This is a genomic window from Pseudopedobacter beijingensis, assembly GCF_042678145.1.
In the GTDB taxonomy this organism is placed as follows: Bacteria; Bacteroidota; Bacteroidia; order Sphingobacteriales; family Sphingobacteriaceae; genus Pseudopedobacter; species Pseudopedobacter beijingensis.
In genome coordinates, this window is the sequence record NZ_JBHUDG010000018.1 from 115344 (window position 1) to 169563 (window position 54220).

Below are 54220 nucleotides of genomic sequence, written 5' to 3' on the forward strand. Positions count from 1 at the left end.
CTGAATTTAAGTTGTAATGTACCGGTAATTCGTAATAAGGTGCTTTTGATCTGAATAAAGTGTCCGTAATTTTAGTTTTTACGTTAAATTTTAAAAGAAAAGGTTTTTCGCCTTTGTCAGAAGCTCCTTTAGAAATTGAATATACATTAACATTGCTTGGGTCTGCTATTCTCCGAAACCTGTTACCATCCAAAAGAAGAATATCTTTGTTATACTCATTTTTAATTTTGATAAATTCTCCCGGGTCGTTATAGGTGTTTTCGTAATACCTGTCCCATAAATTAACTCTGTATGTTGAATTTCCTGGTTTTATAAATACACGCCTTTCTGTTCTTGTACGCCACCATTTTTCTGTAACGATGGCTATTTGGTCGTCTCCCCATACAATAGAATGAAATCTGAGATAGCAATCTGCCAGTTTAGAAGTTTTTTTGCCATTTGCTTCTTTCATATAAATTACATCTCTTACCGGAATTAATTTTGATGGATTTCCTCCATCTTTTGCTTCCACCCAAATATAGGTTTGCGGTTTATCATGTCGCCATTGAAAAGCCCTCTTAGATGTTGTTACGGCATCAAAACCATTTGGCAAATTATCCTGTAGAGGTGTTTTATTAAGATTAGCCACAAAAGCTCCGTATTTATCATACAAATCTACTGAAGATGGGAATCTGGAATAAGGTAACTGATAAGAATATGGCTTTTCAATAGTTTTGGTCATGACCAATTTTCCGTCTGGAGAGATGTCAAAATCAGAATATATAGCAGGAAGAGCAAAATTAACAGCTTCGCCATTATGTACATAAACCATTTTTAATTGCGAAGTAAGGTAATAATCGAATAAGCTTTCGTCCTGTTTATTTTTCAGAAGATCCTGATAGGTTTTGCTAGCAGAGGATGCCATAGCGGTTTCAGAAATAATAGGAGCAATGTTTGATTGAGCTTGAGATATTATTGCTCTTTTATCATTTACAAATTGCGCCAGAATAGATTTACTGTCTGGAGACCATTGATATACTTTACCTAATGTTTTTATTAAGGATAAGTCTGTTAACTTATTTGTTTTATAATTGTTTAAAGAAAGAACCCAAAGCTCTAGTTTGTGATTGTTTTCAAGGCAGAATGCTAAAGAATTCTGATCCGGTGAAAAGGAAACCTCCGATATTTTATAGTTTTTAGGTAAACCATTTATTTGTATTTCGTGATTGTAATCTAGGTTTTTAATAGAAATTGACGTATAAAAAGTATAATCGGTAATCGTATTGTTTTGTGGATTAAAACGTGTTCCTGCTAATTTTAAAATAGGTTGGCTCAGCTCTTCTAAAGATATCAATGGATTTCTTTCTAGTATAACCATACAGCTTCCAGAATTATTAAAAAGAACCTGTCTATCAACAGATTTATTGAGAATATCCTGAAATACTTGTGGTGGTTTTTGGTAGGTGTTTGTTTCCTGAGCTTGTGTAAAGTTCAGCATGAAAACAAAAAATGCCGGAACTAGAGATAATCCGGCATTTCTGAAATATTGATATCTTGTCAACTTTATTCCTGAATTTATTTGATATATCTGAAATCCTGGCCGTCCTGGATATTTAAGAGCGATTCGTAAATCAATCTGATTACGTTATCTACGTCATCTTTATGAATCATCTCAACTGTTGTATGCATATATCTTAAAGGTAAAGATATTAAAGCAGAAACAACGCCATCATTAGAATAGGCAAAAGCATCCGTATCTGTGCCTGTGGAGCGGGAAGAGGCTTGTCTTTGGAAAGGAATTCCGTTTCTTTCTGCAGCTTCAACCAATAGTTTATTCAGGTTGTTATGTACAGCAGGTGCGTAGGAAATTACCGGACCTTTACCACAAGCCAAATCACCCTGAGTAATTTTATTAATCATAGGTGTGGTTGTATCATGCGTTACGTCCGTTACAATGGCAACATTAGGCTTGATACGATGGGCAATCATTTCTGCACCACGAAGTCCAATTTCTTCTTGTACTGCATTTACGATATACAAACCAAAAGGTAATTTAATTTTGTTTTCTTTTAATAGTCTGGCAACTTCGGCAATCATAAAACCACCAGCTCTGTTATCTAAAGCTCTTCCAAGATAGTAACGGTCATTTAACACCATAAATTCATCTTCATAGGTAATAACACATCCTACATGTATACCCAAAGCTTCAACTTCTTCTTTACTGGTACAACCACAATCCAGAAAAATATTTTTCAATTGTGGAGTTTCTTCTTTTTCACCTCCATGTCTGGTATGGATGGCAGGCCAACCAAATACTGCTTTTACTATTCCTTTATCTGTATGGATATTTACACGTTTAGAAGGTGCAATCTGATGATCTGAACCACCATTTCTGATTACGTAAATCAATCCATCATTGGTTATATAATTGACAAACCACGATATTTCATCAGCATGAGCTTCAATAACTACCTTATATTCTGCTTTTGGATTAATAACGCCTACGGCAGTACCGTAATTATCTACATAATATTCATCAACATAAGGTTTTATATAATCTAACCAAAGTTTTTGTCCTTTATATTCAAATCCTGTAGGGGAAGGATTATTGATGTATGCTTCTAAAAACTGAAGTGATTTTTTGGTCACTATTTCTTGCTTTTCCTGTGCTTTCTTCTTCGCCATATCTATATATAAAACTTGAGATAAAAGTTAATTTACCTGTAAATCTATCAAATTTCTTTTTCTATTGTCATGAAATCTATCCCATTTTTAGAGAAAGTATTTCCATTAGTAGCAAAACCAAATTTTTTATAAAAGTTTATGGCAGATACGCGGGCATTACATCTAAGCTGCTTTTTATGGTTTTCTGTAGCGTAGTCTATTACATACTGCAAAAGCTTTGTACCAATTTTTTGATTCTGAAAATCGGGACGAACCGCTAACTTTCTAAAAACCATTGTATCTCCATCTTCAAAAACAGATACAACGCCAGCAAGCGAATTATCGGTAAAAATACCGAAATGGACACCATTAAAGTCATCTTCCAACTTTACGGCTTCAATAGGATGATTAGGGTACATAGCTTCATTTCTAATGTTCCATGTCAGTTCCGGTGTAATCTGTTCTATTTTCAAATCTGATTTCATAGAGGTCTTATAATTTGATTTCACAAATATGGGGTTTGTTCTCTGCTTTTTATAGTACTCAAAATCTATTTTACTTAAAGATGAATAACATATTTCTGTTTAACGATTAATTATCAGATATAGTTACGGGCAATAAATCTACTATAAGTCGTGTTTTATGGATTTTATTTAATTAAAAAATAAGAATTAATAGATATTCACTTCTCGTTTCGCTGATTTAGTCTTACCAGCCTTTATTATCAGGATAAAACATCTTTTCTATAAAACAGTAACTTTCCATTACTTTCTTGATAATATCGTACACATGAAAGAGAAAATGTGTTAGAGTCTTTAAAAGTATTCCTGATACATTTGCTATAGAAGTTGAATAATTACTAAACCTAATATTCGAGGAAAAAGATGACAGAGAATCTTCCATTTATTGATCTAGCAGTAATAGCCTTATACCTTATAGCTATGGTTTTGGTAGGTGTTTATTTTTCAAGGAGAAATAAAAGTGCCGACCAGTTCACAAAAGCATCAGGACGTATACCCGGTTGGGCAATAGGCTTATCTATCTATGCAACATTTTTAAGCAGTAATACATTCTTAGGAGTTCCGGGTAAGGCATTCGGAGGTAACTGGAATGCTTTTGTTTTTAGCTTATCTATGCCTTTAGCCGCTTGGGTGGCAGCCAAATACTTTGTGCCATTTTATAGAAGTGTAGGCGAGGTATCAGCCTATACCAATCTTGAAAAGAGATTTGGAGCCTGGGCGCGTACCTATGCAGTGGCATGTTTTCTTTTAACACAGTTGGCTAGAATGGGATCTATTTTCTTTGGTATTTCTCTGACTTTACAAGCACTTACCGGTTATAGCATGGAAATGATTATGCTGGTAACAGGTATCTGTATAATTATATACACTGTAATGGGAGGAATAGAGGCTGTAATTTGGACTGAGGTAGTACAGGGAATTCTAAAAACTTTAGGAGCTATATTAATTATCGGAATTATTGTGGCAGATATGCCAGGCGGAGTTTCTAAAATCGTTGAAATTGGAACTAACGATAATAAGTTTGGTCTCGGCAGTTTGTCGTTTGATTTTACGCAGGCCACTTTTTGGGTGGTGTTGCTGTACGGTTTCTTTATAAACCTAAACAACTTTGGTATGGATCAGAACTACGTACAAAGATACCATACCGCAAGTTCTGCAAAAGAAGCATCAAAATCAGTTTGGTTATGCGTTTGGATATATGTTCCAGCTTCGTTAATGTTCTTTATTATAGGAACGTGTCTATATGCTTACTATCAGGTAAATCCAGATCTTATACAAGGCGTTAAACTACAAGCAGCTGCAGAATTATTACCTTCTACAGCATCCAGTTCAGAAATAAGCAGTTTAGCTTCAGCTTTAAAACCAGAAGATTATGGAGATAAAGTGATGCCACATTTTATGGTAACCATGATCCCAACAGGGTTGGTAGGTTTAATTGTATCAGCTATTTTATCTGCAGCAATGAGTACCATTAGCTCTGGTATGAATGCTTCTGCAACAGTTTTTGCTGAAGATATCTACAAAAGATATTTCAAACCTGAAATGACCGATAAGCAAAATATGAAATTATTGTACATCGGAACAACATTTTTTGGATTAGCAGGAATGGTTTGTGGAATAGCAATGATTGGAGTGAAGAGTATATTGGATATATGGTGGCAATTATCAGGAATTTTTGCTGGCGGTATGTTAGGCTTATTCTTATTAGGCATTATTAGCAAGAAATCAGGAAATACAGAAGCTTTAGCAGCCACGGTGATTGGTCTAATGGTAATTATCTGGATGTCTTTATCCTATTTAATACCAGAAGAGTTTGCTTACTTAAAGAACCCACTTCATGCAAACATGATTATTGTTGTCGGGACATTATCAATTTTCTTAACAGGATCATTAATAGCTAAAATCAGAAAAGGTTAAATACCAATACATTACAAAATAATAAAATCAGAAGATGAACAGAACAGAAAAAGGTTTTATACCTGTCATGTTGACACCTTTTAAGGATAGCGGAGATATAGATTTCGATGGACTGAAAAGATTAACGGAATTATACATTGAAGCAGGTGCGGCAGGTTTATTTGCCAATTGTCTTTCAAGCGAAATGTTTGAATTGAGTGAAGACGAACGCTTGGAATTAGTAGATTTTGTAGTAAAATCAACTCAAGGGAGTATTCCTGTTGTAGCTACAGGTACTTTTGGTGGGGCTATAGAAAAACAGGCAGACTTTGTAAAGAAAATATACGATACAGGTGTAGAGGCGGTTATTGGAATTACCAGTTTGTTAGCTGAAGAGCAGGATAGTGATGAAATATTTGACGCCAACGTACATAAGCTGTTAGATTTAACAGATGGTGTTCCAATGGGATTTTACGAATGCCCGGTTCCTTATAAAAGATTAATTTCACCTGCGCAATTAGAAGCTCTGGTTAAAACCGGAAGAGTAACTTACCATAAAGATACTTGCTTAGACATAGATCAGGTAAGAGCAAAAATCAAAGCAACCGAAAATAGTAATAATTTTGGTTTATACGATGCTTATATGGTACATGCAGTAGAATCATTAAAAGCAGGTTCTGCAGGATTATCATGTATTCAAGGAAACTTCTATCCTGAACTGTTAGTATGGTTATGTAATAACTATGCAAACGAGTCATTGGCAGGTGAAGTAGCACAGGCACAACAGTTCTTTATAGACAATATGGATGTAATGCATGATGTTTATCCTACTATAGCTAAATATTCATTACAACGCAGAGGCTTTGATATGTCTACATTTACAAGAAGACAGGGAATAGGTACTTTTAATCAGGAAATTAAAAACCGTATTGCTGCTTTAGACGAAAAGTACGACTTACTTAAAGATCAACTGGAAATTAAACATTCAATAGCATAGCGGTTTAGCTTTTATTTTAATAATTAGGTTTGAACAGGATGTCTTTTTAGCATCCTGTTTTTTTATACAATTTAAAAGCCTTACTTTTGTACCAATGAAATTTTTGAAGAACATATTAAGACTTCCTTTCTATAATAACTATTATTATACCAATAGCTGTTCGGGAAAAGGTATGTCTGCACTTCAGAAATTATATACATAACTATAATAAAAAGATATATCACCAAAGCCCGGACATGTTCATGTTCGGGCTTTTTTATTTTACAAAAAATGGATACAGTAAAACAACTTAAAGAAAACGTAGAAATTATTTTACCCGATAATGGGTTAGAAAGTAAACTGGCGCAGGCAGAAAAAGATAATAGAAAGCTGAGTATTAAATTAGGTTTTGATCCAACTGCACCAGATTTACATCTTGGACATGCTGTAGTATTGCGTAAGCTAAAACAATTTCAGGATTTAGGTCATCAGATTATAATATTGGTAGGTAGTTTTACCGCAAGAATAGGTGACCCTACAGGCAAAAATAAGAGTAGAAAACCTTTATCTGTGGAAGAGGTGAAACATAATGCAGAAACCTACATTAAACAACTCTCTAAAGTAATAGATGTAGATAAAGCTAAAATTGTATTTAACTCAGATTGGTTAGATTCATTGAATTTTTCAGAAGTTATTCAACTGCTCTCAAAAGTAACGGTAGCGCAGCTTATGCACCGGAATGATTTCAATAAAAGATTTACGGAAAATACACCCATAGCCATGCATGAACTTGTTTACCCCATATTGCAGGGATTTGATTCAGTTCAGATTGGTTGCGATATAGAAATGGGAGGGACGGATCAGCTGTTTAATTGTACTATGGGTAGGCAATTACAGGAAAGTTTTAATATGGACGGCCAGATAGTTATGTGTATGCCATTATTAAAAGGTTTAGACGGAAAAGAAAAGATGAGTAAATCTTTAAATAATATTATAGGTCTTACAGATGAACCTAACGAAATGTTTGGGAAAACCATGTCAATACCTGATAGCCTGATAGAAGAATATATTGATTTAGCGACGGATTTTTCTGTTATAGAAAAAAAAGAATTGAAGGATTTGTTGAAAACAGAAAATCCGATGGAAATAAAAAAACAGATAGCCAAAAACATTATTAGACAATACCACAGCGAGGAAAATGCAGAAGAGGCCGAACAATTTTTTGTAAACCAGTTCCAGAATAAAAACTTTGAAGAAAAAGTGTTCGAACCGGTAAAAATAGATTTGTTTTTAAATCATCAAGAAGTTGTATTATTGGTAGATATGTGTACTCATCTAAAGAAAGACATTACTAAATCTGCAATAAGAAGGTTAATTGAAAACGGAGCCGTCCAGGTAAATAATGAAAAGATAATAAATCCTAATCAGGAACTGAAATTAACACCGGGAACTAAAGTTAAAATAGGGAAACGAGAGTTTTTTGAATGGTTATAATTCTTCAACTTACTTTTAACAGAATAGGCAAAATTTTTAAATTAGTCATTCCAGAATTTTAAAAGATGAATAGTCATATAGCACCAGATTATAATAAATGCATTTTGTTAACCATAGATATGCAGAATGACTTTGTTATGCCCGGTAGTATAGCCGAAGTTACAGGTTCTCATGAAATTGTTCCCCGCTTGAAAAAGGTATTAGAAACCTGTCGGGAAAGAAATATTCCCATCATTCATGTTATACGTCTTTATAAAGAAGATGCTAGCAATGTAGATTTATGCAGAAAGGCATTGATAGCATCGGGGGCTAAAATTGTTTTACCAGATACCAAAGGAGCTGAATTGGTCAAGGAATTACTACCAGAATCTTCTTCTTTTACAATGGATTATGATACTTTATTAAAAGGAGAAGTGCAAGAAATAGCTAATAACGAATGGATTTTATACAAATCCAGATGGGGCGCTTTTTATAATACCATATTGGAAGATTTTTTGAAAGAGCGACAGATTGATACAATTGTTTTTACAGGATGTAATTTCCCTAACTGTCCGCGGACAAGTATTTATGAAGCCAGTGAACGTGATTTTAAAATAGCTATGCTAAGCGATCTGGTTTCTGGTGTTTATGAAAAAGGAATGACCGAACTGAAAAATATTGGTGTAGAAATAATCTCATCAGAAAACTTTATAACAAAAATTGCTACTCAATAAAGTGAGATTTAAGTAAACTAAATAGAAAAAGTATTATTATGCAACGTCTTTTTCAAAAGACGTTGCATAATTAAACACTTCTAATTATTTATGAAGGTTAAATTACTGAGAAAGACACACAATTATTTAGGTAATTCTGGTCTCGGCATTTTATATTGTGTAGCTGTAATAGCTTCAAGAAATGCTACTAATGAACGTTTTTCTTCTGTTGTTAATTTTAACGGTTTTAATAAACGATCTGTATATGGATACATTGGGTCAGCCTTTTTCTGTTCGTCTGTAGGATCTATCATATGCATACCACTGTTGTAAATATTAACAACCCCCATAATATCACTAAATAAACCATTGTGCATCCATGGTCCATTATGCATAACATCTCTTAATGAAGGTGTTTTAAATTTGCCTGCATCATTCGGGTCTTTAGTTACCTCATATCTTCCAAGGTCCTGATATTTTCTCTTATAGTAAGTAAGTCCAATGTTATGAAAGTCTTCATCAGTAAAAAATTGTCCATTATGACAATTCATACATCTGGCTTTAGTCCTGAATATATGCATACCCTCAATTTCCTTGTCTGTTAAGGCACTATATTTACCATCCAGGAACAAATCAAATCTACTTCGTCTGCTTTGTAAAGTACGTTGAAACTCTGCCAATGCAATAGTAATGCGTTCCATGTTTATCTTGTCATCACCAAAAGCTTCTGTAAAAAGTGTTTGATATCCTTTAATATTCTTTAATTTTTTAGGTAATTTATGGGGATCCATTGCCATTTCGTGATGAGCTTCAATAGGAGATGATGCCTGTTCTTCCAAACTTGCAGCTCTGCCATCCCAGAAAAGAGATTTTCTGGCATAAACATTCAATAACGAAGGTGTATTTCTATTTCCCAGAGTATGGTCATGTCCCAAAGCTACACTTTTACCATCACCAAATGATAGTTGCGGATCGTGACAGCTACTGCATGATATCTGATTTGATCCGGATAACCGCGGATCAAAAAAAAGTAATTTTCCAAGATTAACCTTAGGTTGCTTCATTTTAGAGAAATAGCTGGTATCTATTACTGGTAAAGATTTAAACTCTTCCCATTTTATTCCTTCATCTATGGTTGGCTTAGGCCATTCAGAAATAGGTTTTTCATACAGTTGGCGCAATGTACTAACTTCTACATCGCCCAAAAAGGCGGTACTTACAATAAATACGAAAAAAATTGAGGTAATGAAGGCTATTCTTTTCATCTTGCTAAAAAACAAATCCCGTAGAAACTTTTATATAGTTTTGCTTGATATTTGTCTGATTTTGTGCTTGTATATTAATAAAAAAACTTAGTGTCTGTTTAACCGAATAATCTATAGATAATGAGGCTAAACTCGTAAATGTATCAGCTGTGAGATATGTATAATTATTTTCTAACATTTGGTAGATACTTGAACTTACATCTAAGCCAGTAAATGATTTATTTTTGTTTAATGATGTTTGATACTTTAAACCTATTAAACCGGTTATAATAAACTGATTGTTTACCTGTTTACTAATTCTCGGTTGTATTCCTGCTTCAATTAAATCAAACTGTTGAAACCTGTTTGGTGAAACATAACTTTCTTCAAACTGTTTAAAGTTACCACTAATATTTATTCCCCAATCTAATGGATAACCTCGCTTTTCATAATCCAAAAACACATTGAAATTAGTAATGGTATTCGAGTATCTTAAATCTTCAGATATTTTAGGATAAACAGTTCCTGATGTTTTACTATCAAATTTAGCTTCGGTTCCCAAGCGTTTATTATGTGATATTGTAGCACGAACAAGATATGCTTCTGTTTTCCCAATATTCATATATCCAAAAGAAGTTTCGTAGAACTTGTTTGCAATCTCAGCAATATTGTCTTTAGTTTTCGTAAGACCTTTTCCGAAATCAAATTTATTATATTTTCCCTCTAAGAACCAACCTTTTTTAGTCTCAGGAATTAAGTTTAGTCCTATTCCTTTTTGAAAACCTTTATATGTACTTTTTGTTGGATCTCCCGCCAATACGCTGTTATAATTTCCAAGGCCTGCATCATAAAAAGTAAGTGGATAGGAGAGTTCGTTTACAAAACTTAATTTATTACTTTGTGTATAGTAAAAACCGTTTAAATCTATAGCTACTCTGTATTTATCACTTACTTGTCTGGATATGGCTAATTCAAGGTCTATTTTAGCCGTCTTATTCTCAGGTCGTGGGTCTATATCCCTATAAAGTTGTGTTCCTTCAAAAGAAGTATTTATTCCAAAAGTATATTTCTCAATAGATTTATTAAGTCCACCGGAAAAATAATAAACCTCATTATACAAATCTCCACCCACAGTATCTGCTGTTACATAGGGATAAATTAATTGATACGATGAAGATTCATTGAAATTTCTTTTTAATATTTTTTCATTGCTATAAGAGGCCTTTCCCCATAAGGTACTTTTAGGTTTATTATTATAAGATTCTGAATAAACCTTAAAAGAATTTTCTCCTTGTCCTATCTGAGAATAAAATAACTCTTTTTTATCTCTCAAATAATCAATGGCTAATATGCTATAAGAGGTATCTCTTTGAAATTGTTTTAAGGCAGCATTTTCAAAGAGATTATTAAGATGTTGGCTTAATAGAGAATTCTTTTCTCTTATAGCTATTGAATTGACAGGTTTATCCTGAGCATAAGAAAGGCTCACGCTCAGGATAAACAAATGTGTCAATATATTTCTAAAAAGCATGTTTTATTTTTTTAAAGAAGGAACTACCTCTGCATCAAAATCAACAGATGAATTGTTTGTATCCTTCAATATTTCTCTGTCACCATCTTTTGAAATCACTTTTCTTCTTACTGATTTTCCGTACCTATTAGCATCAGAAGAAGTGGTTCCGCAATGTGTCCAACCCATGTCTAAAGCAGGAGAGGTGGTTATCCATTCAAAACTATCAGCAACACTTAAATTAACAGCATCCAAAATGTATTTGTTTTCTATTTTGTAGCCGTTACCTGACATTTCCTTTGTGGTGAAATATTTATAAGTGTAATAATTGTCTGCTTTAAAGGTCTCTATACCCTTGTCTATTTTTGCAAGTATAAAACCTTTAAAACCGCGGTTATGTGTTGTGAAGCTAGCAGTTACCGGAATCATATTGGTTACCTGCGGATTATCTATATTAATACTGGATAATAGTTCCATTTCGAAGTCTGCGCTGGTTAAATCAATTGAATTGGAATTGTATTCCAAATGATTGATACCATTATCAGCGATAACAACTTGTTTTCCGGGTGCAACCGGATATTGTTTTCCCGTTCCGGGTATCATGGCAATATCGCTCACGGTTACGGCTTCGTTCATGATATCTGGTGTGTAATCTCGTCTGGTTGTAGTAAGAAAGGTTATTTGTGCTATCATTAAACCATCTGCATAAAGCGTATCTGCAGAATTGTTATAAATAACATAGTACTTGTCTCCATTATATTGCTTACCCTCTGGTGTTACCGATCCTGTGAAATACAATTCTTTGATAACAAAATTTGCATTCTCATCATATAGAAAGAGTTTTAAATTAACAGCAGCATTTTCTCCTAATAAAATTACTCCTCCCTGGCGCCCTCTTAACTTACTATTTACTTGCTTACCATCTTGAGTATAAGATATATCTGAAGTGAAAGTTACTTCGTAAGAACCTTCTGGTAGAGAAACCTGAATCGGTTCATCTCCGTTAAACTGCTTTTGAGTATTTATTTTACTGTTAACCTCGGTAAAAGAAACGGTAATATTAGAAACTTTAGGAGCTTCTAGTGTTTCAGGCACCTGATAGGTTATGGTTAAATCGGTTTTTTTCTCATTTAAACTGTCTTTTTTACAGCTCCCTACCGTTACAGAAGCAAGAAGTGCTAAGCCAAATAATAGCTTTGAATGAATAGTGTTCATATGAATTATGTATTATTATATATTTATAGAGTTAATTTTAATTCCATTCCAAAATAAGGTGCTTCTATCTCTCTGATGATTATAATATTATTCTCCCTGTAGTTAGGTACATACATAAATATGCGGTTGACAAACATGGATATCTCGGCCTTATTTTTAAACTCTTTTGTTGCTTTAAAATTAATTCTGAGGTCAATAGGTACTGTTCTCATCTCAAAATCTGTACGACTATAATCTTGTATTAAAGGTTTTAAATCTGCACTTTTTTCACTTTCGCTGGTAAACGGATAAATGTTTCCATTAATATCTTTGTAAGCATAAGGAGTTCCGGATTTCCATTGGTTCTTTCTTTTAGAAAACCATAAAGACTGAAAAGCAGAAGAAAGTGTTAAACCAAGTTGAGGAAGGTAAGTATCTACTACCGCATTAGTATTAAAGCTAGACCTGTAATATCCATCATCATCATTATATAAACCAACATACTGACGTTGAAGTCCTTTTGAATCGAGAAAATTTGAGTTAATAACCTTATTAACCGGCATACTGTTGGTATATATATTTTGGAACCAGGCACCGTTTATTGTAAATCTGGCATTATATAATTGTTCAAATCTTGGAGTTTGTAATGTGTATTCTAATCCTTTTTTAATCAATTTGCCTCCATTGGTTACCATGGTATATGCATAAAATTCATTCAGTTCCTTATACTGAAAATCTTCGACTACGGGTTTTTGAGTAATGGTAGTGGCATCAATCGAATTAATATCGTATAAACGATAATTGAAATTATGGTATTCGGACTGATTCCTAAATCCAGAGTTGGTTATTTCGTTAAAATAAGTTACCGTTAATCTGTACCTATTATAATTTATATCCGAAGATATTTCCCATTTGTTATTAGTAATAGGTTTAAGATTAAAGTTTGTAGCATCTGTAATATAGGTTTTTACATGAGCAGTTCTATATTCAGGATTATTATGGTAATAGTTTAACTGAATAAAATCTTTATAGTTTTTAGTAGGATATAGCTGATCAAGAGTAGGAAACTTTGTATGTATACCGTATCCTGCACCAATTGTAAGCAACAAAGGTTTTTCATTCACCATTACTTTAGGTAAATGCCACCTGCTGTTAATTCGGGGATCTATATAAAGTTTATTAGCAATAGTATAGCTGTTATTCATACCAATCAAAGCATTAGCTCTGGCACCTATGGCAGCTTCCAGAATATGTTTATCTATTTTGGCTATTAATTTGTCTTCAGCATAAAAAGACAAATTATTCATAGCAGGAATGTCGCTAAAAGCCCTTGGTCTTACAGACATTGTTCCTGTTTGAGTATAATAGGTAGGTTTATCTAAATCGTAAACCTGTCCCTTACCAAAGTTTTTTGTATATCTATAATCGCTACCAAACGCTAAATTATGATTGAATAAACCATGCTTTAATCTTAAAGCAGTACTAGCCTTTAAATATATATTTAAAGGTTTTCCTTCAATTTCTAATTCAGATACATAGTTAGGTAAAGCATATTTAGCATAATGGTCACCAGCTTCTAAAGAATTAGTTAATACAGATACCGATTTAGTTTGTATAAATTTTACCTCATCTACAAAACTGTAAGTATAATTGATGCTACTCTTAAAGTTTAAAGATTTCCATACATTACTATTTGAAAACTTAACATTTAACTCATTACTTAAGCCTATATCATGATATTTAGAATTATAACTATCCGTTAATGCATATCCATTTTCCGGGTCAACCCTCTTGTTATCAATATTAGTAGAGTAATCTAAATTGTTAGATAAAGTATAGGTAGTTTTCCGTTCGTTCCACACTTTAGAAGTACGTAAAGAAGTATTCACCCGTTTATAGCTTAAAAAATTGTTGGTTGGATTTTGTTTAGAATTCAGATAGCTAAGATCAATGTTAAATGTTTGTCTGCTCTTAGGAAAAGAAAAGCCTTTTCCAATATAAATTGATTTGCTAAAACCATCGGCTTTAAACCGGGATAGGTAAGGGCTTTCTCCTTTTTTTCTTTCTATCAGAATTACCCCACTGATTAAATCTCCATACTCTGCAGAAGGAATACCTCTTATAATTTCCACTTTTTCAATTTGGTCTGTAGAAATTGTACGCATATCTACCCCACGATTGGCAGCAGTTATATTATCATTAGCAGCACTGGTAGTGTAATTTGTAGAAATTTGCATATTTCCACTTGTATTCATTAACATGCCATCCATATAAAAAGAAGTCCCCAAAGAAGAAAAATCATATTGCGATGAAGATAGGCCAACCTCTCTAAGCTTAATTTGATTCATTTGAGTTAGTTTAGGGTCAATACTTCTTCCACCCGGTAGTAACTCCAATAAATCCGTAAAACTGGAAGGTTGCAAATGACTCATAGCCTTCTTGTCAATAATACTACTGGTACTTAAGTTTTTTGATTCGGAAGCAGTAATTGTTACTTGCTGAAGCTTCTGCTCATCTGGTTGTAAGAATATATTTAGCGTTTGATCTTTGGATAGAGAAATTTCTGTAATATCCTGTTTAAAACCAATACAAGAAATATTAATAAAATATTTACCTGCAGGCAGATTTGCAAATTGAATAATACCATATTGATTACTCTGTGAGCGGTATTTTTTATTACCCATTTGTAACTCAGCACTTGCTACATCAATAGGGGTTTTATCTACCGATGAGAAAATAAATACTTTTAGCGCATGTGCTGTTTGGACAGGTTGCGAAAAAGAATTAAAACTTGTTACTATATAAGTAAAAAACAACAGGTGTGTAAAAAAATGCTTAATCACTTATTTGGATTAAATATAAATAATAGTGCAAATCTACATTTATTTAGATTTAATACAAATAGAAGTATTGTTTTTATAAACACCACCAGAATTTATTTTGATATCTTCGCAATAATATGAACAAGATAGAAGCACTTTTAAGGGAAAGAAGTGGAAACCAATGCGAATTATGCAAATCAGATAAAGATTTGCAGGTATATGAAACCAAGCCTGAGTCTATTACAACAGAAGCAAACTCTTTACTGGTTTGTAACACTTGTAAAACACAGATAGATAAAACAGCAGAAATAGATGCTAAACACTGGATGGTTTTAAGTGAAACAATGTGGAGTGAAATACCTGCTGTACAGGTAGTAGCCTGGAGAATGCTCAACAGACTGAAGAACGAAAGCTGGGCACAGGATAATCTTGATATTCTTTATCTTGATGACGAAACATTGGAATGGGCTAAAGAAGCTGGTGACGAACACGATAACCAATCTTCTGAAGTGCATAAAGATAGTAACGGGAATCAACTGTTTGATGGCGACTCAGTAGTGTTAATCAAAAGCTTAGATGTAAAAGGTTCATCCTTAACAGCAAAACTGGGTACAGTTGTAAAAGGAATCAGGTTAGATCCTAATAACCCCGAATTTATAGAAGGAAGGGTAGACGGTCAAATGATTGTTATTCTAACTAAATATGTAAGAAAGCAATCTTAAATAAAATTTTAATATTCCCGGAATCCAGGTTTACCTTGTAGATTTCGGGAATCTGTTTTCTATCCTTTAAGGAATTCTATATGAATAATATTTTCATAGCAGCAGTTATGCTCTTAGATCCAGACAACAGGCTTTTAATGGTAAGAAAAAAAGGATCCAGTTATTTTCAATTACCGGGAGGAAAGCTTGATTTGGAAGAAACTTATTTAGGTGCGGCTGTTAGAGAGGTAGAAGAAGAAACAGGTATTGTTTTACCTAAAGAAGGGCTTGTTTTATTAGGAGAATATGCAACTACAGCTGTTAATGAAACAGATACAATTGTAAATGGAGTTATATTTCAGTACATATTACCCGAAACAATAAGTCCTAAACCTAAGGCCGAATTAGCAGAAATAATATGGGTAAATAAGCAAGATATTAATAACTACAAATGGGCCAATTTGGTAAAGGAATATGTCTTACCCATTTGGTTGAATAGAAAGATAGGGTAGTCTATAAATGTAAAATCAAATATGAACTACCCTGTAAATTAGATGTCCGTTTTAAAATTTATAGCTGGCACCTATATTAATAATCCCTTTGAAACCAAATCCTAACTCGGCATAGCCCGCAAATTGTTTTCCCACCCGTATTCCTATAGGATTTAGCTGAAATGCAAAGCTGGTATAGTTGTCGCTATAGTTTGTGCCATCATCTTTATTTTCTTTCACAGAATAACTTAACAGGCCAGTTCCTAAATTACCATATAGCTGAATAATTTCTTTATTAAGATAATTATAGTGAATAGTAGGCATTACTAAAAAGAAATTTGTTTTTCTATGTACTGTATAAGTATCATTGTTTTTTGATAATTCAGTATCTTTTGATGCCGTTAGCAAACCAATATCAACTCCTACATTAAAGCGGTTGTTAATATGATATTTGTAACCAAGCCCCCACATTCCGCTATTTTTTTCGTTAAAACTTTTCTTAGAATAACCTGCTATAGATGCAGCAAATCCACTGCTAAAACCTTCAACAAAGGCATCACCAATGGTCAACGGAATAGCATCACTAAAGTTTATTCTCACTTCATGCTTTTGGTACAAGTCTTGTGATTTGACATCTAGTAGGTAAACACATAACAACGTAAATAGGCCAATAACCTTTAATCGATTCTTCATGATGTAAATGAATTTTAATTGATTTATTTATAAGTAGTATTGCCAAATATATACATTAAAAGGAAGAATAGAAGTAAAATCTTTGGTTTTTAATGCTTTCTATAAAAATATAAGTATCCTAAATTTGAAGTTTCAGCCTGTATCAAATAAGAAAAACTATTGCAACGGGTTTTCTTCATCAGCAACAGAAAATTCCTGAGAAGTATTTCCAATATCTTTATTAAGCTCATAGATAGAAGCATAAGAAGCGTCTTTACCACCAGCCAGGGTAACTTTATCCAGTAAAGTTAACGCTAATTTTTCTTCCTCTCTCTGCTCGGCTACCAACCATTGTAAAAAATTAAAAGTTGCCCAATCTTTTTCCGAAACACTTATATCTACTAAAGAATAAATGGCTTCCGTATTCTCAATTTCTTGTTTAAGTACCATTTCAAAACACTCTTTAATGTTTTTAGGCTCTGGTTTTGGTTTTGCTATAGCTTCTATGGTTACCTTTCCTCCACGCTCCTGAATATATTCCATTATCTTGGCCATGTGCACTCGCTCTTCCTGGCTATGTTTAATAAGAAAAGACGAAATGCCATCAAGCGCTTCATTGTCTGCCCAACTAGATAACATGAGATAAACCTGAGAAGAATAAGCTTCCAATGTTACCTGATCATTTAAAGCTTTAGCCATTGTGGCTGATAATCTGTTAGTTTTCATAAGTAAACATGATTAGTTTACTAAAAACAACGACAGAAACATCAGATTAGTTTTAATTATTTTATATCAGAATCCTCTGTAGATTTACTTTTAGGATTTAGTTTTGTTAATTCATCCTCTTTATTAATCAAATCCTGAATACTTGTATTGCCCATAATAGTAATGCTCGCATCTCTAACTCTGGCCATCATTTCACGTATACTACAGGTTACTTCATCTTCGCATTCCTCGCATCTCTCATAAAAGTTCAAGCTAACACAAGGTAAAAGAGCTATAGGTCCATCTAAAATCCTGATAATTGCAGAAACCATAATTTCAGAAGCAGGCATGGCTAAAAAATAACCACCACCAGCGCCCATTCTGCTGGCCAATATACGTCCCCTTTTCAAATCCAGTAAAATAGCCTCTAAGAAACGCTTCGGAAGCTTTTCCTGTTGCGCTATCTCAGCAATCAACATAGGTTTGTTATCTTTATTCTTGGCTAGTGCAATTAGAGCTTTAACTGCGTATTTCGTTTTTTTGGTTAACAAATCACATCTCCTTTTTGCAAAAATATCATTTTTTTTAAATCAATAGCTAAAATCAAATTTTTCATATAGTTCTCAATTTAGAAATAGATACTAAATTTGCAACTCGAAATTTAACATAGAATTATTTATATGCTAACAATTACAAACTACGAGGATTTTGCTAAGTATCTGGGGCAGGAGCTAGGTAGCTCATCTTTTCATAAGATATCACAAGAGCAGATCAATGTATTTGCAGACGCTACATTAGATCATCAATGGATTCATATAGATGCTGATAGAGCTAAAAGCGAAAGCCCTTTTCAAACAACCATTGCACACGGTTATCTTACATTATCGCTAATTCCTTACTTGTGGAAACAGATTGTTGAGGTTAAAAACCTTAAAATGGAAATCAATTACGGTATAGAAAGCCTTAGATTTGCGCAGGCAGTTACTGTAAATAGCGAAGTACGTTTAAAAGCAAAATTGGTAAACATTGCTAATCTTAGAGGGGTAACCAAATCTACTATAGGCATAGAAATGGAAATTAAAGATCAAAAGAAACCTGCATTTACAGGCGAGGTTGTCTTTTTATACCATTTTAATAGCTAAACAATCTTTTGGGATAGATAAGTGTCTGAAATAAAGCTTATTTATCCCTAATTTATTCTTTATTATTATCCATTCCAGATCTCATTTGTTGTGCTTATTAGTTAGTTAATTTGCTTATTACGTATTTTTTGATTATATTCGCCAATATGCAAAAAAAATTAAAAAGTATTTTAATCTTTTCTAATATAAAAAAACTTCACTTTTTAAAAGGTAGAAACTACCCCTTTTTTGAGCCTTAGCTAATTAGTAAAACACTTATAACAATAGCTTTATTAATTGATATATACATTTATCTTTTGATAAGGCTGTAATTCTATTGCCTTCTTAAGGGCAATTTTTATATAAATACAACTAACATTTTAATATTATGAGTTTTAAAGTAGGAATTATTGGAGCAGGTCCAAGTGGTTTAGCAATGTTGCGCGCATTTGAATCTGAACAAAAGAAAGGAAATGAAATTCCAGAAATTAAATGTTTCGAGAAACAGGATAACTGGGGCGGAATGTGGAATTATACATGGAGGACAGGAGTAGGTAAATATGGAGAACCATTACACGGGAGTATGTACCGTTATCTTTGGTCTAACGGTCCTAAAGAGTGTCTGGAGTTCTCGGACTACACCTTTTCAGAGCATTTTGGAAAACCCATTTCATCTTATCCTCCCCGAGAAGTATTATTCGATTATATCGAAGGACGGATAAAACAAAGTAACGCCAGAAAATACATCAAATTCAATACCGTGGCCAGATGGGTAGATTATGATGAAGAAAGCAAAACTTTCAGAGTTATATTTGATGACTTGGCTAATAACAGGACTTTTGAAGAAGTTTTTGATTATTTAATAGTAGCTACCGGCCATTTTTCCACCCCGAATATGCCTTATTTTAAAGGTATAGATAAATTTCCGGGAGCGGTAATGCATGCCCATGACTTTAGAGGTGCCGATCAATTTTCCGGAAAAGACATTCTGCTGGTAGGTAGTAGTTATTCTGCTGAAGATATAGGTGTACAATGTTATAAACACGGAGTAAATTCGGTAACCATATCTTACAGATCAAATCCAATAGGCTGTAAATGGCCTGAAGAAATAAAAGAAGTGGCGCTATTAACTCATTTTGAAGGCGATACGGCATATTTTAAAGACGGAAGTTCCAAGAGATTTGATGCCGTGGTTTTTTGCACTGGTTATCAGCATAAATTCCCATTTCTGCCCGACTCACTTCGCTTAAAAACCAAAAACTGCTTATATCCGGACAAACTATATAAAGGAATAATTTTTAACGAAGCTACCAATCTACTGTATTTAGGTATGCAAGACCAGTACTACACCTTCAATATGTTTGACGCACAAGCATGGTTTGCAAGAGATTATATGCTAGGAAGAGTAGCTATTCCAGATAAACTGGAACGCGAAAAAGACATTAAAGAATGGATGGATAATGAAGCTAGAACCGTTTCAGGGGATGACCATATTGATTTCCAAACCGCATATATTAAGGACCTCATGAATAATACAGATTATCCTGATTTTAATCTGGACAAAGTTGCAGATTTATTTAAATCGTGGTTAAAAGACAAAGAGGATAATATACTTACCTATAGAGATAAAGTATATCAATCTGTAATGGATGATGTACACGCAGAAAAACATCACACCCCGTGGATTAAGGAATTGGACGATAGCTACGAGAGATTCTTTGAAGAGGAAGAAGTTGCAGATGAAGCGGAAATAAGCAGAGTCAACTATTATTAAATTTCTTTGAAAATAAATGCCGTTCTGTTTGATGATGTTACATATTTAACTGGTAAACAGAACGGCAAATTAGTGCTAAATACCCAGATCTTTTCTAATTTTGCATACTCTGAACAAAACACACAGATGATTGTTCTTATGAAAAATAAAGTCAAGATTATGAAAAAAATAATTATAATGAGCGTAATTGCCTTATCAGCAGTGTTAACAAGTTGCTCAAATAAACTAAAAGAATTAAGTAACGGCAGTAAAATAGATCCTAAAATAGAAGGTGAGTGGGAACTTACCTATATTACAGGACCCAGAATTACTTTTGATGGTTTATACCCAAATAGAAAACCAGCACTTAATTTCAATTTAAAAGATGCAAAAATAAGCGGTAATACAAGCTGTAACTCGTTAACCGGAGAAATAAAAGCCGATGGTCAAAAGATTGACTTTAAAAAAGGATTAGCTACTACAAAAATGTTTTGCGAAGGAACAGGAGAATATACTTTCTTAAAGATGCTAGATCAGGTAGAAACCTATACAATTAAAGACAACGTACTTAGTTTTTCTTCCAGTCTGGGAGAGATTATGAAATTTAAGAAGAAGTAATATCTAGGATATTAAATACATCAATAAAATGTCTGAAAAGCTCTGTTCTAAAATTGAGTATTTTCAGGCATTTTAAATTTTTATACATATTTAAACCCAATATTTTATAGCAGCTAGTATAATGGCTAACTAGAATCCATAACTTTAAAATATAATTTTCCAGGTGCTTTATATGAAAATCACCATTTTTACGTTTTAGAATTTTAGAATTTTACTCAATGAGTTTTTCAAAGCTATCCGCTTTTTACATTTTAAGTCTATTTATTTTTACAGGTTGTTCATCTGTATATATGCCCAATGTTCCGGTAGTTCCCATGTTCACAGGTAAAGGTCAGTTACATGTAGGTGGCCATACCAGTATTAAGGGCAATTTAAGTGGTAATGTAGCTGTTTCCCTTTCAGACCATTTCGCTGTTTTTGCCAATGGTTCAACTTTAAAAAACATGGCCACCAGAAAAGATGTCCAACAGCAGACCTGGGAAGTGGGGGTAGGGTACTTTGATAATTTTGGAATAAAAAAAAACAGGGTTTTTGAAGTGTATGCCGGTTACGGAAAAGGATCTACAGATAAAATATTTAAAGATTATACCTATGCAGGGTCGATACCTACAGAAATATTGGATGTAGACTTAAGTAAAGTTTTTGTACAGGTAAATTATAGCTCTATAAAAAAGCATAAACTCAAGTTGTTTGGAGAAGACTATCCTATAAATTATGGTACGGCTTTACGTTTAAGCCATGTTGCTATGCAAGATTTTAAGATTAACGGTACAGATCATCCAACAGAATATAATGTACTGGTAGAACCTATATTCTTCACCAGAATGGAAGTTGCTAAAAATCTGCAGCTCCAATATTCAAACGGGATGAATATAGGACTTATAAGCAGAGGTTATCTGAAAGCAGGGAATACTGTTTTTACACTAGGTGTAGTATATACTTTAGGTAAATAAACAACTGACTCTAAATACAAAGACTGTTAATTTCCTGATAAGGTTAATCTGGCAAGATATTGGTCATTGCCATCCTCAAAAAGTATTTCCATCTCATAACCTGTACTTTGGGCAATATCCAGCATCAGCTCTCTGTCCAGATACACCCACGAAAACCACTCGCCCTTTTTTCCTTTATATTCGTATTGGTAGTCTATCTCTCCGTAATAACCACCATCCAGATAAGGTTTATTTTCATATAAATAAGCAACGTCAGAAGAGTCAAACAATATCTGGCCATTAGGTTTCAAAAGCTTTTTGGCATGCTCCAGAAAAACCTCAACCTGATCTGCATATTCGCAAAAGCCTATGCCATTCATCATCAGTAACAAAGTATCAAACTGCTGGTCAACATAATTAAAAATATTCTGATTTAAAATATGCTTAATACCTCTCCATTTCATAACTTCACAAGCCCCGGCAGATATTTCCAATGCAGTTACATCTAAACCACGTTTTTGAAGAACCAAACTAATAGCACCGGCACCGGCACCAATATCCAAAACCTTTCCTTTGCACAAACGAATAGCTAGTAATTCCAGATCGCTCAGTTCATATTCTTTCCTGAAAAAAACATCAGCAGGCATATTTTCAGCTTCAGCATAACTATTATGTAGCCAAACATCATCTAAATTATCGCCACTATGGTAATAGTCTTTTAAAAAATCACCGTATATATCGTTAATCATTACCGTAAGAAATATCAAATTAATGTTTCAACTCTCTTAAAATATAGCTTATTTTGAACCATGGATCCTAAGATTTTAGTTGACTTAGTCAAGGTAAAAATGCCTTTCGGCAAATATAAAGATTATTTGTTGTGTAACTTACCTGTAAGTTATCTGGAATGGATGCACTCTAAAGGATGGCCTGCAGGAAAGCTAGGGCAACAATTAGCCACCATTTACGAAATAAAGATAAATGGTCTGGATTATATATTAAAACCTCTTAAAGAAGGAAAGTTTAATGTATAATATAACAGTTTACAGTACTTTTCCGGTAAGGAAGAAAGCCGCAACAGAAAAATAAATAATTAATCCGGTAACATCTACCAGTGTAGCTACAAAAGGAGCGGAAGCTGTTGCCGGGTCTAAACCTATTTTTCTCAATATAAAAGGTATAAGAGAACCCGAAAGAGAGCCCCATAATACAATAAACACCAAAGATACAGATACGCTTAAAGCTACCCAAAACCAGTGTAAACCATAATCATAAATACCAGCTTCCTGCCAAATAAAAATTCTTAAAAAACCAATAATACCAAGGATAAGGCCAAGTATAACTCCTGAAAATATCTCTTTTCGCATCACATACCACCAGTTTTTTAGCTTTATTTCGCCCAGTGCCATTGCCCTGATAATTAATGAAGCTGCTTGAGAACCAGAGTTACCTCCACTGGATATAATTAGAGGTACAAACAATGCTAAAACTACAGCCTTTTCTATTTCTTCATCGTAATGTGCCATAGCAGACGCTGTAAGCATTTCACTTAAAAAAAGGATAACCAACCAACCAGCTCTTTTACGAACCAGTTCAATCATCGATGTTTTGGTATAAGAAAGATCTAAGCCCTCAACCCCTCCAAATTTCTGAATATCCTCGGTATCACGTTCTGTAATTTTGTCCAGAATATCGTCAAACGTAACTATACCAATAAGCACTCCGTTTTCTGTAATAATAGGTAAAGCACTCCGGTCATACTTTTCAAAAATATCAAAAGCTGTTTCCATAGGGGTAGTACTGGTAATAGAAATAAAATTTCTATCCATTAGGTCTTGAAGTTTAGTATCAGGTTCAGCCATCAAAAGCTGACCTATACGTAAGTCATCTATCAACCTGTTGTCTTCATCTACAATATAAATGAAGTTTAAGGTCTCCGCTTTTTTACCAAAACGTTTGATATGAGAGAACACTTTACTGACTGTCCATGTAGCCCTTGCCTGTACATAATTTGGAGTCATTAAGCGGGCAATACAATCAGCAGGATAACCCACTAAATTTAATGCCACACCTTTTTCTTCCTCGTTTAGAAGATTAATAAACCTTTTTATAATAGAGTCCGGAAAGTTTTCTAATAGTAAGGTCCTGTCATCCGGTTCCAGATTATTCAAGACTTCGGAAAGCTCTTTATCGCCCATCCCTTTAATAATCTCTTCCTGTATCTTAAAGTCCAGATAAGAAAAAGTCTGCGCTTTTTTCCTTCCAGGTAACATTAAATAAGCAAGATTTCTTTCCCTGGGTTTTAACGCAGTAATTTGCTCGGCAATATCAGCAGGATGCGTGTCTTGAAAATTTCTCATCTGATGATTGTTTAAAGAGTAAAAGGCAAATAGCTAAAAAACACTTTCCAGCCTTCCGGCAGCGAAAGTACTAAAAAATAGTATCGATTATATGATTATAATAATAAAAAATAACCGATTGTTTTAAATAAGATAAGTTTGTGGTAGACATAACAGAAAGTGCTTTAAACTAACTGCTATTTAGTGTTTTGGTTTCAATAAAACCAAATAATGAGAGAAGGGAAGTGAATTACTTTTCTGAAAGTAAATCAATACGAGGTTCTTCGTTAAACTTCATGTTTTCTAAGCTGCTGTCTTCATAATCACTTGAAAATCCATTTTCATTTTTACCGGATAAAAATGCAGCTAATAATGGAAAATCCAGTAAGTTTTCTGTTTTAATACCGAAGAATTCGTTTTCTTCTAAAATAAGTACATTCATAATATTATATTTTAAATTTTCACAATAATAAAAATCCCCGCTTAAATATATGTTAAGCAGGGATTAAATATTTGTTAAGTTGTTATCAGGTTATTCAAACCATTTCATAACTTCTTCTTTCTGAGGCATAGCTACATCCAGCTTCATTTTCTTACGCATTCCGCCTAAGTCATTAAATATTTTATTGGGATTTGCAGCTTTAAGCTCGTCTATAGTATTGATGTTCATTTTACGGATTACCTGAACCCATTCTGCAGGAACACCTTGCTCTATAAAATCCTCATCAGTTGTTACTTTTGCTTTTTTCTCCGGTCTCATTTGAGGGAAGAACAATACTTCCTGAATAGATGGAGTGTTGGTTAGAAACATAATCAACCTATCCATTCCTATTCCCAAACCCGATGTAGGAGGCATTCCAAATTCTAAAGCACGCAAAAAATCTTGGTCAATAAACATTGCTTCATCATCACCTTTTTCAGATAATTTAAGTTGTTCTTCGAAACGTTCTCTTTGATCAATAGGGTCGTTCAATTCTGAATACGCATTAGCTATTTCCTTTCCACATACCATCAGTTCAAAACGCTCTGTTAATTCTGGATTATCTCTATGTTTTTTTGTTAATGGAGACATCTCTATAGGGTAATCCGTAATAAATGTGGGTTGAATAAAGTTACCCTCACATTTCTCACCAAATATCTCATCTATAAGCTTGCCTTTACCCATTGTCTCATTCACATCAATTCCCATTCCTTTGGCCGCTTGACGAATTTCCTCTTCAGATTTTCCTGTAATATCAAAACCTGTGAATTGTTTAATTGCATCAGTCATACTAACTCTGGGGTATGGAGCCTCAAAGTTAACTTGATGTTCTCCAAACTGAACCTTAGTAGCACCGTTAACCGCAATTGCACAATGTTCCAATAGGTTTTCTGTAAACTCCATCATCCAGTGATAATCTTTATAAGCTACATAAATTTCCATTACTGTAAATTCAGGATTATGGGTTCTATCCATTCCTTCATTTCTAAAATTCTTGGAAAATTCGTATACGCCATCAAAACCACCTACAATTAATCTTTTAAGGTAAAGTTCGTTGGCAATACGTAAATATAAAGGAATGTCCAGAGCATTGTGATGGGTAATAAAAGGGCGAGCTGCAGCCCCTCCGGGAATTGCTTGTAAAACTGGAGTTTCAACTTCCATATATCCAGCGTTATTGAAATATTCACGCATAGCTTTGAATAATTTCGTACGCTTAACAAAAATATCTCTATTTTGAGAGTTTACAATTAGATCGACATAACGCATTCTGTAACGTTGCTCAGGATCAGTAAAAGCATCAAAGGTTTTACCATCAGCCTCTTTTACAATAGGCAGAGGTCTTAAGGATTTTGTAAGAACTTTTAATGTTTGGACATGGATGCTGATTTCTCCGGTTTGCGTGGTAAATACGAAACCAGTGATACCGATAATATCACCTATATCCAGCAACTTTTTAAATACGGTATTGTAAAGTGTTTTATCTTCTCCCGGACAAACATCATCTCTTCTGATATAAACCTGTATTCTCCCAGTAGAGTCTTGCAATTCAACAAAAGAAGCATTCCCCATAATTCTACGGGTCATAATTCTTCCGGCTAAACTGATATTCTTATATGATGTTTTGTCTCTTTCGTAGTTTGTAGCTATATCTAATGCATTTGCGTTCACTTCAAATGCTTCTGCAGGATAGGGGTCTATTCCAAGTTTTCTTAATTCCTGTAACGACTGGCGTCTTTGTATCTCCTGTTCTGAAAGTGTACTCATTAATTTCGAAATTTGCGCAAAAATACGCTTTATTTTTCGTTACATCAATATTGTTTTAACAGTAGCCTTATTCCAATTCCTACTATTCAGTATAGGATATTAGTATTGATGGGTAATTCATTTTAAAAGTTTATAGATAGAAGCAAATATATATTCATAATGAGTCCATGATTTTAACTAAAAACATGGACTCATTATGGAGAAATTATGGAAAAATAATGGATTTATATAGAAGCTATTACCGACAATAATACAGTGTATAATGAAATGATATTGATCTGTCCTATCCTAGATTTACTTGACAAATTTGGACGGTAATTACTAATTTCGGTTTACAATTTATATTATTTTCCTGATATTACTTTACACTAAATTTTATTTTCCTGATTTCACTTTACCTTGCATTACTTGATGCATGTTTTGCTTGTGGTGTTTGAAGCTGGCAAGAGAAGTGGGGCCTGATCTGGTTATAACTGATAATTGCGTTTTCTACTGCATCTTTAGCTTGTTGGTATGAGTCAAAAGATTGGTATAGATTAAATTCTTGTTTTAAAATACCATTCACCCGCTCTGCGATAGCATTATCATAAGGGCTTCCATTTTGAGTCATGCTAATTTGTACATTTTGGCTGATCAATAATTGGACATAATCGTCACAGCAGTATTGAATTCCCCTGTCAGAGTGATGAATAAGAGGTCTTTTGGGGTATAATCTTGATTTTAACGCTATCTGAAATGCTTTTATGCATCCTTCTGCTTTTAAGTTTCGACTTAAGTTATAACCTACAATTTTTCTTGAATAAGCATCTGTAATCAAACTAAGATAGATAAAACCTTTTTTTGTTTTTAAATAGGTAATATCGCTCACCCATATTTCTTCTGCCATTATTGCTTTACGTCTTTGCACCAGATCCGGCCATTTCTTAAAATGATGAAAGGAATTGGTCGTTCTGGCATATAATCTCCGGGGCTTAACCAGCAAATTATTTTCCTTTAATAAGCAGAAAAAAGCATCTCTTCCCATCGAAATCTGATGAGCAGATAGGAATTTTTGCAGCATGGAGTACATCTTAAGGCCGCCGAGGTGGGGCAATTCACTTTTTATTTGTCGAACCTGTTCTATCACTAAAGTTCTTTGTAATTGTTTCTGCCCCTTATTTTCAGCTAGCTGATACCAACCTTGACGACTTCTACCAAACAAAGCACAAATTGTTGTTAGGGAAATTTCATGATATATTTCTTTCATTTGTCCTACTGTTTGGTACCAGGCTTTTTTACAATATCTACCCCCATTTCCCGTTCGGCATTACGAATGAGCATTTCTAATGCGGTGATCTTAAGTTTTGCCAACGCTAATTCCTCTTCAAGCTTAGGGGTGTTTGAGGGCCTTAATTCCGCAGGAGAACTTGTCTCTGGGGCTGGGTCAGGATGATGCTTATTGTACCACTTTACAAAGTAAAATACATTGTCTGAATTTAAATTGTATTTCTTGCCAACCTGACGGGCGCTATAGTCACCCAAAATATATTCTCGGGCAACTGCAATTTTAAAACTGTCTTCGAATAAAGGAGTACGACCTTTGCTCTTTCCTTTTCTTGGTTTTTCCATTGTTCTTTAAAGTTAGGATTTTGTCCAAACTTGTAAAGTGGATTTAGGAACGGACAATCATAATTAAATTGATATGAAAGCAAGAGGATGGGTGAAATGGCGAAAGATATTAAGATGATTATATATTCTAACTGTTAAATAAAATGTTAAATTCTCTATAACTATTCTTCAAGAAAAACCAAAATGTTAATATTGTGTATTAGTTTAATTCAGACAACAAACAACATTAAAAACACAATTAACATAGCAGTTTTAAAATTATGAAAAAGATTTTTCTAGGTGCATTTTTAGCCCTTACAGCAATCAGCGGATCAACATTTGCAGAAACTAATTCCAGGTTAAACATGACGCTTGATTTAGGAAAAGCAGCAGGTACTGTTACAGAAATTACTTCCTCTTTAAATTCGTTAAACTTAACAGGAACCCAAACCAAAACAGTTACTGATGCCCTTACCAATTACGTGACCAAGTATAATACTTTAAAGGCAATTTCGGGAACGGCACAGGGAGTAGCTCAATTGTCCAGTGCAAAATCAACAGCATTGTCGGCAATCAAAACATCTTTAGGCAGTAGTAAATACAGTACTTTTATTAGCTCGTTAGGTACTATAGCTGGTAATGCTACAACTTCAGCTACAGCAAAAACAATAATCAACAGTCTGATTAAATAATAAATTAGTCTTTTAACAAGGATTTTTTTAAAGTCTTTTTATCATTTTGACCAACAGGAGAAACTTTTTTCAGAATAATCTATAAGGGGTTTTCTCCTAACGTCGGAATGATAAAAAGTGTTGATTTATGTTTTTAGCCATTCCGTCCTAGACACCTTCCTTATCGAAGCTTGACTTAATTTTCTTGAATTTATTTCCTTAATAAGAGGGAGGAGTATCAAAAGAATTTTGTCATTCCGATCACAGTCAAGAGATCTCTTTCAGAAGTACTTAGAGAAAAGATTTCTCTTCGCTGTACTCATCCAAATGACAACGTTTTATTTTTGATACAGTCTCGACAGAATGCGTTGATTCACGCTAATGGGATTTTGTTTTGTTTCGTAACTGTCAGATTCTGATTTAAAGAAAACATTTTTTCTTTCAAATCGTCTTATTGTATAAATTTACAAAATTAAGTTAAATTTAATATGAGTTTAATTCTGAAACCTATAGATAGGGTTGATCAAATCAGTAAAGAAGACTTTATCAAAAACTATCTTATTCCCAGAAAACCATTGGTTATTAAAGACATGACCAAAACATGGCCTGCTTTAGAAAAATGGACTTTTGAATATATAAAAGAAACTGTTGGTGATAAAATTGTTCCTCTTTATGATAGCTCGAAGGCAGATCCTTCTAAACCTATAAATGCAGCTGCAGCCGAAATGCAGTTTGGGGATTATATAGATCTGATTAGAAGAGAGCCTACGGATTTGAGAATATTTTTCTTTGACCCTATCAAACATGCACCAGGCTTATTAAACGATTATTGTCCGCCAAAAGATTTAATGGGGGGCTTTCTGGATAAATATCCAGGCATGTTTTTCGGTGGAGCCGGGTCGGTGACCTTCTTGCATTATGATATAGACCTCCCACATATCTTTCATACGCATTTTCATGGTAGAAAGCATATTATTCTGTTTGATTATAAATGGCATACCAGATTGTATAAAATACCATTTGCCACTTATGCTTTAGAAGATTATGATATTTCTAATCCTGATTTTGAGAAATTTCCGGCATTGGACGGAATAGAAGGAGTAGAAGCATTTTTAGAACATGGAGAAACATTGTTTATGCCAACAGGTATGTGGCACTGGATGAAATACCTGGATGGTTCTTTCTCTATCTCATTAAGAGCCTGGGACAAATCGTGGGCTATAAAAGCAAAGAGTTTATATAACTTAACCATCCAAAGAAAGTTTGATGATTATATGAAGAAAGCTTTCAGCACAAAGTATATGGATTGGAAAGAACGTTTAGCTATAAAAAGAGCAGAAAAAGCTATAAAATAAAATTTGTACAAAAACAGATTTTAAAAATGTATCGTTGGGATAGTAACAACGATACATTTTTTTTATAATCTACTATTTGTAACAAAACTATGTAAAGCAGCAGAAAAAACTGGCTTAACATTAAATTTGCTATCTTGTTAAATATGATTATGAATACACGACTATTACTAAAAACATTGATTTTAGGTTTGGTATTGAACATTTCTAAACCAGTATTTGCTGATGAAGGAATGTGGATACCTATGCTAATTGGCAAAAACTACGATCAGATGAAATCTCAAGGTTTTAAATTAACTCCGCAAGATTTATATGATATCAATAAAGCCAGTTTAAAAGATGCTATAGTTTCTTTCGGAGGTTTTTGTACCGGAGAACTGGTATCAAAAAACGGATTACTTTTCACCAATCACCACTGTGGTTATGACGCTATTGCTACAGAATCAACACCAGAAAATAATATATTGGATAATGGATTTTATGCCAAAAACTATAGCGAAGAAAGACCTATTAAAGGACTTTTTGTAAATTTCCTGGTTAAAATAGAAGATGTTACAGATAAAATATTAACACAAACAAACCAATTAACCGGTACTGAAAAAGAAGCAAAAATAACGGAGATAGGTGATAAACTAGCGGCCGAAGCTACCAAAGGCACACACTATAATGCTTTTGTAAGAGATTTCTTTAAAGGCAATCAGTATTTTTTGTTTGTTATGGAAAAATTTACTGATATCAGACTGGTAGGTACACCGCCCCAATCAATAGGTAAATTTGGTGGCGATACCGATAACTGGGTTTGGCCAAGACAAACGGGAGATTTCTCTATTTTTAGGGTTTATGCCGGAAAAGACAATAAGCCCGCCGCTTACGCTAAAGACAACAAACCTTATTCACCCAAAAAGTATTTACCTGTTTCTGTAAAAGGAGTAGAAAACAATGATTTTGCTATGGTTTATGGTTTTCCGGGACGTACCGATAGATTTTTAACTTCTTACGGTGTTTCTTTAGCCATAGACTCAGTATCTCCGGAAATAGTAAAACTCAGAGATATCCGTTTGAAAGCCTGGAAAAAGGAAATGGACAAAGATGTAGCGTTCAGGTTAAAGATATCATCCCAGTATGCCAGTGTAGCTAATTATTGGAAGTATTTTATTGGACAGTCCGAACAGTTAAAAGCTTTAAAGATAGAAGACAAGAAAAGGGCAGAAGAGCAGGAATTTAATCAGTGGGTAGGGAGCAAACCGGAATATGCAGGTTTAATGCAAAAATATAACGAACTGTATACTAATTATGCTCCTTATGCCAAACATCGGGTGTTTATTACAGAAGGTTTTTATGCTTCTAAATGGGTTGCCAATATCTTAAAACTGCAAAACAGTATAGAAAAGCTAACCAAAGAGGTTAAAGGAACAGATGCTTATAATAATCTACAAAAAACCGCTCTGGAAACCATAGAATCTTATAAAGAGACCTATAATGCTACAGCAGATAAAGCTATTTTAACAGGAATGTTAACCGCTTTTTATGAGGATATCCCTAAAAATCAGCATCCTGATTTTTATAATGATATCTTAAAGAAGTACAAAGCAAAAACACCTCAGGAAACTTTTGAGAAGTATGCCAATGCATTATGGAAAGAATCTGTATTGATAGATCCTGATAAACTGATAGCATTTATAAATAATCCTAACCAGAAAAAATTCAATGAAGATATCGCTTATCAATATGCTAAGAATCTGGTTATCCCGGAATATATCAGTAAAAACTTAGGTACTGTTTTAAAAGACTTCGAAAATCAGAAACAGGAGTTAGACCACCTTTATTTTAAAGCTTTATTAAAGAAAAACGAAGGTAAACTAATGTACCCAGATGCAAATTCTACAATGAGGATTACTTATGGCAATGTACAAAACTATGCACCTAAAGATGGTGTACTGTACGAAGCCACCACTACCATAGATGGTGTTATGGAAAAATACATTCCCAACGATTCTGAATTTGATTTACCTGCTAATTTCTTAGCTGCTTATAAAGCCAGAAACTTTGGTTCATACGGTAGCAACGGTACGTTGGTTGTCAATTTTATTTCTAACAATGATATTACCGGAGGAAACTCAGGTTCACCGGTTATTAATGGCAATGGTGAATTAATAGGTCTGGCTTTTGATGGCAATTGGGAAGCTATGAGTGGAGATATTGCTTTTGATAAAAAGTTTAAGAGATCTATAAACGTAGATATACGCTATGTTTTATGGTGTATTGATGTACTAGGAGGTGCTAAAAACATTATAGACGAACTGGAAATCAGAAAATAGTTTATCCTTTCTGGTATTTAAGTTTTTCTAGAAATGAGGTTGTATCAAAAGGACCTTGTCATCCGGACCACAGCAGAGGGATCTCTTTCATAAGTACTTAGGGAAGAGATCCCTCCGCTGTACTCATCGAAATAACAATGTTTTTATTTGATACAGCCATTTTTTATTCCTCTCTTTTAATAAGTTGGATATGTTCTAACTTCAATCTGTTCTCAACCCACAAGCTTAATTTCTTTTTGTCGTTTTCATCCAATTTACCGGAAGCCGTATAAATAAGAACAGGTATCGTTTTTAACGTGTCGGCAGTAGCAATATTAAGGTTAGTAATAGCAAAAGAGCTAATTGCAGGATAAATTGAACGTATTTCGTTTAGCAGTTGCTTGTTGTCAAAAACAGTGTGTTTTAACTTATTTTCCAGCTCTAATATCTTCCGGTCTTTTTCATCAATAGAACTGCTCTTTTTATTCAATTCGTTCAGGATATCTGTTTTTAAAGAAGTAATATCGCCTGCGTTACTTTTTATAATGAGTTTGGTGTTGTTTAAACCATATTTTTTCAACTTATCATTTAGTGAGTCCATTTCCTCTTTATTGAATGTCTTTTGCAAAAAAGCAAGTTCAATGGTATTTCCCTGAGGAGTGTAGCTTGTTTTTTTATAAATAAGCGTATTCCCGCCTGTCAATAATTCATTTTCAATAAAATTACTCGCTAAAAGCTTAAACTGTTGCTGTCTGTATAACGAAAAAGCAAAGTATGCGCTGGGTAAAAGCATACAAATTACAATTGTTGTAATAATATATTTAACTCTTTTTTGCCTGATGGCATCTAGTTGTACTGTAGCAGGATATTTTAAATACTTTACAATAATTAGTGTAGCTATACAGATAAATACACAATTGATAATGTATAAAAACAATGCCCCCAGAAAATAGCGCCATTCTCCAATAGCAAGCCCATAACCGGCAGTACATAATGGCGGCATAAGTGCGGTAGCAATGGCTACACCCGGAATGGGATTACCTTTTTCTACTCTGGTAATAGCTATAGCTCCCACTAATCCACCAAAAAAGGCAATCAATACATCATAAATATTAGGGGAGGTACGCGCCAATAATTCTGATTGCGCTTCTTTAAAAGGACTGATGAAAAAATAAAGGGTAGAAACCAGTAAACTAACAACGGTAGCTACCAGTAAATTCCTTAAAGAACGTTTTAATAAAACAAAGTCGTAAATACCCAATGCAAAACCTGCACCTAAAATAGGCCCCATTAAAGGCGAAATTAACATAGCACCAATAATTACAGCAGTAGAATTAACATTCAGACCCACAGAAGCTATCATAATGGCGCAGGCCAAAATCCATAGGTTTGCTCCCTCAAAAGAGATATTGGTTTTAACATCAGCTAAGGTCTTTTCTTTTGCTTCTTCGCCTTTTTGTAAGTTAAACAGACGTCTTAAATATCTAAATAATGCCATATACTATAATAGTGATAAACTGCTGATATAATATACAGAAAAGTAGCCTACTTGTTTAAAGTATCGTCAATTAATATATAAAACAGGTAGCAAAAATTACGTTGTTCTGCCTTTTAATATGGCTTTAATGTTTACCTTTACCAAATGTCAACAGAACAAGAAAAACCAACAATTATATATATTTACGATGTTATTTGTGGCTGGTGCTATGGTTTTAGTCCGGTTATGAAAGCACTTCATGAAAAATATAAAGATCAATTTGAGTTCCAGGTATTGTCTGGCGGAATGATTTTAGGAGATAGGGTAGGTCCTATTTCTCAAATGGCAGATATCATCAAAAGCTCTTATAAAAGTGTAGAAGAAAGATCAGGCGTTAAATTTGGAGATAAGTTTATTAATGAAGTTGTAGAAGAAGGTACCATGATTTTAAGCTCAGAGAAACCTTCTATAGCATTATCTGTATTTAAAACCTACCGACCTGAAGATGCTATCCTCTTTGCTTCAGACATGCAATATGCTTTAAACCATGATGGTATGGATCTTAATTTAGATGATACCTACAAATTGCTGATAGCTAAATATAATATTCCTGAAAATGAGTTTATTCAGAAGCTGAACGATGAAGAGTTCAGACAATTAGCCTATTATGATGTAGCTTTAAGTCGTCAGTTACAGGTAACCGGATATCCTGCTGTTCTGATAAAAACCAGCGAGCTTAATTTTCATCTGATAGCTAAAGGTTATGCCGATCTGGAAACGATGGAACTACGGGTTCAGAATGTAATCAAAGAAGAAGGATTAAAGTTGTAACAACTATAAGTAAGTTGTCTATGATTTACATTATCTCGACTGAAACGTAGAGATCTGTCTACCCAAATAATATATAGGATCGAGATGGCGGAGTTTATTATCTTCACTCATCTCGATCGATAACAAAAGTCTATTTGGTATAGACTCTTCTTCTTACATTATTTATAAATAACGGTTGGCTTTCCGTTTACACAAGCCATCCCCTCCGGATACTTTCTTTCAGTTAAGGTCTCAACCTCAGTCTCATGGTTAATTCTCAGTCTTAAGAAGTTATAATGCGCTATCGTATTTTTAATGTCCTTAATATCATTTTTTCTGGAAATAGGCACATAATCAAAGTCATTGTGTTTATCCATAGCAAGCGGGGTAGCATACCAGTCTTTTTCATCCGTACAGCTAAGTGCATTCCTATAAGTATTAATTTCCTGTAAAAGAGAGGCACATAAACTTTTAGCTTCTTCAATATCTATATTAACCGATGTAATAAGCTTTAATTTCCCATCATTGCCACACTCTGTTCGTATAGGCTTAGGTTGTACCCAGTAATTGCCCAGCATCATATTGCAATAATCTACAATAACCCCACTTTTTATTAAAGCATCTATATGTTTATTTTGGAAATCAAGATATTCTGCTTTTAACCTATCATAATGTGCCTTATTCTCGGATGTTACCATAAAATACTGCGTATTGCATTCATATATAGATTCCAGAGAAAGATCATCTTGCTTATCGCAAGGTACATTGCTTGTTAAATCAACTATTTCCTGATATTTATTATGGGCAAGTTGGCTCCAGTATTCAGCATCAGCACCTTTATCATCCTTTTTACAAGACGATAATAAAAGTGCACTTATCATCAGCGGCAGCAAATAGTAATACTTGTAGGTCGTAAATTTCATATTCAGTCTCTGTGTTTGGGTTTATTTTTTCTTAACCAAACGTTTTGCCAAATGTAAACGCTACAATAGTTACAATTTAAAATAACCAACTGCCAAACCTAATATTTTATACCGCTTTTACCAGTACCTCTATATTGCCACGCGTAGCTTTCGAATAGGGGCAGCCTTTATGAGCTGCATCGGCCATTTTTTGAGCTTTTTCTAAATCCACGCCCGGTATATGTACATGTAACTCGGCAGATAGCACAAAACTGGAAGCGCTTTCTTCGTTAAAACTAACGTAAACATTTACGCTGGCGTTACTTACATCTATACCATCCCTTTTACCAACAGAACCTAAAGCACCCAAATAACAACTGCCCCATGCGCCTGCAAATAAAAGTTCTGGATTAGCATATCCGGCCTTTCCGCCCATTTCTACAGGTTTTTTCATTTCAAGATCAATAACTCCATCCGCAGATTTAATGTGGCCGTCTCTACCTCCTGTAGCGGCAACCACTGCTGTATATAATTTTTTCATACTGTTTGTTTATGACTAATAAAACGTAGAGCCTATCCAAATGTTTTAGCTATTATATTTAGTATGTGTTTTGCTAAATAAATTAGTATTTTTGACGTATGAATTTTGATAGAATCAAAGAGAAACTGGAGATTTTAGCCGATGCTGCTAAATATGATGTATCCTGCTCTTCCAGTGGTGTAAAAAAGACTAATAAAAATAAGGGGCTGGGCGACTCGTCCGGTATGGGTATTTGCCATTCCTACACAGAAGATGGCCGTTGTGTTTCTTTACTAAAAATATTACTCACCAATTATTGTATTTACGATTGTGCCTATTGTGTAAGCAGGCTAAGTAATGATATTAAACGAGCTGCTTTTACGGTGCAGGAAGTGGTAGACCTTACTATTAATTTTTACCGACGTAACTATATTGAGGGGCTATTTTTAAGTTCCGGTATTTTTAAGGATGCTGATTACACAATGGAACGTTTGGTGCTGATAGCTAAAAAACTGCGTACAGAGCATAATTTTAATGGCTATATACATCTTAAAAGCATTCCCGGTGCTTCTGATGAGCTGATGCAGGAGGCAGGTTTATATGCCGACAGATTAAGTATTAATTTAGAGCTGCCCACAGAAAGTGGCTTAAAGTTATTAGCACCCGATAAAAACAGGGAAGATATGATTAAGCCGATGGAATTTGTGAAAAACGGGATTATACAGTATAAAGACGAACGTAAAATTATAAGAAGTACCCCAAAGTTTGCTCCGGCAGGGCAAAGTACCCAGGTTATTGTGGGAGCTACCAATGAAACCGATTTACAGATTATAAAAACAGCAGATAGCTTTTATAAGGGTTTTAATCTCAAGAGGGTCTATTATTCAGGATATGTCCCCATTGTTTCTAACGATACCCGATTACCGGGGTTAGAAAGTAAAGTGCCCATGGTAAGGGAAAACAGGTTATATCAGGCAGATTGGTTAATGCGCTTTTATGGTTTTAAGGCCCATGAAATTCTGGACGATACGATGCCTTTTTTAGATCTAGAAGTAGATCCTAAACTAGGTTGGGCTTTAAGAAATCAGCATTTATTTCCGGTAAATATCCAAACAGCAGATTACGCTATGATTCTACGCATTCCCGGAATAGGGGTTAAGTCCGCATGGAAGATTGTGCAGGCCAGAAAGTTTTCCGTTTTAAATGCAGAACATCTCAAAAAAATTGGAGTTTCGTACAACAAGGCTAAATACTTTATAGTATGCGGACATGACTACTCAGAACTTAAATATTTAAATTCTAGTCATTTAAAAGAGGTTATCTTATCTAAAACAACAAGTAAATATCAGGAACATTATAATCAGCAACTTAAGCTTTTTTAATGGTAGTTTTAAAATATGATGGAAGCGTAGAAGGTTTTTACACTCTGGTTTTTGAGGTTTATGAATATGCTTACCAGCATGTCAAAATAGTTAAAGAAGACAATACAGCTTCTTTTTTGTTTTTCGAGTCGCACACCGTACAGGCATCCGCAGAAAAAGCCAACCGGGTATATAAAAAACTGGTAGAAGTATTGGGGAAATCGGGCATGAAACTGATTAATTATACGCTGCTTTCTGAACAGGAGGGAATAGAAAATTATATTTTAGACGTTATCAGGCAATGTTTAGCCCAAAAATCTGCTGCATTTCTTAAAAACTATGCAGATCCATCTGTTATCAGGCTAAGCAAAATGCAAAAGATGGTATCGCGGGAAAAACACAGGATGGAAGCTTTTGTAAGATTCAGGTTAACCCACGACGATATTTACTTTGCAGAGATAGAGCCCGATTTTAATGTGCTGCCTTTAATAGCCAGGCATTTTAAAAGCAGGTATCAGGATCAGAAATGGATAATTTACGATAACCGAAGAAAAACAGGCTTGTTTTATGATCTGGATCAGTTGTCTATGGTAGAGTTTTCTTCCCAGGGCAATCCTAAAGATGCATTTACAGAAAGTGAAAATGCTTACAAGGTTTTATGGAAAAGTTATTTCCAGAGCACCAATATTAAAGAACGAAAAAACACCAGATTGCATATACAATATGTTCCCAAACGTTATTGGAAATATCTGATAGAAAAACTATAAACTTAATTGGAGCTGATTTCTTCGGTTACTTTGTATATATCTGCCGATACCTTGGTAATTAATTCCAGTTGTTCCGTTATCAGCGTATCAGAAAGCTTATCTAAATCCATACTTAATGCTTTTACAGATTCTTCGGATTTAGGTTCTTCTTCCTTATTAATCAGCCCATTTGATTTTTTAAGATAATAGCTGGCTTTATTCAGCAACCGTTTCTGATCTTGACCCAAAGTTGTTTCGTTATCGCCAATATTAGACGATAGATTGGCCAGATAAGAAGAAAGCACATGGCTTAGTACCACAAAACGGTGTACCTCTGTAGCATGAGCCTGTTTATTTTTAGGCTCACTGAGCATCCGCTGAAAGGCTGCCGCTAAATTGGCTGTATTTACATAAACTGCCTTTCTAGCCAACTTATAATCGGTTATCTCTATATTTTCGCCTGCCAAACGTTTAGATATTACCTCCAGATAATCTAAATTAGCTTTTAACATATCGGCCATATATTCTTTAATCTGGTAAGATTCCCAGCTTGGGAAAATAATATAACTGGATACCAGAGCTATAACCGAACCAATGGCCGTATCTAAAACTCTCTCAAAAATGATATTCTGGCTAGCATTGGTGCTGATAAAGCTGAACATGATTAATATAAACGGGGTCATGAACAGCACACTCACAAAATAATAAACCCTTTGGGTGCTGTAAGAAGTTATCATAAACAACACCATAATTACAAAGCGGGCATTTTGGTTAGGTATCAGGTAAAGAATAAGCGCACCGGCAATTCCACCAATAATGGTACCTACCATTCTCTGGTAATTTCTGGTTTTAGTAATACTAAAACCGGGCTTAAGAATTACCATAATGGTTAATACAATCCAATAACTATGGTTGCCCAACGGAAGCAGTTTCCCTATAATAAAGCCTATAAAAGCCACAATAGAAAAACGCAGGGCATACCTGAAATAACCAGATTTAAGGTTGATGTTGTTTTTGAGAAGCTTAAAATCAAAAGATTGCTTAACCACAAACTTAGAATGATCTGAGCGGATGGCGTTATGGTCATTTACATTTTTATTCTCAAAATAATTGAATATAATACCCGTACGGTTATGGATGTGCCTAAGGTTTATAAAAATCTTTCTCAGAATACGTACCGGTACACCTTTTGTTTCCAGCTTGTTTATTTTGTCTTTTAAAAGATCAAGATCTTCTGTAGATACGATATGTTTTCTGGGTTGGGTACCATAAATCAGACAAGAACCCAAATACTCTATTTCTGTAGCTATTCTTTTAATAATTGATGCAAATTCAGGCAATATATCTTCGCCTTTATAACGTTCTCTAATAACCTCATAGTCATTATGCGTAGCCATGGTTTGTTCAAAAAGATCAACCATATCGGCAAAAACAACAATAAGCATACGTCCGGTAGGTGTAGAGTCTTTAACCAGCTCGCGGGTCTTAAACAATATTTCACGTACATTATCCTGAAGGTTATTAACTACCACCTGCTTTTCTACCAGTTTTTTAAAGTTATCTTCTACACTAATATTGTAATCGTAAAAATTGGCCCTCAGTTTCATGTATCGTCCAATTTCCTGTATACATTCGCCCAGCGTCTGTTGCGCATACCGATGGGGCATCATGGCAGAAAAAGACATGCTGAGTATAAAGTACCAAAACCCGCCAGCTAAAAGGAATAATGCATGTTGAAAATAGGGGAGCGACATGTGCTGGTGCTCCAGGTTCAGTATCATAATAAACAAAGCAGCAATACCCACAGACGAGGCCCTGTTGCCATAAATACCAAACATAGAAAATAGAAACCCAAAAACCAGTACCTCTATTCCCGTAAGGTAGATATTATTATTGATGAGGGAAGTAAGCAAAGCTACCAGACAAACCAATCCATTGGTAATAAGCATGGCATTTCGTCGGTGCAACCAGGGACCCGGAGTATCTACCATACTGCAACAAACGGCTCCTAACGAAATGGTCATGCCAATTTCTATATAGTCTAACTGGAAAAATAAAACAGAAGGCAGTAAAACGCCAATAGTAATTTTTATACCATCAGAAAAGTACTGAGTATATAAAAAATCCCTAAAGTCGTCTATTTGTTTAAACATCCCGAAAAAACAGCTTTTAATTTTAAAACCACAAAGGTCATTCAGTTCCCAAAGATTTAAACAGTACTCCCTGTATACTTTGCGGTTAACATACCTTTTATTTTAAACCATTAATTTATAAATTAGTTCGCTATGTTTAAAGGCATTTTAACAACAATTACCTTAATAATTGATAATCAAGTATGAAAAAAATATTCGCTTTACTGTTACTGTCATTCTTTAGTACAAATTTGCTTGTAGCAGCTGCGCCAGCTAAAAAATTACTACTATTTTCTTATACCCAAAAGTACAGACATAAAAGTATAGACGTAGCTAAGGTTGCTATTACCCAAATGGCCAATAAAAAAAATTATGAATTGGAATTTTCGGAAAATCCAGCAGATTTTACCACAGAGAACTTACAAAGATTTGATGCTTTAATATTTGTAAACCCAACCGGTTCCAATGTTTTTTCTGATGAGCAAAAGGCAGCATTTAAGGGTTTTATAAATAAAGGTGGTGGTTTTGTAGGTATCCATGCCGCTACCGATTTTTGTTTTGAGTGGGAATGGTATGGTAAACTGGTGGGAGCATTTTTTACCAATCACCCAAAAATACAGGAAGCAAAGCTTAATGTAGTTAACCGTAAACATCCCTCTACCAAACATTTACCTAAAACTTTTAGGTATACAGACGAATGGTATAATTTCAAAGATTTTAATAAAGATGTAAAAGTACTGCTAACTATTGACGAAAGCAGCTATACCGGAGGTAATATGGGGCAATTTCATCCGATAAGCTGGTATCATAAATACGATGGCGGAAAGGTGTTTTATACTGCTTTAGGACATAGAAATGAGTGTTATACTGATGAGTTATTTATGAAACATTTATTGGGCGGATTAGAATATGTTCTTAAATAAATGATAACTTCGCCGAAAAAAAACACGTCTTGGCAACATTTAAGGAACTAGGTGTATCTGCACAATTTTTAAAAGCACTGGAAGAAAACCAGATCAATACACCCACGGAGATACAACAACAGGCAATTCCGTTTTTACTGGAGAACGGAACTGACTTTATAGGACAGGCCCAAACAGGCACCGGTAAAACCGCAGCATTTGGACTTCCGTTATTGCAAAAAGTAAATCCAGATAATCCGGTAATACAGGCGCTTATTTTATGTCCAACCCGTGAATTGGGGCAACAAATTGCCAAGCAACTGTTTAGATTTACCAAATATTGTGATCAAAGGATATTTTGTGAAGCTGTTTATGGGGGCGAAAAAATTGATTTACAAATTGCCCGTTTAAAAAGACCAACACATATTGTTGTGGCTACTCCCGGACGTTTAATAGATTTGCTGGAAAGAAAAGCCATAAAACTGGATCAGGTGAATACCATTGTATTGGATGAGGCGGACGAGATGCTGAGTATGGGATTTAAACCTTCTATAGACAAGATTCTGGAGTTTACTAAAAAAGGAGACCGTAGCATCTGGCTGTTTTCAGCAACTATACCCCATGCATTAAACGAGATTATCTCTACTTATATGGATAAGGATGCGCACCGGATAACGGTTCAGAAGCATCAGCTGGTTAACGAAAATATACAGCACCAGTATATGGTGGTACATTTAAAAGACAAGATAGATTTGTTGTGCAGGTTTCTTAAAGAAAATCAAAACGCAAGAGGTATTGTGTTTTGCAGAACCAAAAAGAACGCAGACCTTTTATCTAAACAACTTTTTGCCAGAAACTTTAAGGTAGATACTATCCATGGCGATTTAGGTCAGCGGGATAGAGAAAAAGTAATGCGGGGCTTTAAATCAGAACGGATACAAACGTTAATTGCCACAGATATTTCTGCCCGGGGAATTGATGTTAACAATCTTAATTATGTAATCCATTACGATTTGCCAGATCAGTTAGAATACTATACACACAGAAGTGGCAGAACAGCAAGAGCCGGTAAAAAAGGAATCTCATTGGCATTTGTTAGTCCCAATGAAATTAACAGAATAGAGGAAATAGAAGAGTCGTTAAACATCCAGATCAGGAAATTCGATTGATATCTTAATTTAATATATTCTCCATATTAAATAATCCGTCAAACTTTTTGGCTTAGAACTAAATAACTATATTTGATTACCTGTTGTACTTGAAAGGATGTCAAATATAGTTTCTTTAGATAAGCATTTAGTAGATCGCCTGCAACAGGGAGACGAATCTTCGTTTAAAGAAATTTATCAGGCTAACTGGAAAAACCTTTTCAATATAGCCTATCAAAAAACCAGAGATCAGGAAGCAGCCGAAGAAATTGTACAGAATATATTTGTAGACCTTTGGCTAAACCGCGAAACCCGTAAAATAGATAATCTTAAAGCATATCTGGCAACCAGTGTCAGGTATAAAGTTATCAACTACATAAAAAATCAACTGGTAAGAGAAAAATATCTATCAGTAAAAAGTGTAGAGGGCGAAGAACCGGAAAGTATAGAATCTATCTACAACCTGAAGGAACTCAATAAACAAATAGAAAGCTGTTTGGCACAATTACCTCCCAAAACGCAACAGATTTTTCGCTTAAGCCGGTTCGAGTTAAAGAGCAATAAAGAAATTGCAGAGAGCCATAATATAAGCGAAAAAGCCGTAGAATACCACATTACGCAGTCTTTAAAATCTTTAAGAACCTTTCTTAAAGACTACGCCTTAATAATATTTTATTTTTTTTACAATTTGTTTTAGGGATAGCTGTTTCTGAAGTGACATATATATAACAAACCGAATATATATATATGAGCACAGAAGCTTATAAAGAATTATTAAAACGATATCTGGACGGGAAATGTACCGAGGAAGAAAAAGTACTGGTAGAGGAGTGGTATGCAACCCTAAATTCAACTCAAAAGCTAACAGACACAGCATATATACAGCTGGAAAATAAAATCTGGGAAAAGGTAGCAGAGCAAACTCAGGAACAGAAACCCCAATCAAGAATATGGCTTAAAATTGCCGCAGCAGTTTTAATATTTACATTAGGGCTTTGGTACGCAAACAACAATAAACTCACTCCGGTTACATATATGCTAAGCAGTAACCATGTTAAAACAGAAAATAAGAGTAATCATATTCAGAATATTGCCTTATCAGACGGTACGCAGGTAACACTATATCCAAACTCAACACTTTATTATTCCAGCCAATTTACAGGTAATACCCGTGAAGTTTACCTGGACGGAAAAGCCTTTTTTGATGTAGCGTCAAACAAGCAAAAACCATTTTATGTAAAAAACCATCATAATACCATACATGTATTAGGAACAAGTTTTATGGTAGAATCCTTTAAAAAGTTAGATAAAAACAGCATAGAAGTATTTACCGGAAAAGTTTGGGTGAAAGAAAATCTGGATGAAAAAGAATTGATATTAACCCCAAACATGAAAGTAAGCTATAATACAGTTACTAAAAATTTTGAGGAAGGTATTGTTCAATCACCTAAACCATTAGATCAACAAAAAGATGCTATTACAGACCATTCGTTTAAGTTTAACGAAGCACCGTTAACGCAGATTATCGGCTCGTTAGAAGATACTTATGGTTTACATATAGAAATGGAGAACCCTCAACTAGAAAAATGCACTTTCACCGGTAACCTGGAAGATGAAAACTTATTTAAAAAACTAGAGTTATTATGTACAACCCTAGGTGCCAAATACGAAGTTAAAAATACAACCATTTACATTAAAGGTAGTGGATGCAACCAATAAAAAACTGATTATTAACTAAATAAACCAAATATTATATGAGATAAAAAAGACGATATAGAAAAAGATAAAACAAACCGACAGTCTCGCACACTGTCGGTTGTAAAATGTCCGAATCAAGTTAAACGAACAAAAAAATAAATTTATGAAAAAAAAGCCAATTATTGTCACAATAAGGAATGTGATGAGAGTAACCTTTGCCCAAATATTGCTTATAACGGCTTTCAATACAATAAGTATTGCAGGACCGGTAAGGGGACAGGCGGTCTTAAATTCAAAGATAGCCATCCCTAAGAATGTCAATTCAATAAAAAATACTTTAAAAGAAATCAGTCAACGATATGACATAGAATTTATATACAGCCCTTCGGCCATAGAAGCCAACCGAAAACTTAACCATACATCTTCCGAAGAAGATCAGTCGTTACAAAAATTTCTACAAGGATCATTAGAACCCTTAGGTATTGCATTTAAGGTACATGGCGAAAAAGTAATTCTGTATCCTAAAACTAAAGAAGACGGAAATGCTTTAAGTGCTGCTTTTATGCAGACTAAAACCATCAAGGGGAAAATAGTAGATGATAAAGGCGAACCTTTACCGGGGGTAAGTGTATTGGTAAAAGGAACAACCTCTGGAAGTGTATCTGACGTAAACGGAAATTACGAAGTGCTTATTCCTGACGGTGCAACTACATTGGTATTTTCTTACGTAGGCTTTCTTAAACAAGAAGTGGTTATAGGTGCACAAAGCAATATTAACATTACTTTAAATGCAGATAGCCAAACCCTTAGCGAAATTGTAGTAGTAGGTTACGGTACACAAAAAAGAAGCGATGTATCCGGCGCAGTATCTACCATAAATGTAAACAACGCAACAGCCATTCCAACCACCAACGTATCAGAAATGATCAGAGGTCAGGCTGCCGGTGTTTCTATTTCCTTAAGCTCTGCCCGGCCGGGTGGTACATCAGACATCCTAATCCGTGGTCAACGTTCCATTATTGGAAGCAATGCCCCATTAGTAGTTTTAGACGGTTTTCCTATAGAGAACATCAATGATGTTAATCCAGATGATATTGCATCTATGGAAATATTAAAAGATGCTTCTTCGCAGGCCATTTACGGAGCCAGAGCATCTAACGGCGTAATTTTAATTACCACCAAAAAAGGTGTATCAGGTAAAACAAATGTAAATGCAAGCACTTACTACAGCAGCCAGAAACTAACAAAAAACTTTGACCTTTACAGCCCCGAAGAGTTTGCCCAGTTTAGAAGAGAAGCTAAAAGGACAAATAACAGCGGAAACTATTTGCCTAACGATGCAGACAACTTTGGAGGAGCAACCGCACCTGAGTATCTGAATTATGCTGCCGGAAATTTTGCAAACTGGGAAGATGCAGTGTTAAGAAATGGAGGTATCAGTAACAGTACCGTAAGCATTAACGGTGGTGGTGAAAACACCAAAGTATTCTCAAGCATCAATTATTTCAACCAAACAGGGTTAATCCCATCATCAGGCTATAAAAGAGGAAATTTCAGGTTAAACCTGAATCATAAAATCAATAGCAGAGCCAGTATAGAAGCTAATTTAAATACGGCTACAGATAAGCAGGAAAAAGAAACCACAGGCTTAGATTTTATTACTATTAGTCCATTTACAGGACCTTATGATCTTAACGGAAATTTGGTTAATAATGTAGCCGGAGCTAATGCCAGCAGTAGCACCATTAACCCTTTGTGGAGCATCAGAGAATCCAGTAATGATGTAAAATCTAATTTCTACAACATTAATGTTGTAGGGAACTATAAAATACTGGATAACCTCTCTTATAAAATCAATACGCTATTCAGTAATAAAAGTATAGATGAGGGGTCATACAGAACACGTTTACATCAGGAAGGTTTAGGAGCTACCAACGGAAAAGCGATGGTATCTAACAGATTAAGACAAGAATATTTAATAGAAAACATTCTTAATTACAATCTGGATATTAATAGTGCCAATAAATTAGAGTTAACCGCAGTACAATCTGTAAACCAGATAGACAATACTTACAACGTAACCAATGCCAATAACTTCCCTAACGATTTATTAGGGTACCATGGTATAAGCAGTGCTTTAAACTATAAAGCCACCAGAACAGAAGACAGAAGAAGATTGCTTTCTTACATGGGACGCGCCAGATACAATCTTTTAGACAGGTATTTATTCACGGTAACCGCTCGTCAGGACGGTTCATCAGTATTTTCTGCAAATGATAAATGGTCGTTTTTCCCGGCCGCAGCATTTGCATGGAAAATGCATGAAGAAAGCTTCCTTAAGAATGTAAAAGCTATTAACGAATTAAAATTTCGGATGAGCTATGGTTCTGTAGGAAATCAGGCATTAAGTCCATACCAGACTCAGGGTTTAGTTAATGTATACAACTATGTTTTTAATGGTAACGTATATGGCGGAAGCTTACCCGGAAACCAATTGCCTAACCCTAATATTACATGGGAAACCTCCACAACATTTAATACCGGTTTAGACTTTGGTGTAATTGAGAACAGGTTAACAGGTTCTGTTGATTATTATACCACCAATACCACAGATTTGCTATTAAGCATTCCGGTAAACTCTTTAACAGGATTTACCAGTACAATTTCTAATGGCGGAGAAAGTAAAAACAGCGGGGTTGAACTTTTATTGAACTATGCGATATTAAGAAACCAGAATTTTAAATGGAACGTAAACGCTACTTTCGCAAAAAACAAAAACCAAATTGTTAAAACAGGCCTGTTAGATGGTAATGGAAATCCAAGAGACGATGAAAACAATAATCGCTTTATAGGAAGCCCAATCAATATTATCTATTCTTATGTTTTCGATGGAATATTCCAGACAGACCAGGAAGCGCTGGAATCTGCACAGGCAAAAACACCTAATTTCCAGACTCCGGCAACACTTACTGCAGGTAGCATTAGATTAAAAGACGTTAATGGAGATGGATTAATTAATGATCTGGATAAAGTAAAATATAAAACACAACCAGATTGGTTTGGTTCTTTTGCCACTAATTTAAGCTATAAAGGTTTCGATTTTCTGGCAGATATTTATGTCGTAAAAGGTGCCACCAAAAGAAATCCTTATCTGAGCGATTTTAATCAGGGTGGAACTTTCCAATCGGTTAGAAACGGGATAAAAGTAAACTACTGGACACCAGAAAACCCCTCTAACGAATATCCGAGACCAAACTTTAATTCGGCACCGGCAAATATTGGTGTTTTAGCTATACAAGATGCGTCATACGTCAGACTAAGAACCTTATCATTAGGTTATACCGTACCTGCCAGTTTTATTAGCAAAGCACATTTAAACAGCTTAAGAGTATATTTTACAGGAACTAATTTAATCACATCAACAAAGTACAAATCTTACAACCCGGAGAATAATCCTGGCGATTTCCCAGATGCGCAAGCAATAACTTTTGGGATTAATATAGGCTTGTAACGATGTTTTTTAACTAAAAATAGTAATAACGATGAAAAAATATAATATATCCAAAAAGATAGCTTTATTATCTATTGGCTTAAGCATCTCATTTTCTTCATGTAAAGATTTTCTGGCCGAAAAACCAAGTTCTCAGTTCAGTGCAGACTTTGTGTACAACACTCCTGATGGTTTAGAAGCTGGTGTAGTTGGCTTGTACAATCTCCAAAGAGCTTTCTTTGACGATGGAGACAACAACGGTTCTAACAGTTTAATTATTGATGCCAAAGACGACCTTACAGTTCCCAGAGGTGGAGAAATATCAAACTATGGTTTGATGAAACAAGGTATTGCCGCAGAAAGCAGCTCGGTACATTCATTCTGGTGGAACAACTATTACAAAATAATAGACAGAGCCAATGCCATTATTCAGGCAGCAGAAAAGTTAAACAACATAGATGAAAACAGGAGAAAGCAAATATTAGGAGAAGCCAGATTTTTCAGAGCTAACGCTGTATTTACATTATTTAAAACCTTTAACAATATTTATGTAACTACAGAACCCACCACCTTTGATAATGCTTTTAAAACCATTAACAATAAAACTCCTGAAACAGAAATCTATAAATTAGTAAAAGATGATTTAAAATATGCTATAGATAACCTGTCCTGGACAGCAAAAGAAACCGGAAGAGTAACACAGGCTACTGCCAGACATGTAAAAGCTGAAGTTGCACTTTGGGAAAAAGACTGGCCGGAAGCTAAGGCGCAGGCAGAAGCTGTAATAGACCAGACAGCTAATTACAGCCTTGTAGCTTCTGCCGGACAGGTATTTGCTGGAGATTTAAACAATAAAGAATCTCTTTGGACATTGCAATACAAAGAATCTATAGATGGCAATAAAAACAAATTGAACTTTAACCTGATGCCAAACTATGCTGAGTTAATCCCTGGGTCCAAATATAGCATAGAGCAAGGAGGTAGGGGATTTGGTTGGTTAACAGTAAATAATTATTTAAGAGATTTATTACTGAAAGACCCTAATGATGCAAGAATAAAGGGAACTTACTATATCAAAGATTATTTTTATAACGACCCGGCTACATTACCTGCCGGTAAGGTTTTGGGTAGTAAAATTGTACATGACCAATGGCAGGAATTTGCAGCAAGCGGATCGGACAGGCATTTGTTTTTTGTAAGATTAACGGTAGGTTGTAAAAAGTACTTTCCTACAACAGGTGTACCTACAGCAGATGCTCAGACTATGAACAGGATGATGTACCGTTTAGCAGAAACATTTTTATTTGCAGCCGAAGCTAATATGATATTAGGTAACATAGGAAATACCAATGATGCCGCAACTGCAAAAACAGCATTGGGACAAATAAATGCTGTACGTAAAAGGGCAGGAGCTGCACCTTTATCTGCAGTTACACTTCAGGATATTTTGGATGAACAGGCCAGAGAACTTGCTTTTGAAGGAAGAAGATGGTATATGCTTAAACGTACGGGAAAATTGTACGATTATGTGAAAGAGCATGCGGGATACGGACGTCCGGGTGATGAAAGCTCTGATACCAACCAATCAACCGGACATGCTAACACACCGGCAGATCCTTACCCGTACAGAAATGATGCTAGAAGGGTTATTAAACCTTATATGGTTAATTGGGTTATACCAAGAGCGCAGTTGAACCTTTTAGGTCCAGACTATCCGCAAAATGATGGTTATACCAAATAATATCTAGTATTTATTTAAATTAAAAGGGGGTGTATTAACAGTAAGAAACCTTGTCATTTCGATGAGCATAGCGAAGAGAAATCCATGCTCCACAACTTTTAGGACAAATCTTTCGACTCTGCTCCATATACCGAGCACAGGAAGATAGAAAAGACAAAAAGAAGAGATAATCGGGATGACAAGGTTCTTTTGCGAATACAGCCCTTTTTTTGTTTAAAGATTTAATTATAAAGGTCTGGATGATACTTATTTAAAGATAAAATAGCCCTGTTTTAAGTCTTAGAACAGGTAAAAGTAAAATAGCAAGATTTTACACCAGGGATTCATGCTGTTTTTGCAAAGGTATCCCAAACCTCAAATGTGCTGATTTTAAAATCCATTTTATACATAATCTCCCTGTTGCCTTTACCAAAATAATCCCACTTTTAACCTTAATACTATTAGAAAACCGCAGTAGCTTCTTGATTTGTTATCTTTCATTTTTATTTTAAGATACTATTGATTAAATTGTTTTTTCTAATACATACAGAGAAATCATTTCTCTAAAAAACACCTCCCAAAGTCCATCAAACTCCGTTAAAGTCTGCGAAAGTCCGCTAAACTCCGTTTATGCTATATACTTGGCTCGACCCTGTGCCGTAATTGGTTCGCACTTGGTCCTATACTTGTTCGATAATTCTTCGGGAAATGCTTTTTAAAATGGCTTTTTTGCCGAAGACTTCCCGAACAACAGTCGAAGAACACTCGAAGGAAAGTGCCGTTTGTGTCGAAACTGTCTCGGGTCTGTCTCCTGTGCATCATTTAGCTGGGGATGTATAAAGGCACAAGTACTCAACCGTAAAGGGATGGCTGCATGATACTAAAAATCTATTAGAAGAGATTATAGCGTTGAAGATGAAAATCAAAGGAAGAAGTAAAAACAACAGGCTTCGACAAGCTCAGCCTGACAAAACAGATGTCACGCCTAATGTCGAAAGAATGATGGGATGCTAAGCGGGCAAATGCTTCTTGTGCCTTATGAGAATTTTGATATGTAGCATGAAATGACAGAAATTATTTTAAATTTATTAAGGCACAAGTATCCAATACACAGGCTTAGGCTACATACTTACGCTATTTAGAAGATGAATTGAGAAATTTACCTCCTTCACATGATATTAAACTTAATTAATGATAACAATGGAAATTAAATATAAAGTTTTTGATAAAGAAATTACCGAGCAACAAGCATCTCGATTAAAGGACTATGATAAGCTATATATATTACCAAATGGTCTGGTAAAAAGACGGGAAGAAATAAGTGCAGGAAAGGTAATTATCATAGTCTATTATCTGGATGATGGAGAAACTGAGACAGAAGCACAGCAGGCATTAATATCATTTAATGTAGGTTATGTAATAATAACAAGAGAAATATATGGCAATTATACTATTGAAAGTTCAAATGGTTATATAGCTGGAAGCGCAGAGATAACTTCTAAATGTAGGAACTTGTTGAACAGCAATAATGAGATAATTTGTAGCCAGCCATTAGATGTTCTAACCAATCAACCCGTTTTTGAACAAACAGGAAAGTATATTGGTGATTACATAGATGAAAGGAGTACCCATTACTGTTGGTTTCATTACAATCCTGACGGTAGCTTGGATTTTTGTGAATTTAATTACATGGAAGACTATGATAGCGAATGGTTTCACCAATCGAATATTCACGAAATAAGAAATTATTTTGTACTGTCGGATGCTATGTATAATTATTATTTAACCGCGGATTTTCTGCCTCCATTAGCATAGAAAATGGCAAAACAATTAGATAAAATACTCATCATAGATCTGGAAGCTACCTGTTGGGAAGACAAAGCACCTATGGGAATGGAAAGTGATATTATAGAAATAGGTGTATGCCTGTTGGATATACAAAATGGAGATATCTCGGACAGCAGGGGTATACTGGTAAAGCCAGAACGCTCTGAGCTAAGTGAGTTTTGCACTTCCCTCACCACTATTACCCGGCAAATGCTGGAGGAGCAAGCAATACCATTTAAGGAAGCTTGCAATATATTAAAAAGAGATTACCATTCGCAAAGCAGGGCATGGGCAAGCTTTGGTGCTTATGACCAAAAGCAGTTTCAAAGGCAGTGCGGTGCATTGGGCATAGGAAATCCAATGGGGCCTTCACATATCAATGTTAAGACTTTGTTTGCTTTAAAGAAAAACTTGCCCATGAACAGGGAATGGCAGGCGCTTTGGCATTACTGGATATTCCGTTAGAAGGGACACATCACAGGGGGGTAGACGATGCCCGGAATATCGCCAAAATATTAAGATGGATATTGAATTGATAATAAAAAAATTAAACTATGCACCAGTTTTTTAAAGTCTTCAAAGTTTCAATTATAGTACTGGCCGTTCTGTGGCTAACTATGAGAATTATCTTATTGTTATTTGGTTACCATCAAAAGGGAAATGTGCTAAGCAATGAGGCAGTTTTTGATATCTACTTCAACTCAGATAGCCTATATATCGACAGCTATTTTGGCTTGCCAAATGGAACATTTAACAAAGATGAGCATGTTATAGTCTGTAAACTGCCAATCGATGTACCAAACTTTAAACCTAATTATCTTGATGTAAAGATGGGGATTGATAGCATCGATTGTAATAGCGAGTATTCTGGTAAAGCCTATTTTAAGTTTGACAATGCAGAATTAAAAAAAAAGGAATGTGTATTGTTGATTATCGCTAAGGATGAAGGCGGAATTATAGAAAAGGAAAAACAAACCATGAGGACTTTTAACGAATGGGGAACATCTTCTAAAAGAATTTTAGCAAGGAAGACTATTGAAATCCCCTATAAAAAGAAAAAAATAAATCGATTGGTTATTTCATGGAGGGGAGTTTATGAGTACTGTAGATGAAAATAATTAATAAATAAAAAGTGCAGAAAGCTAAGGAGCATAAATATAAATAAAATGCCAACAACAAACCCAGTTGTAACCAAAAGGTATTATTCAAAGCTGTCTGAGGTAATGACACTGGGTGAGTTATACTTCGTCACGTTTGCCGTTGTCAACTGGTCTTCGACTAGAGCTTGTATTGAGCTTGTCGAAATGCTCAGACTAACAAGACCTATTTGTAAGAAACGAGTATAAACAGGTAATGTTATTATGAAAGGGTTTGCTAATGAAGGCACAAGTACTCAGCTGCACAAGACTACGGACAGAACCGGGTAGCCATTGAGGGGTGATAACTATATAACTCAATCCTGAAATCCATTTTCAATGGTAAGGATGAGGTGCAAAAATTTTTAAAATTGGATTTGATAAAAGAATATTTTAGAAATGTATAGATGAACAAAGAATCTGATTTGGATTTTTAAATTAATTAATAACTATGATGAAATTTATTTTATTAATATTAATGTCATTGTTGATTTTGTCTTGTAATAATATAAGAAAAGATAAATCTTTTAAAGATAGTTTGTCTATAGGACATTTATCTTTTTCGGATAATTTTAAATTTCTTGATAGTTGCGATATAGATCCGGTTCCAGATAGTATTTTGCAAAACACAAAAAAAATATACCGTTACTTCATTAATTCCTTTGTTAAGAAAACATATTTTGAAGAATTTGAAAAAGGCTTTAATGGTTTCAAATCAGATTCTATGAAGATACCTGACTATAATTATCTACGTAATTCAGGAATTGATTTCAATTCATTGAGTAAAGGCCTCTTTTATAAAAACAAGAGCATTTGCTCAGGAGATTTTAGAGGGTATATATTTTTTAATGCTATTCAAAATAATAAAAACTATGATTTTATCAAGGAAATATTCAAAAATAAAATATTTAACACTCATAGTTGTGAATTAATGTACTTTGAAAAAGAAGGGTATTTATTTAATCATGGAGAGAAAGTGTTTGAAAATTATAAAGAGTTTCAAAATTCATACTGTGGAGATGAAGCTTCTCTCTATAATAATGATCCTTTAAGCTACTTCTCTATCGATAATTTTTTTATAACAAAATATTTTACTGCATTTTTTATTAAAACTAAGAATGAGGAAAATGAAATCTATTTGATCTGCACTTATAATAATGATGGAGAATTTATTGATGGGATAGAGACTGGACAACATATAATAAATTCAATAGGAGGATATTGGGTGCCGCCAGGTATGTTTTATTCCTACTTCGACAAACAAAATAATTATTACATAGTAACTAAGACTAATATTTCGGAATCTGATCATATTGAAGATAATTCCAGATATCGAGAAATCACAAGATCTTTCAGATATAAATTAACAAATGAGGGAAAATTTGTTTTGATATCACGTACACAAAAGAAAGAGTCGAAATCAATACAATAAGTGATTTTAATAATATGAACCGATAAAATTAAATAATGTTAGATAACCGTTTCTATCTTCACTTTGCTTGTTGGATATCCCTTCAATGACGCAAAAATTAAGCGGGCAAATGCTTCTTGTGGCTTAATGAGACATCCTTAATGTAAGGTAGAAACGGTTATAACTATGAACTATAGAATGATGGATGTTTAAATGGTTTGTCTCCTGTATATCACTTAGCTGGGGCTGTATCAAAAATAAAAACATTGTCATCGATGATTATAGTAAAGAGAGATCTTGTTGTTAAGTACTTCTAAAACAGATTTCTCCACTACGGTCGAAATGACAAAATCCTTGGGAGTGTAACGCGAACTGTGTCATTCCAAAATTAACGCCTCTCAAAATCCTCTATTTTCCTGAAGGATTCTTTCACCAAATTTAATAAATAGTTGTGAGAATGC

47 protein-coding genes (1 of these 47 running past the window's edge) are annotated in these 54220 nt (G+C 34.5%); 27 read left to right on the forward strand and 20 right to left on the reverse strand.

The genetic code is table 11. The annotated features are described in order from the left end of the window. The 3 genes in view from ACFSAH_RS12005 to ACFSAH_RS12015 are tightly spaced (at most 47 nt apart) and all read right to left on the reverse strand, a layout consistent with a single transcriptional unit that may run on beyond the window. Positions 1–1540 carry the 5' portion of an alpha/beta hydrolase family protein gene (locus ACFSAH_RS12005; protein ID WP_379662982.1) on the reverse strand. It extends 911 nt beyond the left edge of the window, so 1540 of the gene's 2451 nt are visible here — the first part of the coding sequence; it begins with the start codon at positions 1538–1540; its stop codon lies off the left edge, out of view. A 14-nt stretch (positions 1541–1554) separates the two neighbouring features. Next, positions 1555–2664 (reverse strand): M42 family metallopeptidase, encoded by a 1110-nt coding sequence (locus ACFSAH_RS12010; protein ID WP_379662983.1) that lies wholly within the window; start codon positions 2662–2664, stop codon positions 1555–1557. A gap of 47 nt (positions 2665–2711) precedes the next feature. Further along, positions 2712–3128 carry a GNAT family N-acetyltransferase gene (locus ACFSAH_RS12015; protein WP_379662984.1) on the reverse strand — a complete coding sequence of 139 codons (417 nt, stop codon included), beginning with the start codon at positions 3126–3128 and terminating at the stop codon, positions 2712–2714. Positions 3129–3527: 399 nt separating this feature from the next. On the opposite strand from ACFSAH_RS12015, the gene ACFSAH_RS12020 reads away from it, so the two are divergent. From ACFSAH_RS12020 to ACFSAH_RS12035, 4 genes are all read left to right on the forward strand, one after another. Further along, positions 3528–5081, forward strand: coding sequence for a sodium:solute symporter family protein (locus ACFSAH_RS12020; protein ID WP_379662985.1), 1554 nt, complete (start codon positions 3528–3530; stop codon positions 5079–5081). 34 nt (positions 5082–5115) lie between these two features. Beyond that, positions 5116–6057 carry a dihydrodipicolinate synthase family protein gene (locus tag ACFSAH_RS12025; protein WP_379662986.1) on the forward strand — a complete coding sequence of 314 codons (942 nt, stop codon included), beginning with the start codon at positions 5116–5118 and terminating at the stop codon, positions 6055–6057. 270 nt (positions 6058–6327) lie between these two features. Beyond that, entirely contained in the window at positions 6328–7530 is a 1203-nt protein-coding gene (tyrS, locus tag ACFSAH_RS12030; protein ID WP_379662987.1) for a tyrosine--tRNA ligase, read from the forward strand. Between the two features lie 65 nt (positions 7531–7595). Beyond that, positions 7596–8243 (forward strand): cysteine hydrolase family protein, encoded by a 648-nt coding sequence (locus ACFSAH_RS12035; RefSeq protein ID WP_379662988.1) that lies wholly within the window; start codon positions 7596–7598, stop codon positions 8241–8243. Positions 8244–8365: 122 nt separating this feature from the next. Here the strand turns inward: ACFSAH_RS12035 and ACFSAH_RS12040 are convergent, their stop codons facing one another. Genes ACFSAH_RS12040 through ACFSAH_RS12055 form a run of 4 tightly spaced genes read right to left on the reverse strand, consistent with a single transcriptional unit; the run spans position 8366 to position 15013 of the window. After that, positions 8366–9487 carry a cytochrome-c peroxidase gene (locus tag ACFSAH_RS12040; protein ID WP_379662989.1) on the reverse strand — a complete coding sequence of 374 codons (1122 nt, stop codon included), beginning with the start codon at positions 9485–9487 and terminating at the stop codon, positions 8366–8368. A 4-nt stretch (positions 9488–9491) separates the two neighbouring features. Next, positions 9492–10997 (reverse strand): DUF6850 family outer membrane beta-barrel protein, encoded by a 1506-nt coding sequence (locus tag ACFSAH_RS12045; protein WP_379662990.1) that lies wholly within the window; start codon positions 10995–10997, stop codon positions 9492–9494. A 3-nt stretch (positions 10998–11000) separates the two neighbouring features. After that, positions 11001–12191 (reverse strand): DUF4876 domain-containing protein, encoded by a 1191-nt coding sequence (locus ACFSAH_RS12050; protein ID WP_379662991.1) that lies wholly within the window; start codon positions 12189–12191, stop codon positions 11001–11003. Between the two features lie 23 nt (positions 12192–12214). Then, a complete protein-coding gene (locus tag ACFSAH_RS12055; RefSeq protein WP_379662992.1) occupies positions 12215–15013 on the reverse strand; it encodes a TonB-dependent receptor in 2799 nt (932 codons plus the stop codon). 116 nt (positions 15014–15129) lie between these two features. Between ACFSAH_RS12055 and ACFSAH_RS12060 the strand changes: the two genes are divergently transcribed. Beyond that, positions 15130–15714 (forward strand): PhnA domain-containing protein, encoded by a 585-nt coding sequence (locus tag ACFSAH_RS12060; protein WP_379662993.1) that lies wholly within the window; start codon positions 15130–15132, stop codon positions 15712–15714. 80 nt (positions 15715–15794) lie between these two features. Beyond that, positions 15795–16205 carry an NUDIX hydrolase gene (locus tag ACFSAH_RS12065; RefSeq protein WP_379662994.1) on the forward strand — a complete coding sequence of 137 codons (411 nt, stop codon included), beginning with the start codon at positions 15795–15797 and terminating at the stop codon, positions 16203–16205. Positions 16206–16256: 51 nt separating this feature from the next. Here the strand turns inward: ACFSAH_RS12065 and ACFSAH_RS12070 are convergent, their stop codons facing one another. The 3 genes from ACFSAH_RS12070 to ACFSAH_RS12080 all read right to left on the reverse strand — a co-directional run bounded on the left by ACFSAH_RS12070 (position 16257) and on the right by ACFSAH_RS12080 (position 18112). Next, positions 16257–16877 (reverse strand): outer membrane beta-barrel protein, encoded by a 621-nt coding sequence (locus ACFSAH_RS12070; protein ID WP_379662995.1) that lies wholly within the window; start codon positions 16875–16877, stop codon positions 16257–16259. Positions 16878–17033: 156 nt separating this feature from the next. Beyond that, on the reverse strand, positions 17034–17582 hold the full coding sequence (locus ACFSAH_RS12075; protein WP_379662996.1) for a ferritin: 549 nt from the start codon (positions 17580–17582) through the stop codon (positions 17034–17036). A gap of 56 nt (positions 17583–17638) precedes the next feature. Next, a complete protein-coding gene (locus tag ACFSAH_RS12080; RefSeq protein ID WP_379662997.1) occupies positions 17639–18112 on the reverse strand; it encodes an RrF2 family transcriptional regulator in 474 nt (157 codons plus the stop codon). Positions 18113–18241: 129 nt separating this feature from the next. Here ACFSAH_RS12080 and ACFSAH_RS12085 point away from each other — a divergent pair, with 129 nt between their 5' ends. The 4 genes from ACFSAH_RS12085 to ACFSAH_RS12100 all read left to right on the forward strand — a co-directional run bounded on the left by ACFSAH_RS12085 (position 18242) and on the right by ACFSAH_RS12100 (position 22006). Beyond that, the gene (locus ACFSAH_RS12085; protein ID WP_379662998.1) at positions 18242–18703 is read left to right on the forward strand and encodes a MaoC family dehydratase; all 462 of its coding nucleotides are present in this window, start codon (positions 18242–18244) and stop codon (positions 18701–18703) included. A 367-nt stretch (positions 18704–19070) separates the two neighbouring features. Beyond that, positions 19071–20456 (forward strand): NAD(P)-binding domain-containing protein, encoded by a 1386-nt coding sequence (locus tag ACFSAH_RS12090; RefSeq protein ID WP_379662999.1) that lies wholly within the window; start codon positions 19071–19073, stop codon positions 20454–20456. A 159-nt stretch (positions 20457–20615) separates the two neighbouring features. Then, positions 20616–21053, forward strand: a complete 438-nt coding sequence (locus ACFSAH_RS12095) for an META domain-containing protein (RefSeq protein WP_379663000.1) — start codon at positions 20616–20618, stop codon at positions 21051–21053. A gap of 218 nt (positions 21054–21271) precedes the next feature. After that, positions 21272–22006 carry a hypothetical protein gene (locus tag ACFSAH_RS12100; RefSeq protein WP_379663001.1) on the forward strand — a complete coding sequence of 245 codons (735 nt, stop codon included), beginning with the start codon at positions 21272–21274 and terminating at the stop codon, positions 22004–22006. Positions 22007–22032: 26 nt separating this feature from the next. Here the strand turns inward: ACFSAH_RS12100 and ACFSAH_RS12105 are convergent, their stop codons facing one another. Next, the gene (locus tag ACFSAH_RS12105; RefSeq protein WP_379663002.1) at positions 22033–22734 is read right to left on the reverse strand and encodes a class I SAM-dependent methyltransferase; all 702 of its coding nucleotides are present in this window, start codon (positions 22732–22734) and stop codon (positions 22033–22035) included. A 60-nt stretch (positions 22735–22794) separates the two neighbouring features. Here ACFSAH_RS12105 and ACFSAH_RS12110 point away from each other — a divergent pair, with 60 nt between their 5' ends. After that, positions 22795–23019, forward strand: coding sequence for a DUF3820 family protein (locus tag ACFSAH_RS12110; RefSeq protein ID WP_379663003.1), 225 nt, complete (start codon positions 22795–22797; stop codon positions 23017–23019). A gap of 9 nt (positions 23020–23028) precedes the next feature. On the opposite strand, the gene mgtE is transcribed toward ACFSAH_RS12110, so the two are convergent. The 5 genes from mgtE to ACFSAH_RS12135 form a co-directional block, all read right to left on the reverse strand. Then, entirely contained in the window at positions 23029–24345 is a 1317-nt protein-coding gene (gene mgtE, locus ACFSAH_RS12115; protein WP_379663004.1) for a magnesium transporter, read from the reverse strand. 229 nt (positions 24346–24574) lie between these two features. Beyond that, a complete protein-coding gene (locus ACFSAH_RS12120; RefSeq protein ID WP_379663005.1) occupies positions 24575–24766 on the reverse strand; it encodes a hypothetical protein in 192 nt (63 codons plus the stop codon). A 90-nt stretch (positions 24767–24856) separates the two neighbouring features. Next, on the reverse strand, positions 24857–26572 hold the full coding sequence (lysS, locus tag ACFSAH_RS12125) for a lysine--tRNA ligase (protein ID WP_379663006.1): 1716 nt from the start codon (positions 26570–26572) through the stop codon (positions 24857–24859). 394 nt (positions 26573–26966) lie between these two features. After that, positions 26967–27818, reverse strand: coding sequence for an IS3 family transposase (locus ACFSAH_RS12130; RefSeq protein ID WP_379663007.1), 852 nt, complete (start codon positions 27816–27818; stop codon positions 26967–26969). Between the two features lie 5 nt (positions 27819–27823). Continuing rightward, positions 27824–28180, reverse strand: a complete 357-nt coding sequence (locus ACFSAH_RS12135; protein ID WP_379663008.1) for a transposase — start codon at positions 28178–28180, stop codon at positions 27824–27826. 260 nt (positions 28181–28440) lie between these two features. Between ACFSAH_RS12135 and ACFSAH_RS12140 the strand changes: the two genes are divergently transcribed. The 3 genes from ACFSAH_RS12140 to ACFSAH_RS12150 all read left to right on the forward strand — a co-directional run bounded on the left by ACFSAH_RS12140 (position 28441) and on the right by ACFSAH_RS12150 (position 32500). Then, positions 28441–28851, forward strand: a complete 411-nt coding sequence (locus ACFSAH_RS12140) for a hypothetical protein (RefSeq protein ID WP_379663009.1) — start codon at positions 28441–28443, stop codon at positions 28849–28851. 467 nt (positions 28852–29318) lie between these two features. Further along, on the forward strand, positions 29319–30185 hold the full coding sequence (locus tag ACFSAH_RS12145) for a cupin-like domain-containing protein (RefSeq protein WP_379663010.1): 867 nt from the start codon (positions 29319–29321) through the stop codon (positions 30183–30185). Between the two features lie 149 nt (positions 30186–30334). Further along, positions 30335–32500 carry a S46 family peptidase gene (locus tag ACFSAH_RS12150; protein ID WP_379663011.1) on the forward strand — a complete coding sequence of 722 codons (2166 nt, stop codon included), beginning with the start codon at positions 30335–30337 and terminating at the stop codon, positions 32498–32500. A gap of 163 nt (positions 32501–32663) precedes the next feature. Here the strand turns inward: ACFSAH_RS12150 and ACFSAH_RS12155 are convergent, their stop codons facing one another. Next, positions 32664–33977, reverse strand: a complete 1314-nt coding sequence (locus ACFSAH_RS12155; protein ID WP_379663012.1) for a DUF389 domain-containing protein — start codon at positions 33975–33977, stop codon at positions 32664–32666. Between the two features lie 144 nt (positions 33978–34121). Between ACFSAH_RS12155 and ACFSAH_RS12160 the strand changes: the two genes are divergently transcribed. Next, complete coding sequence (locus ACFSAH_RS12160) at positions 34122–34787, forward strand: DsbA family protein (RefSeq protein ID WP_379663013.1); 666 nt, start codon at positions 34122–34124, stop codon at positions 34785–34787. Between the two features lie 158 nt (positions 34788–34945). Here the strand turns inward: ACFSAH_RS12160 and ACFSAH_RS12165 are convergent, their stop codons facing one another. Both ACFSAH_RS12165 and ACFSAH_RS12170 read right to left on the reverse strand, forming a co-directional pair. Next, on the reverse strand, positions 34946–35689 hold the full coding sequence (locus tag ACFSAH_RS12165; RefSeq protein WP_379663014.1) for a hypothetical protein: 744 nt from the start codon (positions 35687–35689) through the stop codon (positions 34946–34948). Between the two features lie 106 nt (positions 35690–35795). After that, complete coding sequence (locus ACFSAH_RS12170; protein WP_379663015.1) at positions 35796–36209, reverse strand: Ohr family peroxiredoxin; 414 nt, start codon at positions 36207–36209, stop codon at positions 35796–35798. Between the two features lie 98 nt (positions 36210–36307). Between ACFSAH_RS12170 and ACFSAH_RS12175 the strand changes: the two genes are divergently transcribed. Next, a complete protein-coding gene (locus ACFSAH_RS12175; RefSeq protein WP_379663016.1) occupies positions 36308–37570 on the forward strand; it encodes a putative DNA modification/repair radical SAM protein in 1263 nt (420 codons plus the stop codon). Beyond that, on the forward strand, positions 37570–38316 hold the full coding sequence (locus tag ACFSAH_RS12180) for a TIGR03915 family putative DNA repair protein (protein WP_379663017.1): 747 nt from the start codon (positions 37570–37572) through the stop codon (positions 38314–38316). The genes ACFSAH_RS12175 and ACFSAH_RS12180 overlap by 1 nt, the downstream gene beginning before the upstream one ends. A gap of 2 nt (positions 38317–38318) precedes the next feature. Here ACFSAH_RS12180 and ACFSAH_RS12185 read toward each other — a convergent pair whose 3' ends face one another. Beyond that, positions 38319–40448 carry an FUSC family protein gene (locus ACFSAH_RS12185; RefSeq protein WP_379663018.1) on the reverse strand — a complete coding sequence of 710 codons (2130 nt, stop codon included), beginning with the start codon at positions 40446–40448 and terminating at the stop codon, positions 38319–38321. Positions 40449–40630: 182 nt separating this feature from the next. Between ACFSAH_RS12185 and ACFSAH_RS12190 the strand changes: the two genes are divergently transcribed. The 10 genes from ACFSAH_RS12190 to ACFSAH_RS12235 all read left to right on the forward strand — a co-directional run bounded on the left by ACFSAH_RS12190 (position 40631) and on the right by ACFSAH_RS12235 (position 53780). Next, complete coding sequence (locus tag ACFSAH_RS12190; protein WP_379663019.1) at positions 40631–41350, forward strand: ThuA domain-containing protein; 720 nt, start codon at positions 40631–40633, stop codon at positions 41348–41350. A 29-nt stretch (positions 41351–41379) separates the two neighbouring features. Next, on the forward strand, positions 41380–42498 hold the full coding sequence (locus ACFSAH_RS12195; protein ID WP_379663020.1) for a DEAD/DEAH box helicase: 1119 nt from the start codon (positions 41380–41382) through the stop codon (positions 42496–42498). Positions 42499–42595: 97 nt separating this feature from the next. Next, positions 42596–43174 (forward strand): RNA polymerase sigma-70 factor, encoded by a 579-nt coding sequence (locus ACFSAH_RS12200; RefSeq protein ID WP_379663021.1) that lies wholly within the window; start codon positions 42596–42598, stop codon positions 43172–43174. A gap of 50 nt (positions 43175–43224) precedes the next feature. After that, complete coding sequence (locus tag ACFSAH_RS12205; protein WP_379663022.1) at positions 43225–44196, forward strand: FecR family protein; 972 nt, start codon at positions 43225–43227, stop codon at positions 44194–44196. Between the two features lie 142 nt (positions 44197–44338). Then, on the forward strand, positions 44339–47686 hold the full coding sequence (locus ACFSAH_RS12210; RefSeq protein WP_379663023.1) for a SusC/RagA family TonB-linked outer membrane protein: 3348 nt from the start codon (positions 44339–44341) through the stop codon (positions 47684–47686). A 31-nt stretch (positions 47687–47717) separates the two neighbouring features. Beyond that, a complete protein-coding gene (locus ACFSAH_RS12215) occupies positions 47718–49406 on the forward strand; it encodes a RagB/SusD family nutrient uptake outer membrane protein (RefSeq protein ID WP_379663024.1) in 1689 nt (562 codons plus the stop codon). A 1179-nt stretch (positions 49407–50585) separates the two neighbouring features. Continuing rightward, complete coding sequence (locus ACFSAH_RS12220) at positions 50586–51200, forward strand: hypothetical protein (protein WP_379663025.1); 615 nt, start codon at positions 50586–50588, stop codon at positions 51198–51200. Between the two features lie 3 nt (positions 51201–51203). Further along, positions 51204–51677 (forward strand): 3'-5' exonuclease, encoded by a 474-nt coding sequence (locus ACFSAH_RS12225; RefSeq protein ID WP_379663026.1) that lies wholly within the window; start codon positions 51204–51206, stop codon positions 51675–51677. A gap of 152 nt (positions 51678–51829) precedes the next feature. Continuing rightward, the gene (locus ACFSAH_RS12230; RefSeq protein ID WP_379663027.1) at positions 51830–52324 is read left to right on the forward strand and encodes a hypothetical protein; all 495 of its coding nucleotides are present in this window, start codon (positions 51830–51832) and stop codon (positions 52322–52324) included. Between the two features lie 475 nt (positions 52325–52799). Beyond that, positions 52800–53780, forward strand: a complete 981-nt coding sequence (locus tag ACFSAH_RS12235; RefSeq protein ID WP_379663028.1) for a hypothetical protein — start codon at positions 52800–52802, stop codon at positions 53778–53780. Positions 53781–54220: the final 440 nt, after the last annotated feature.

Coding starts and splice junctions, on each gene's coding strand:
- ACFSAH_RS12010 (WP_379662983.1), bottom strand. CDS start 2,664: ATGGCGAAGAAGAAAGCACAGGAAAAGCAAGAAATAGTGACCAAAAAA.
- ACFSAH_RS12015 (WP_379662984.1), bottom strand. CDS start 3,128: ATGAAATCAGATTTGAAAATAGAACAGATTACACCGGAACTGACATGG.
- ACFSAH_RS12020 (WP_379662985.1), top strand. CDS start 3,528: ATGACAGAGAATCTTCCATTTATTGATCTAGCAGTAATAGCCTTATAC.
- ACFSAH_RS12025 (WP_379662986.1), top strand. CDS start 5,116: ATGAACAGAACAGAAAAAGGTTTTATACCTGTCATGTTGACACCTTTT.
- tyrS (WP_379662987.1), top strand. CDS start 6,328: ATGGATACAGTAAAACAACTTAAAGAAAACGTAGAAATTATTTTACCC.
- ACFSAH_RS12035 (WP_379662988.1), top strand. CDS start 7,596: ATGAATAGTCATATAGCACCAGATTATAATAAATGCATTTTGTTAACC.
- ACFSAH_RS12040 (WP_379662989.1), bottom strand. CDS start 9,487: ATGAAAAGAATAGCCTTCATTACCTCAATTTTTTTCGTATTTATTGTA.
- ACFSAH_RS12045 (WP_379662990.1), bottom strand. CDS start 10,997: ATGCTTTTTAGAAATATATTGACACATTTGTTTATCCTGAGCGTGAGC.
- ACFSAH_RS12050 (WP_379662991.1), bottom strand. CDS start 12,191: ATGAACACTATTCATTCAAAGCTATTATTTGGCTTAGCACTTCTTGCT.
- ACFSAH_RS12060 (WP_379662993.1), top strand. CDS start 15,130: ATGAACAAGATAGAAGCACTTTTAAGGGAAAGAAGTGGAAACCAATGC.
- ACFSAH_RS12065 (WP_379662994.1), top strand. CDS start 15,795: ATGAATAATATTTTCATAGCAGCAGTTATGCTCTTAGATCCAGACAAC.
- ACFSAH_RS12070 (WP_379662995.1), bottom strand. CDS start 16,877: ATGAAGAATCGATTAAAGGTTATTGGCCTATTTACGTTGTTATGTGTT.
- ACFSAH_RS12075 (WP_379662996.1), bottom strand. CDS start 17,582: ATGAAAACTAACAGATTATCAGCCACAATGGCTAAAGCTTTAAATGAT.
- ACFSAH_RS12085 (WP_379662998.1), top strand. CDS start 18,242: ATGCTAACAATTACAAACTACGAGGATTTTGCTAAGTATCTGGGGCAG.
- ACFSAH_RS12090 (WP_379662999.1), top strand. CDS start 19,071: ATGAGTTTTAAAGTAGGAATTATTGGAGCAGGTCCAAGTGGTTTAGCA.
- ACFSAH_RS12095 (WP_379663000.1), top strand. CDS start 20,616: ATGAAAAAAATAATTATAATGAGCGTAATTGCCTTATCAGCAGTGTTA.
- ACFSAH_RS12100 (WP_379663001.1), top strand. CDS start 21,272: ATGAGTTTTTCAAAGCTATCCGCTTTTTACATTTTAAGTCTATTTATT.
- ACFSAH_RS12105 (WP_379663002.1), bottom strand. CDS start 22,734: ATGATTAACGATATATACGGTGATTTTTTAAAAGACTATTACCATAGT.
- ACFSAH_RS12110 (WP_379663003.1), top strand. CDS start 22,795: ATGGATCCTAAGATTTTAGTTGACTTAGTCAAGGTAAAAATGCCTTTC.
- mgtE (WP_379663004.1), bottom strand. CDS start 24,345: ATGAGAAATTTTCAAGACACGCATCCTGCTGATATTGCCGAGCAAATT.
- ACFSAH_RS12120 (WP_379663005.1), bottom strand. CDS start 24,766: ATGAATGTACTTATTTTAGAAGAAAACGAATTCTTCGGTATTAAAACA.
- lysS (WP_379663006.1), bottom strand. CDS start 26,572: ATGAGTACACTTTCAGAACAGGAGATACAAAGACGCCAGTCGTTACAG.
- ACFSAH_RS12130 (WP_379663007.1), bottom strand. CDS start 27,818: ATGAAAGAAATATATCATGAAATTTCCCTAACAACAATTTGTGCTTTG.
- ACFSAH_RS12135 (WP_379663008.1), bottom strand. CDS start 28,180: ATGGAAAAACCAAGAAAAGGAAAGAGCAAAGGTCGTACTCCTTTATTC.
- ACFSAH_RS12140 (WP_379663009.1), top strand. CDS start 28,441: ATGAAAAAGATTTTTCTAGGTGCATTTTTAGCCCTTACAGCAATCAGC.
- ACFSAH_RS12145 (WP_379663010.1), top strand. CDS start 29,319: ATGAGTTTAATTCTGAAACCTATAGATAGGGTTGATCAAATCAGTAAA.
- ACFSAH_RS12150 (WP_379663011.1), top strand. CDS start 30,335: ATGAATACACGACTATTACTAAAAACATTGATTTTAGGTTTGGTATTG.
- ACFSAH_RS12155 (WP_379663012.1), bottom strand. CDS start 33,977: ATGGCATTATTTAGATATTTAAGACGTCTGTTTAACTTACAAAAAGGC.
- ACFSAH_RS12160 (WP_379663013.1), top strand. CDS start 34,122: ATGTCAACAGAACAAGAAAAACCAACAATTATATATATTTACGATGTT.
- ACFSAH_RS12165 (WP_379663014.1), bottom strand. CDS start 35,689: ATGAAATTTACGACCTACAAGTATTACTATTTGCTGCCGCTGATGATA.
- ACFSAH_RS12170 (WP_379663015.1), bottom strand. CDS start 36,209: ATGAAAAAATTATATACAGCAGTGGTTGCCGCTACAGGAGGTAGAGAC.
- ACFSAH_RS12175 (WP_379663016.1), top strand. CDS start 36,308: ATGAATTTTGATAGAATCAAAGAGAAACTGGAGATTTTAGCCGATGCT.
- ACFSAH_RS12180 (WP_379663017.1), top strand. CDS start 37,570: ATGGTAGTTTTAAAATATGATGGAAGCGTAGAAGGTTTTTACACTCTG.
- ACFSAH_RS12185 (WP_379663018.1), bottom strand. CDS start 40,448: ATGTTTAAACAAATAGACGACTTTAGGGATTTTTTATATACTCAGTAC.
- ACFSAH_RS12190 (WP_379663019.1), top strand. CDS start 40,631: ATGAAAAAAATATTCGCTTTACTGTTACTGTCATTCTTTAGTACAAAT.
- ACFSAH_RS12200 (WP_379663021.1), top strand. CDS start 42,596: ATGTCAAATATAGTTTCTTTAGATAAGCATTTAGTAGATCGCCTGCAA.
- ACFSAH_RS12205 (WP_379663022.1), top strand. CDS start 43,225: ATGAGCACAGAAGCTTATAAAGAATTATTAAAACGATATCTGGACGGG.
- ACFSAH_RS12210 (WP_379663023.1), top strand. CDS start 44,339: ATGAAAAAAAAGCCAATTATTGTCACAATAAGGAATGTGATGAGAGTA.
- ACFSAH_RS12215 (WP_379663024.1), top strand. CDS start 47,718: ATGAAAAAATATAATATATCCAAAAAGATAGCTTTATTATCTATTGGC.
- ACFSAH_RS12220 (WP_379663025.1), top strand. CDS start 50,586: ATGGAAATTAAATATAAAGTTTTTGATAAAGAAATTACCGAGCAACAA.
- ACFSAH_RS12225 (WP_379663026.1), top strand. CDS start 51,204: ATGGCAAAACAATTAGATAAAATACTCATCATAGATCTGGAAGCTACC.
- ACFSAH_RS12230 (WP_379663027.1), top strand. CDS start 51,830: ATGAGAATTATCTTATTGTTATTTGGTTACCATCAAAAGGGAAATGTG.
- ACFSAH_RS12235 (WP_379663028.1), top strand. CDS start 52,800: ATGATGAAATTTATTTTATTAATATTAATGTCATTGTTGATTTTGTCT.